Annotated in this window: 50 protein-coding genes and 3 tRNA genes (1 of these 53 cut by a window edge); 28 read left to right on the forward strand and 25 right to left on the reverse strand. The window is 67.5% G+C overall.

What is annotated here, in order from left to right:
* Positions 1-6 precede the first annotated feature (6 nt).
* A complete protein-coding gene (locus tag AC13GF_RS09575) occupies positions 7-576 on the reverse strand; it encodes a glycine zipper 2TM domain-containing protein (RefSeq protein ID WP_032129397.1) in 570 nt (189 codons plus the stop codon).
* A 188-nt stretch (positions 577-764) separates the two neighbouring features.
* On the opposite strand from AC13GF_RS09575, the gene cysS reads away from it, so the two are divergent.
* Genes cysS through AC13GF_RS09590 form a run of 3 tightly spaced genes read left to right on the forward strand, consistent with a single transcriptional unit; the run spans position 765 to position 3,891 of the window.
* Positions 765-2,141 carry a cysteine--tRNA ligase gene (cysS, locus tag AC13GF_RS09580; RefSeq protein WP_483004463.1) on the forward strand — a complete coding sequence of 459 codons (1,377 nt, stop codon included), beginning with the start codon at positions 765-767 and terminating at the stop codon, positions 2,139-2,141.
* 53 nt (positions 2,142-2,194) lie between these two features.
* The gene (locus AC13GF_RS09585; RefSeq protein WP_010486631.1) at positions 2,195-2,647 is read left to right on the forward strand and encodes a SufE family protein; all 453 of its coding nucleotides are present in this window, start codon (positions 2,195-2,197) and stop codon (positions 2,645-2,647) included.
* The gene (locus tag AC13GF_RS09590) at positions 2,644-3,891 is read left to right on the forward strand and encodes an MFS transporter (RefSeq protein ID WP_483004464.1); all 1,248 of its coding nucleotides are present in this window, start codon (positions 2,644-2,646) and stop codon (positions 3,889-3,891) included. Before AC13GF_RS09585 ends, AC13GF_RS09590 begins: the two co-directional genes overlap by 4 nt.
* 387 nt (positions 3,892-4,278) lie before the next feature.
* Here the strand turns inward: AC13GF_RS09590 and dksA are convergent, their stop codons facing one another.
* The gene (dksA, locus tag AC13GF_RS09595; RefSeq protein ID WP_483004465.1) at positions 4,279-5,508 is read right to left on the reverse strand and encodes an RNA polymerase-binding protein DksA; all 1,230 of its coding nucleotides are present in this window, start codon (positions 5,506-5,508) and stop codon (positions 4,279-4,281) included.
* Between the two features lie 272 nt (positions 5,509-5,780).
* On the opposite strand from dksA, the gene yidD reads away from it, so the two are divergent.
* The 4 genes from yidD (at position 5,781) to AC13GF_RS09615 (ending at position 9,808) form a co-directional block, all read left to right on the forward strand.
* On the forward strand, positions 5,781-6,035 hold the full coding sequence (yidD, locus tag AC13GF_RS09600; protein WP_005414016.1) for a membrane protein insertion efficiency factor YidD: 255 nt from the start codon (positions 5,781-5,783) through the stop codon (positions 6,033-6,035).
* A 1-nt stretch (position 6,036) separates the two neighbouring features.
* The gene (locus AC13GF_RS09605; protein WP_483004466.1) at positions 6,037-7,383 is read left to right on the forward strand and encodes a dihydroorotase; all 1,347 of its coding nucleotides are present in this window, start codon (positions 6,037-6,039) and stop codon (positions 7,381-7,383) included.
* Entirely contained in the window at positions 7,383-8,231 is an 849-nt protein-coding gene (locus AC13GF_RS09610) for a M23 family metallopeptidase (RefSeq protein ID WP_483004467.1), read from the forward strand. The genes AC13GF_RS09605 and AC13GF_RS09610 overlap by 1 nt, the downstream gene beginning before the upstream one ends.
* 65 nt (positions 8,232-8,296) lie before the next feature.
* Positions 8,297-9,808 (forward strand): hypothetical protein, encoded by a 1,512-nt coding sequence (locus AC13GF_RS09615; RefSeq protein ID WP_483004468.1) that lies wholly within the window; start codon positions 8,297-8,299, stop codon positions 9,806-9,808.
* A gap of 99 nt (positions 9,809-9,907) precedes the next feature.
* On the opposite strand, the gene AC13GF_RS09620 is transcribed toward AC13GF_RS09615, so the two are convergent.
* The 5 genes from AC13GF_RS09620 to efp form a co-directional block, all read right to left on the reverse strand.
* Complete coding sequence (locus AC13GF_RS09620) at positions 9,908-10,612, reverse strand: squalene/phytoene synthase family protein (protein WP_483004469.1); 705 nt, start codon at positions 10,610-10,612, stop codon at positions 9,908-9,910.
* 11 nt (positions 10,613-10,623) lie between these two features.
* On the reverse strand, positions 10,624-11,319 hold the full coding sequence (locus tag AC13GF_RS09625) for a phosphoglycolate phosphatase (RefSeq protein WP_483004470.1): 696 nt from the start codon (positions 11,317-11,319) through the stop codon (positions 10,624-10,626).
* A complete protein-coding gene (ubiG, locus tag AC13GF_RS09630; protein ID WP_483004471.1) occupies positions 11,316-12,032 on the reverse strand; it encodes a bifunctional 2-polyprenyl-6-hydroxyphenol methylase/3-demethylubiquinol 3-O-methyltransferase UbiG in 717 nt (238 codons plus the stop codon). The genes AC13GF_RS09625 and ubiG overlap by 4 nt, the downstream gene beginning before the upstream one ends.
* A gap of 24 nt (positions 12,033-12,056) precedes the next feature.
* Positions 12,057-13,400 carry a TRZ/ATZ family hydrolase gene (locus AC13GF_RS09635; RefSeq protein WP_005410380.1) on the reverse strand — a complete coding sequence of 448 codons (1,344 nt, stop codon included), beginning with the start codon at positions 13,398-13,400 and terminating at the stop codon, positions 12,057-12,059.
* Between the two features lie 206 nt (positions 13,401-13,606).
* The gene (efp, locus tag AC13GF_RS09640) at positions 13,607-14,173 is read right to left on the reverse strand and encodes an elongation factor P (RefSeq protein ID WP_014037874.1); all 567 of its coding nucleotides are present in this window, start codon (positions 14,171-14,173) and stop codon (positions 13,607-13,609) included.
* Between the two features lie 120 nt (positions 14,174-14,293).
* Between efp and epmB the strand changes: the two genes are divergently transcribed.
* The gene (gene epmB, locus AC13GF_RS09645; protein ID WP_483004472.1) at positions 14,294-15,310 is read left to right on the forward strand and encodes an EF-P beta-lysylation protein EpmB; all 1,017 of its coding nucleotides are present in this window, start codon (positions 14,294-14,296) and stop codon (positions 15,308-15,310) included.
* A gap of 73 nt (positions 15,311-15,383) precedes the next feature.
* Here the strand turns inward: epmB and AC13GF_RS09650 are convergent, their stop codons facing one another.
* From AC13GF_RS09650 to AC13GF_RS09660, 3 genes are all read right to left on the reverse strand, one after another.
* A complete protein-coding gene (locus tag AC13GF_RS09650; protein ID WP_483004473.1) occupies positions 15,384-17,510 on the reverse strand; it encodes a putative bifunctional diguanylate cyclase/phosphodiesterase in 2,127 nt (708 codons plus the stop codon).
* Positions 17,507-18,409 (reverse strand): phosphate/phosphite/phosphonate ABC transporter substrate-binding protein, encoded by a 903-nt coding sequence (locus AC13GF_RS09655; protein WP_032952775.1) that lies wholly within the window; start codon positions 18,407-18,409, stop codon positions 17,507-17,509. Before AC13GF_RS09655 ends, AC13GF_RS09650 begins: the two co-directional genes overlap by 4 nt.
* A 76-nt stretch (positions 18,410-18,485) precedes the next feature.
* Complete coding sequence (locus AC13GF_RS09660) at positions 18,486-19,256, reverse strand: RNA methyltransferase (RefSeq protein WP_483004474.1); 771 nt, start codon at positions 19,254-19,256, stop codon at positions 18,486-18,488.
* Positions 19,257-19,376: 120 nt separating this feature from the next.
* On the opposite strand from AC13GF_RS09660, the gene AC13GF_RS09665 reads away from it, so the two are divergent.
* The gene (locus tag AC13GF_RS09665; RefSeq protein ID WP_295557105.1) at positions 19,377-20,204 is read left to right on the forward strand and encodes an inositol monophosphatase family protein; all 828 of its coding nucleotides are present in this window, start codon (positions 19,377-19,379) and stop codon (positions 20,202-20,204) included.
* Between the two features lie 148 nt (positions 20,205-20,352).
* Here the strand turns inward: AC13GF_RS09665 and AC13GF_RS09670 are convergent, their stop codons facing one another.
* Together AC13GF_RS09670 and htpX are read right to left on the reverse strand one after the other, a co-directional pair.
* Complete coding sequence (locus AC13GF_RS09670; RefSeq protein WP_483004475.1) at positions 20,353-20,796, reverse strand: hypothetical protein; 444 nt, start codon at positions 20,794-20,796, stop codon at positions 20,353-20,355.
* A gap of 260 nt (positions 20,797-21,056) precedes the next feature.
* The gene (gene htpX, locus AC13GF_RS09675) at positions 21,057-21,923 is read right to left on the reverse strand and encodes a protease HtpX (protein ID WP_180855208.1); all 867 of its coding nucleotides are present in this window, start codon (positions 21,921-21,923) and stop codon (positions 21,057-21,059) included.
* 93 nt (positions 21,924-22,016) lie between these two features.
* Here htpX and gluQRS point away from each other — a divergent pair, with 93 nt between their 5' ends.
* From gluQRS to phaR, 3 genes are all read left to right on the forward strand, one after another.
* Entirely contained in the window at positions 22,017-22,937 is a 921-nt protein-coding gene (gluQRS, locus tag AC13GF_RS09680) for a tRNA glutamyl-Q(34) synthetase GluQRS (RefSeq protein WP_483004476.1), read from the forward strand.
* 17 nt (positions 22,938-22,954) lie between these two features.
* Positions 22,955-23,695, forward strand: a complete 741-nt coding sequence (phbB, locus tag AC13GF_RS09685) for an acetoacetyl-CoA reductase (protein ID WP_049437412.1) — start codon at positions 22,955-22,957, stop codon at positions 23,693-23,695.
* Positions 23,696-23,878: 183 nt separating this feature from the next.
* Complete coding sequence (gene phaR, locus AC13GF_RS09690) at positions 23,879-24,418, forward strand: polyhydroxyalkanoate synthesis repressor PhaR (protein ID WP_032130258.1); 540 nt, start codon at positions 23,879-23,881, stop codon at positions 24,416-24,418.
* A gap of 74 nt (positions 24,419-24,492) precedes the next feature.
* Here phaR and AC13GF_RS09695 read toward each other — a convergent pair whose 3' ends face one another.
* The 6 genes from AC13GF_RS09695 to AC13GF_RS09720 form a co-directional block, all read right to left on the reverse strand.
* Positions 24,493-25,446, reverse strand: coding sequence for a TraB/GumN family protein (locus AC13GF_RS09695; RefSeq protein ID WP_483004477.1), 954 nt, complete (start codon positions 25,444-25,446; stop codon positions 24,493-24,495).
* A 1-nt stretch (position 25,447) separates the two neighbouring features.
* A complete protein-coding gene (locus AC13GF_RS09700; protein WP_483004478.1) occupies positions 25,448-26,377 on the reverse strand; it encodes a DUF1684 domain-containing protein in 930 nt (309 codons plus the stop codon).
* Positions 26,378-26,388: 11 nt separating this feature from the next.
* Entirely contained in the window at positions 26,389-28,296 is a 1,908-nt protein-coding gene (gene mutL, locus AC13GF_RS09705; protein ID WP_483004479.1) for a DNA mismatch repair endonuclease MutL, read from the reverse strand.
* 140 nt (positions 28,297-28,436) lie between these two features.
* Entirely contained in the window at positions 28,437-30,011 is a 1,575-nt protein-coding gene (locus AC13GF_RS09710; RefSeq protein WP_483004480.1) for an N-acetylmuramoyl-L-alanine amidase, read from the reverse strand.
* 82 nt (positions 30,012-30,093) lie between these two features.
* Complete coding sequence (gene tsaE, locus AC13GF_RS09715; RefSeq protein ID WP_483004481.1) at positions 30,094-30,576, reverse strand: tRNA (adenosine(37)-N6)-threonylcarbamoyltransferase complex ATPase subunit type 1 TsaE; 483 nt, start codon at positions 30,574-30,576, stop codon at positions 30,094-30,096.
* Positions 30,573-32,057 carry an NAD(P)H-hydrate dehydratase gene (locus tag AC13GF_RS09720; RefSeq protein ID WP_483004482.1) on the reverse strand — a complete coding sequence of 495 codons (1,485 nt, stop codon included), beginning with the start codon at positions 32,055-32,057 and terminating at the stop codon, positions 30,573-30,575. The genes tsaE and AC13GF_RS09720 overlap by 4 nt, the downstream gene beginning before the upstream one ends.
* 23 nt (positions 32,058-32,080) lie before the next feature.
* Here AC13GF_RS09720 and queG point away from each other — a divergent pair, with 23 nt between their 5' ends.
* Positions 32,081-33,151 carry a tRNA epoxyqueuosine(34) reductase QueG gene (gene queG, locus AC13GF_RS09725; protein ID WP_126927479.1) on the forward strand — a complete coding sequence of 357 codons (1,071 nt, stop codon included), beginning with the start codon at positions 32,081-32,083 and terminating at the stop codon, positions 33,149-33,151.
* Positions 33,152-33,195: 44 nt separating this feature from the next.
* On the forward strand, positions 33,196-34,527 hold the full coding sequence (xseA, locus tag AC13GF_RS09730) for an exodeoxyribonuclease VII large subunit (protein WP_483004483.1): 1,332 nt from the start codon (positions 33,196-33,198) through the stop codon (positions 34,525-34,527).
* A 632-nt stretch (positions 34,528-35,159) separates the two neighbouring features.
* On the opposite strand, the gene AC13GF_RS09735 is transcribed toward xseA, so the two are convergent.
* Both AC13GF_RS09735 and AC13GF_RS09740 read right to left on the reverse strand, forming a co-directional pair.
* On the reverse strand, positions 35,160-36,056 hold the full coding sequence (locus AC13GF_RS09735) for a M48 family metallopeptidase (protein WP_483004484.1): 897 nt from the start codon (positions 36,054-36,056) through the stop codon (positions 35,160-35,162).
* Positions 36,057-36,145: 89 nt separating this feature from the next.
* Positions 36,146-38,032, reverse strand: coding sequence for an SUMF1/EgtB/PvdO family nonheme iron enzyme (locus AC13GF_RS09740; RefSeq protein WP_483004485.1), 1,887 nt, complete (start codon positions 38,030-38,032; stop codon positions 36,146-36,148).
* Positions 38,033-38,116: 84 nt separating this feature from the next.
* On the opposite strand from AC13GF_RS09740, the gene rnd reads away from it, so the two are divergent.
* The gene (gene rnd, locus AC13GF_RS09745; protein ID WP_483004486.1) at positions 38,117-39,196 is read left to right on the forward strand and encodes a ribonuclease D; all 1,080 of its coding nucleotides are present in this window, start codon (positions 38,117-38,119) and stop codon (positions 39,194-39,196) included.
* A 117-nt stretch (positions 39,197-39,313) separates the two neighbouring features.
* Positions 39,314-41,386 carry a DUF4034 domain-containing protein gene (locus AC13GF_RS09750; protein WP_483004487.1) on the forward strand — a complete coding sequence of 691 codons (2,073 nt, stop codon included), beginning with the start codon at positions 39,314-39,316 and terminating at the stop codon, positions 41,384-41,386.
* Between the two features lie 88 nt (positions 41,387-41,474).
* Here AC13GF_RS09750 and AC13GF_RS09755 read toward each other — a convergent pair whose 3' ends face one another.
* Together AC13GF_RS09755 and AC13GF_RS09760 are read right to left on the reverse strand one after the other, a co-directional pair.
* Positions 41,475-43,805 carry a TonB-dependent receptor gene (locus tag AC13GF_RS09755; protein WP_483004488.1) on the reverse strand — a complete coding sequence of 777 codons (2,331 nt, stop codon included), beginning with the start codon at positions 43,803-43,805 and terminating at the stop codon, positions 41,475-41,477.
* Between the two features lie 180 nt (positions 43,806-43,985).
* Positions 43,986-44,567, reverse strand: coding sequence for a TetR/AcrR family transcriptional regulator (locus AC13GF_RS09760; RefSeq protein ID WP_483004489.1), 582 nt, complete (start codon positions 44,565-44,567; stop codon positions 43,986-43,988).
* 101 nt (positions 44,568-44,668) lie between these two features.
* Between AC13GF_RS09760 and AC13GF_RS09765 the strand changes: the two genes are divergently transcribed.
* The 4 genes from AC13GF_RS09765 to AC13GF_RS09780 all read left to right on the forward strand — a co-directional run bounded on the left by AC13GF_RS09765 (position 44,669) and on the right by AC13GF_RS09780 (position 47,731).
* A complete protein-coding gene (locus AC13GF_RS09765; RefSeq protein WP_483004490.1) occupies positions 44,669-45,724 on the forward strand; it encodes a sugar phosphate isomerase/epimerase family protein in 1,056 nt (351 codons plus the stop codon).
* 21 nt (positions 45,725-45,745) lie between these two features.
* A complete protein-coding gene (locus AC13GF_RS09770) occupies positions 45,746-46,639 on the forward strand; it encodes an alpha/beta fold hydrolase (RefSeq protein WP_483004491.1) in 894 nt (297 codons plus the stop codon).
* Complete coding sequence (locus AC13GF_RS09775; protein ID WP_483004492.1) at positions 46,629-47,561, forward strand: alpha/beta hydrolase; 933 nt, start codon at positions 46,629-46,631, stop codon at positions 47,559-47,561. Before AC13GF_RS09770 ends, AC13GF_RS09775 begins: the two co-directional genes overlap by 11 nt.
* A gap of 94 nt (positions 47,562-47,655) precedes the next feature.
* Positions 47,656-47,731, forward strand: a tRNA-Ala gene (locus tag AC13GF_RS09780).
* A gap of 61 nt (positions 47,732-47,792) precedes the next feature.
* On the opposite strand, the gene AC13GF_RS09785 is transcribed toward AC13GF_RS09780, so the two are convergent.
* On the reverse strand, positions 47,793-47,963 hold the full coding sequence (locus AC13GF_RS09785) for a hypothetical protein (protein WP_483004493.1): 171 nt from the start codon (positions 47,961-47,963) through the stop codon (positions 47,793-47,795).
* Between the two features lie 160 nt (positions 47,964-48,123).
* Between AC13GF_RS09785 and AC13GF_RS09790 the strand changes: the two genes are divergently transcribed.
* Entirely contained in the window at positions 48,124-48,609 is a 486-nt protein-coding gene (locus AC13GF_RS09790) for a hypothetical protein (RefSeq protein WP_483004494.1), read from the forward strand.
* 6 nt (positions 48,610-48,615) lie between these two features.
* Here the strand turns inward: AC13GF_RS09790 and AC13GF_RS09795 are convergent, their stop codons facing one another.
* Positions 48,616-49,377 carry an SDR family oxidoreductase gene (locus AC13GF_RS09795; protein ID WP_483004495.1) on the reverse strand — a complete coding sequence of 254 codons (762 nt, stop codon included), beginning with the start codon at positions 49,375-49,377 and terminating at the stop codon, positions 48,616-48,618.
* Between the two features lie 132 nt (positions 49,378-49,509).
* Between AC13GF_RS09795 and AC13GF_RS09800 the strand changes: the two genes are divergently transcribed.
* Positions 49,510-50,352: a bifunctional transcriptional activator/DNA repair enzyme AdaA gene (locus AC13GF_RS09800; RefSeq protein ID WP_088429438.1), complete on the forward strand. Its 843-nt coding sequence runs from the start codon at positions 49,510-49,512 to the stop codon at positions 50,350-50,352.
* A 73-nt stretch (positions 50,353-50,425) separates the two neighbouring features.
* On the opposite strand, the gene AC13GF_RS09805 is transcribed toward AC13GF_RS09800, so the two are convergent.
* Positions 50,426-51,451, reverse strand: a complete 1,026-nt coding sequence (locus AC13GF_RS09805; RefSeq protein ID WP_483004496.1) for an NADP-dependent oxidoreductase — start codon at positions 51,449-51,451, stop codon at positions 50,426-50,428.
* A 334-nt stretch (positions 51,452-51,785) separates the two neighbouring features.
* On the opposite strand from AC13GF_RS09805, the gene AC13GF_RS09810 reads away from it, so the two are divergent.
* From AC13GF_RS09810 to AC13GF_RS09835, 6 genes are all read left to right on the forward strand, one after another.
* A tRNA-Phe gene (locus AC13GF_RS09810) sits at positions 51,786-51,861 on the forward strand.
* Positions 51,862-51,934: 73 nt separating this feature from the next.
* Positions 51,935-52,010: transfer RNA gene (locus tag AC13GF_RS09815), tRNA-Phe, on the forward strand.
* A gap of 205 nt (positions 52,011-52,215) precedes the next feature.
* Complete coding sequence (locus AC13GF_RS09820; RefSeq protein WP_180874128.1) at positions 52,216-52,767, forward strand: lipocalin family protein; 552 nt, start codon at positions 52,216-52,218, stop codon at positions 52,765-52,767.
* A 162-nt stretch (positions 52,768-52,929) separates the two neighbouring features.
* Positions 52,930-53,406, forward strand: a complete 477-nt coding sequence (locus AC13GF_RS09825) for an LEA/WHy family protein (protein ID WP_483004497.1) — start codon at positions 52,930-52,932, stop codon at positions 53,404-53,406.
* A gap of 65 nt (positions 53,407-53,471) precedes the next feature.
* Positions 53,472-55,262, forward strand: a complete 1,791-nt coding sequence (locus AC13GF_RS09830; protein WP_483004498.1) for an acyl-CoA dehydrogenase C-terminal domain-containing protein — start codon at positions 53,472-53,474, stop codon at positions 55,260-55,262.
* 395 nt (positions 55,263-55,657) lie between these two features.
* On the forward strand, positions 55,658-56,217 hold the 5' portion of the coding sequence (locus AC13GF_RS09835) for an HNH endonuclease (protein ID WP_019336875.1). It continues 106 nt past the right edge of the window; the window shows 560 of its 666 coding nt (coding positions 1-560); its start codon is at positions 55,658-55,660; its stop codon lies off the right edge, out of view.

Consider the following 56,217-nt stretch of genomic DNA (forward strand, 5'->3'; position numbering starts at 1 on the left):
GCAGAATCAGGGATTGCCGGCGGCGCCCTGCTCGGGGCCGACCCAGGGGGTGATCGACACCCGGATCTTGAGCCGGTTGCCGGGGTCTTCCGGCAGCCGTGAGCGGTACTTGGTGCCCTTGTAGACGTAATCCACGTCGTAGGCGATGGGCCTGCGGAATTCACGCCCCACCGGCACGATGCGGCAGTCACGGGTCAGCATCGGGCCATTGTTGGCGGGTGCCGGCGCCGGGGCCGGCGACTCGGCGGCGGTGTCCTCGGAGACCTCTTCATCGCTGCGCTTGAACATCGAGCGCACCGAGTCCCAGAAGCGGCTGATCCGGCCCTTGTCCTCGACCGGCTCCTCGCCGGTGACATTGACCGGCGCCAGGGTACGGGTCGAGACCGGCTCGCAGTGTTCTTCGGTGCGGGTCGCGCGCAGGGTCTGGAACACGGGTTCGACGTTCAGCACCTGCGCGTAGTCGAACTTCACGTTCTCCACGATCACCACCCGGTTACGGGGCTCGGCCTCCTGCGCCTGGGCCACGGCGGCCAGCGCCGACAGGCAGGCCAGGGTCAGCAACGCGGTGGATTTCATTGGCGAAGGGAGCAAGGACACGGCAATAGTGTAGGCAGTGGCGAGCGCAAGGGGCTGAACATTACCCGTCCACGCTGCTCCTGCCCACCCCACCTTGGGCGGACCCGGCGTCCACCGGTGGCAGGCGGTGCCCCCAAAGGGGGCCGACACGTTCTAAAATCACAGGCTTGTCCCCCAGCCACAGCCCCATGACCCTGCGCCTGCACAACAACCTGACTCGCCAGCTCGAACCGTTCACCCCGCTCGACCCGGCCTGTCCGACCCTGTATGTGTGCGGCCCCACGGTCTACAACTACGTGCACATCGGCAACGCCCGTGGCCCGGTGGTGTTCGGGGTGCTGGCCGATCTGCTGCGGCGCCGTTTCGGTGGCCTGCGCTACGCGCGCAACATCACCGACGTGGACGACAAGATCAACACCGCTGCACGCGAGCAGGGGGTGCCGATCAGCACCATCACCGACAGGTTTGCCGCCGCCTACCGTGAAGACATGGCCGCGCTGGGCGTGGTACCGCCGGACATCGAGCCGGAGGTGACCGCGCACATTCCGCAGATCATCACCATGATCGAGCAGCTGATCGCCAATGGTCATGCCTACGCCGCCGAAGGCCACGTGCTGTTCGCAGTGGCCAGCTTCGACGGCTACGGCAAGCTCTCGCGCCGCGACCCGGACGAAATGCTGGCCGGCGCCCGCGTCGACGTCGCCCCGTACAAGCGCGACCCGGGTGATTTCGTGCTGTGGAAGCCGTCCAGCGACGACCTGCCCGGCTGGGAATCGCCGTGGGGCCGGGGCCGTCCCGGCTGGCATATCGAGTGCTCGGCGATGGCCGCCGCCCACCTGGGCGAGACCATCGACATCCATGCCGGCGGCGTCGACCTGCAGTTCCCGCACCACGAGAACGAGCTTGCGCAGAGCGAGTGCGCCCACGGCGGCAAGATCTTCGCCCGTTTCTGGCTGCACAACGGCATGCTCAACTTCGGCGGCGCCAAGATGAGCAAGTCGCTGGGCAACATCGAGCGCGTGCATGACCTGGTGCGCCAGCACCCGCCGGAAGCGCTGCGCCTGGCCCTGCTGTCGGCCCATTACCGGCAGCCGCTGGACTGGTCCGATGGCCTGATCGAGCAGTCGGTGCGCACCCTGGACCGCCTGTACGGCACCCTGCGCGAACTGGCGTCGATCGAGGCGGTCGTAGCAATCCCGGCCACGGTCGAGGCGACCCTGGACGACGACCTGAACACCCCACAGGCACTGGCCGAAGTGGCCCGCATCGCCGCCGATGCACGCCGCGCCACCGACCCGACCGAACAGGCACGCCTGAAGGGCGAGCTGCTCGGTGCCGGCCTGGCGCTGGGCCTGCTGCAGGCCGACCCGGCACAGTGGTTCGGCACCGCCGCTGGCGATGACGGCGACGATGCCCGCATCCAGGGCCTGATCGACGAGCGTGCCGCCGCCAAGAAGGCACGCGACTTCGCCCGTTCCGATGCCATCCGCGACCAGCTGGCCGCCGAAGGCATCGTGCTGGAAGACACCCCGCAGGGCGTGCGCTGGTCGCGCAAGCGCGGCTGACCTGTCCTGCCCCGTGGCCGGTCCGCCGGCCACGCCCCACCGTAGAGACTGTTGTGACCGACTCCCCGTTCCCGCTTGAACCCACCGCCGCCGAGGCACAGACCGCCATCGCCGAGGAATTCGGCTTCTTCGGCGACTGGTCCGAGCGCTACCAGTACCTGATCGACCTCGGCCGCAAGCTGCCGGCCTTCCCGGAAGAATGGAAGACCGAAGAGCATCGCCTGCTCGGCTGCCAGTCAATGGTCTGGATCGTGCCGGAAGGCAATGCGCAATCGCTGCGCTTCCATGCCATCAGCGATTCGGCCATCGTCTCCGGCCTGATCTTCCTGGCCCTGCGTGTGTACTCCGGGCGCTCGGCGCAGGAGATCCTGGCCACTGAACCGAGCTACATCCAGGACATCGGCCTGGCCCGCCACCTCTCGCCGACCCGCAGCAACGGCGTGGCGGCGATGCTGGCCTTCATCCGCGAGACCGCGCAGGCCCAGCTGCAGCGCGATCCGTCGTGAGCGAACCTGCCACAGCCGAAGACAGCGCGCTGGGCCTGCTGTCCCGGCCCGGCTTCGCCAAGCTGCTGGCCTACCGCATCTTCGCGATGCTGTCCTACCAGGTGGTGGCGGTCACCGTTGGCTGGCACATCTACGAAGTCACCCGCAATCCGTTCTCGCTGGGCCTGATCGGCCTGGCCGAGGTGCTGCCGTTCTTCTGCGTGGCGCCATTCGCCGGCTATCTGGTCGATCATCTGCCGCGGCGCAGGTTGGGCATGGCGGCCTGCTCCGGACTGATCGCCACCGCGCTGGTACTGACCGGCGTGGCCAAGGGCTGGCTGCCGTTCGAAGGCGTGTGGCCCATCTATGCGGCCATCGCCCTGACCGGCATGGTCCGCGCCTTCCTGTCACCGATCTACAACGCGCTGTTCGCCCGCGTGCTGGCCCGCGATCAGTTCGCGCGCGGCGCCGGCCTCGGCGCGGTGGTGTTCCAGGCCGGCATGGTGGCCGGTCCGGCACTGGGTGGCGTGCTGGTCGGCTTCGGCGGCAAGGGCCTGTCCTACGCGGTGGCTACGGCCTTTGCGCTGGTGGCGATGGCCTGCCTGGCCACGCTGAAAGTGGAGGAACCGGTGCACACCGGTCCTGCCGCGCCGATCTTCAAGAGCATCGCCGAAGGCGCGCGCTTCGTGGTCGGCAACCGGATCATGGTCGGCGCGATGGCGCTGGACATGTTCTCGGTGCTGCTCGGCGGCGTGGTGGCGATGCTGCCGGCCTTCCTGCACGAAATCCTGCACCACGGTCCGGAGGGTCTGGGCATCCTGCGCGCGATGCCGGCGCTCGGTTCGGTGTGCGTGGGCCTGTGGTTGGCCCGCCACCCGCTGCATCGCAATGCCGGCCGCGTGCTGCTGTTCGCGGTGGGTGGGTTCGGCCTGTGCGTGATCGGCTTCGGCCTGTCCCAGCACTTCTGGCTGTCGGCGCTGATCCTGCTGTTCTATGGGGCCTTCGATGGCGTCTCGGTGGTGATCCGATCGACCATCCTGCAGTTGGCCACGCCGGAAGAAATGCGCGGACGGGTGTCGTCGATCAACGGCATCTTCATCAGTTCGTCCAACGAGCTGGGCGCGTTCTATGCCGGCACGATGGCGAAGCTGCTCGGCCTGGTGCCGGCAGTGGTGCTGGGTGGGTTCGCGGTGCTGAGCGTGGCCGGGATCACCGCGTGGAAGAACCCGACGCTGCGGAAGTTGAATTTGCGTGATCTGCAGTGACCCCGCGGAGAGCGCGTTCGGCGGCGCCGGGCGTTTGACTGGCCACGTCACTTTCCCTCGATGAATGGGTTTGTCACTTTCTTTGCGCGCGCAAAGAAAGTAACCAAAGAAGCGCGCCGCCATCCGCGGGCCGGCGCTGCGCGCCGGTACCCTGTGCTCCTCGGTGAATCAGGGGACGGCACGGAGAACCAGCCGACTAGCAGTTGGCTCTACAGGATAGAGCCGCCTCTTCGCCCCTGATTCCCCTGCGGTGCTCGGCTCGCTACAAGGCGGACCCAAGTCAACGGCCACAACTGCCCGTGCCAGCCACGGTCGCGTACCAACGATCCCCCAACAAAAAACCCGGCCAAGGCCGGGTTTTCTGCATGACCATACAACGAGCGGGAATCAGTCGCCCTGCTGCTTCTGCAGGTGCTCCCAACGCTCCTGGGCGTCGATGGTACGTTCGGCGGTGAGGCGCGCTTCCAGGCGCTCCAGGCCGATTTCTTCGCCGGTGTCGACGCAATAACCGTAGTCGCCGGCTTCCAGGCGCTTCAGGGTGCTGTCGATCTTGCCGATCAGCTTGCGGTAGCGGTCGCGGGTACGCAGTTCCAGCGAGTTCTCGGTCTCGCGGGTCGCGCGCTCGGCTTCGTCGCCGATGTCACGCACTTCCTCACGCAGGTTCTCGATGGTCTGCTTGGACTCTTCGACCAGGTCCGCGCGCCAGTTCTGCAGGCGCTGGCGGAAGTACTCCTGCTGCAGCGGGCTCATGTATTCCTCTTCCGAGGACGGCTTGTAGCCAGCCGGCAGGATCGGGCGGCCGGTGGCCTCGTCGGTCTTGTATTCGACCACCTTGTACTTGCTGCGCGGGGCCGGTGCCGCCGAGCGGGCGGCGACGGCCACGGCAACCTTGCCGACAGGGCGCGACACGGTCTTCGGGGCGGAATCGGATTTCACGGCGGTTTTGGCAGGCGATTTCGAAACGGGCACGGGATTCTTGGATTGCGGGGCCTTCGAAGCAGCAGGAGCGGCGGCCGGGGCCGGCTTGGGGGCCGGTTGGGCTGCTGCCACTGCCACGGTCTTGGCCGGGACAGGCTTGGCCGGAGCCGGCTTGGCAGCAGGCTTCGGTGCGGACTTCACTACAGGGGCCGGGGTCGGCTTTACGGCCGGCGCGGCAACATTCTTGGCAACCTTCTTTACAGCGGCAGGCGTGGCGACCGGCTTGGCCGCAGCGACCTTCTTTGCCGCCGGTTTTGCGACTGGCTTGGCTGCAGCCTTCTTCACCACCGCCTTCGGCGCCGGCTTGGTTGCTGCCTTCTTCGCCACCGGCTTGGCGGCAGCCTTCTTTACCGGCGCGGCCTTGCTGGCGGCTTTCTTCACCACCGGCACCTTCTTGCTGGCAGCGGCAGGCTTGGCCTTGGCGGGCGCAGCAGCCTTCTTCGCCACCGGCTTGGTTGCCTTGACCGGCGTTTTCTTTGCGGTGGCCTTCCTGGCCGCCGGTTGCGAGGACGCTGCCTTGGTCGCCGGCTTGCTGGCCGGTTTCTTGGCAACGGGCTTTGCCGCCAACTTCTTCACAACAGGCTTGGCGGTTTTCTTGGCGGCCGTTGCGGCCTTCTTTGCAGTTTTTTTAGCAGCCACGAAACGCTCTTCCTTGGATTCCCCGGGGCCCGGGAAAGCGGGCCTTTATAGCCTACCCGACCCGCAGCAGCAACCTCGACCCCCCGCTCCATTCAGTCCTGGAGTCAAGGCGCCCTTGGAGGCAGTCCGACGAACACGGACCGCCTTGCGCGGTACGGAACCTGGCCAGCACCCGAAGGTGCTGGTACCGGTCGCAGGCCATCGGCGACATGCGACCAACGGCCCATCCTGCACAAATGCGGCCTTCATGCCAACTGGCATAAGATGACTGGGTGATCTCGCGCCTGCTCATCGCCCTGCTGCGCTTCTACAAGCGCTTCATCAGCCCCTTGCTGGGGCCACGCTGCCGTTTCGTGCCGAGCTGTTCTGAATACGCGATGGAAGCCATCTCGCGGCACGGCCCGCTGCGCGGCAGCTGGCTGGCTGCGCGCCGGCTCGGTCGCTGCCACCCGTTCCATCCCGGCGGCTTCGACCCCGTGCCCGAGTCTCCCAACGCCCCCTCTTGCCGTTGCACAGGAAAACACTGACATGTCCTCCACCCTCATCACCAACGCCCGCATGGTCAACGAAGGCCGCACCTTCGACGGCGACCTGCGCATCGAGAACGGCCGCATCGCGCAGATCGGCAGTGGGCTGGCGCCGCGCGACGGCGAGCAGGTGGTGGATGCGGCCGGACGCTGGCTGCTGCCCGGCATGATCGATGACCAGGTGCACTTCCGCGAACCGGGCCTGACCCACAAGGGCGACATCGCCAGCGAATCGGCGGCGGCCGTGGCCGGTGGCCTGACCAGCTTCATGGACATGCCCAACACCAACCCGCCGACGCTGGATTCGACAATCCTGGAAGCCAAGTACGAGCTCGCGCGCGGCCGCGCCTGGGCCAACTACGGCTTCTACCACGGCGCCAGCAATGACAACCTGGACGCGATCCGCGCCCTGGACCCGAAGAAGGCCCCGGGCGTGAAGGTGTTCATGGGTGCCTCCACCGGCAACATGCTGGTGGACAATCCGGAAACGCTGGACGCGATCTTCCGCGAGTGCCCGACCCCGATCATCACGCACTGCGAAGACACGCCGATGATCGATGCCAACCTGAAGGCCTTCCAGGAAAAGTACGGCGACGCGCTGACCCCGGACATGCATCCGGACATCCGTTCGCGCGAGGCCTGCATCAAGTCGACCCACCTTGCGATGTCGCTGGCACGCAAGCACGGCACCCGCCTGCATGTGCTGCACATCTCCACCGCCGACGAGCTGGCGCTGTTCGAGAAGGGCCCGCTGATCCGCGCCGACGGCAGCCGCAAGCAGATCACCGCCGAAACCTGCGTGCACTTCCTGCACTTCGCGCGCCCGGACTATGCGACCAAGGGCAACCTGATCAAGTGCAACCCGGCAATCAAGGAAGTGTCCGACCGCGAAGCGATCACCGCTGCGCTGGCCGACGACGTGCTGGACGTGCTGGCCACCGACCACGCGCCGCACACCTGGGAAGAGAAGCAGAAGCCGTACGCGCAGGCACCGTCGGGCCTGCCGCTGGTGCAATACGCGCTGGTGGCCGCGCTTGAACGCGTGCACGAAGGCAAGCTGACCCGCGAGCAGGTGGTGCAGAAGTTCGCGCATGCGCCGGCGCAACTGTTCGACGTGGAAGAACGTGGCTTCCTGCGCGAAGGCTACTTTGCCGATCTGGTCCTGGTTGAAGACGTGCCGTTCACCGTCAAGCGCGAGGACGTGCTGTCCAAGTGCGGCTGGTCGCCGTTCGAAGGCACCACCTTCCGTTCGCGCGTCGCTTCCACCTGGGTCAACGGCCAGCTGGTGTGGGACGGCAGCAACCTGGTGGGCAAGCCCGCCGGCCAGCGCATGACCTACGACCGCTGATGCGTTCGGCACTGATGATCGGGGCGCTGCTGCTGGCCGCGCCCCTGCTCACCGCACCCCAGGCGCAGGCGCAGGATGGCATCGGCAGCCTGATCGACAGCCGCGTGGTGTTTCCGGCCAGTGCGTCGCAGGGCGCGCTGGTGATCGGCAAGGTACCCGCCGGCAGCCGCGTACAGTACGCCGGCCGCCAGCTGCGGGTGAGCGGCTATGGCAGCGTGGTGTTCGGCATCGGCCGCGATGAGAAGGGCCCGCTGCGCGTGCAGGTGCAACGCCCCGATGGTGGCAGCGAGACCGCGACCATTGTGGTGACGCCGCGCGACTGGCCGACCGAGCGGGTCAACGGCGTGCCACCGAAGACGGTCAATCCGCCGCCGGCCATTGCCGAACGGATCAAGCGCGAACAGGCGCAGGTGACCGCCGCACGTGCCCGCGATGACGACCGTACCGACTTCACCCAGACCTTCATCTGGCCAGTGCAGGGCCGTATCAGCGGCCGCTTCGGCAACGCGCGCGTGTACAACGGCCAGCCTGGCGCCGGTCATTCCGGCATGGACATCGCGGTGCCGACCGGCACTCCGGTGAAGGCACCGGCCGCCGGCATCGTCACCTTCGCCGGCCCGGATCTGTACCTGACCGGTGGCACGCTGCTGCTCGACCACGGTTTCGGGGTCAGTTCCAACTTCCTGCACCTGTCGCGCATCGACGTGAAGGTCGGCGACCGGGTGGAACAGGGCCAGGTGATCGCCGCCGTCGGTGCGACCGGCCGTGCCACCGGCCCGCACCTGCATTGGGGCATGAACTGGTTCGATACCCGTATCGATCCGCTGCTGGTGCTGGAACGCAAGTAACGGTCGTGCCGGCCGCTGGCCGGCATGACCGGGATGCTTCGCCGTATTGAAACAAGGAACGTTGCATGCCCGCCGCGGGTGATATCCATGTCGTCCACAACGAACGCCTTCAGGCGTTCGTCGCCTACCAGCTGACCCATCAGGACGATCGCGAAGGCGGCTTCGCCATCCTGACCCTGGACTGGACCGGCACCACCCTGCCCGACCCGGCCGCCGTGGCGGCGATGCAACCTGCGCGCTTCGACTACCTGCACCAGGACAACGCCCTGGACCATCTGTGGGTGGGCAGGCACGTGCCGCGCGATTTCCAGCATGTGGGCTGGCGCGCGCCGCTGGTCGACAGCGCACCCGACAGCTACGGCACCTGGCCGGATGGCTCGGAAGTGGAACGGCAACGCCATTGGAATACGCAGGACGCGGCGGCCGTGCAGGCCTTCAAGGCCGCCGCGCGCGCGCCTGAAGACCACACGGTGCTGCTGGAGCGCGGCCAGTACCCGATACGCCACAGTGCCACGCGGCTGGATGGCGAGGCCATGAACCTTGCGCCTTCGCTGGCCCTGTTTGATGCCCTGCCCCTGCTTACCCGGCTGGATATCGCCGAACCGGTGCCCGACCTGCTGCCGTGGCTGCGTACGCGGCCGCTCATCCATTCCCTGGACATCAGCGGCCAGCACGCGCCCGCACTGGACCTGCGCGGTACCGGACTGTTACAGCTGGTTATTGATGTGACCGGCCTGCGCAGCCTGCACCTCAATGCCGGCCTGTCCCGGCTGACCCTGCAGGGTACGATCAGCCCCGACCTAGTCATCCACGGCGAGGACGACGGACACTGGCTGACCGTGATCAGCAGCGATGCCAGCCTGCCTTGGTCCGGCCTGCCGCAGCTGGGCGAACTGCAGTTGCGCGAGGTGCGCGACGTGGATGCCGGCCGCATCGCCACGCGCTTCCCGCACCTGCGGGCACTGCGTATCGCCGGTGCCCCCTGCGTGCTGCAGGGCCTGCAGCACCTGGGCGAACTGCGGCAGCTGCACACGTTCAGCGCCAGCGATGTCTTTCCAGCGGAAGACGCGGTGTTTCCGGCACCGGAGTGCTGGCCCAGCCTCCGCCGGCTGTGGCTGCGCAGCCTGCCGGCCGCACTCGGCACTGCCATTCGGAAGGCCTACAAGCGCGAAGCGGCGAAGGGCCTGGATCTGGATGTGGGCCAGCTGCGCAAGCCCGAATGGCTGGCCGCCAATCTCGACAACCCCTTCCGCGACTGGGAGGGCGTCACGCACATCAGCACTGCGACGGCGAAGAAGGCGGCCACGCTGTATCGCAAAGCCTGTACGGATGCATTGAAGCTGGCCACCGATTGCAGCGATGCCGCGGAACTGACCGCAGCGCTGGCACAGATCGGCCGCGGCTACACCGAAGGCTTCAACGCACTGGACCGCCGCAGCGGCTTCATCGAAACCGAGGAACGCGAGCAGATCTACACGGCGTGGCTGGGCATCATCGATGCCGTGGATGCGCGAAGTGAAATCGCGTTGGACCGCGAGGTACTGCGCGCTGCAATGAATGAGGTCAGGACGTTCTGAAACGCCAGAGGGCGGTAGTGCCGGCCGCTGGCCGGCAACCGCATGAATTCTGCAGTGCCCGAGCTGCCGGCCAGCGGCCGGCACTACCAGGCAGTTGAATCAACCCCGCGCGGCCCACCACACGCGCAGCAGGGTGCGCACCGGAGTAGCTTCAATCGGCTTGCCTGCGGCCTGCGCGGTAACGCGGGCGCGCGCCAGGCTCGACCATACGCGGCGTGGACGCGGGCCGGGCACGCGCGTGCCCCACCCCTTCAACAGATGCTGCGCCCAGCGCTGCGCGGCAGTGCTGGCATCACCGTCCAGCAGGCTGCGCGGCACACCGGCCACGCCGGCATCCTGCAGGCGCTGGGCCAAGGTCTGCAGCTGCACCGCACGACCGGCGCCGGTGCGCGGCTTGTCCGCGAACAAGGCCGCCTCCACCGCGGCTACGGCTTCAGCGTAGTTGGCCAGCGCACGCTCGGCTCCGGCCGCATCCAGTGCGACGGTACGCGCTTCAACCAGATCCGGCAGTGCCTCGGCCAGCTGCGCCCACGGCGCGCGCACCGGCTCCAGCAGACGGCCCAGCGGATGGCGCGAACGATGCGCGGCCCAGCTGCGCAGTTCCTCGCCCCACCACGCCAGCTTGGCGTCGGCCGGCAGCGGATCGCCACCGGTGTTGAGCATGTCGTCGAACTCCTGCAGCAGCGCGAACCACGCCACGGCAAGCTCGCGTTGCGATTCGGCCACGAACGGGGCGGCCACCGACCATTCCGGCCAACGGCTGCGCCACTTGTCGAGGAAACTGTCCAGCGCGGTACTGCTCACTACGTGATTCCTTACGGCTGGGCCGGGGCTGCCGGCCGGGTCGGCCAGAGACTGGCCAGTTGCAGAAGTTCGGCGTTCTCGACCAGCACGTCGGCCTGCCAGGCCAGCGGGTCGTCGCTGTGCAGGCGGTAGCCCCACAGAGCTGCCACCGACGGCATGGCCGCGGCACGCGCGGCGATGATGTCGCGCTCGTCGTCACCCACGTACACGCAGTCTTCGGCGGCAACGGCAATCGCCTGCGCGGCGTGCAGCAGCGGCAGCGGGTGCGGCTTGCGTTCGGCCAGGCTGTCACCGCCGACCAGCACCGCGCAGCGCTGCTGCCAGCCATGCTGCGGCAGGATCAGGCGCGCCAGGTACTCGGGTTTGTTGGTGACGATGCCCCACACCGTACCGGCCTCATCCAGCGCAGCGAGCATGCCGGCCACGCCATCGAACAGCACCGCGTGCTGGCCGATCAACGCTTCATAGCGCTGCAGGAATTCGGGAATCAGTGCATCGCGCGCCGCGGCATCCAGGTCAGGGAAAGCGGCCCCGACCATCGCACGCGAGCCCTTCGATACCACCGGGCGCAGCGCAGCCGGGTCGATTGGCGCGCGCCCACGCTCGGCCAGCATCGCATCGCAGGTGGCGACGAAGTCCGGCGCGCTGTCCAGCAGGGTGCCGTCCAGATCAAACAGCACCGCGCGCGGGAAGCGGGCAGAGGTCATGCCGGCTTGACCGCGTAGGCGAGGTAGTTGATGTCGGTACGGCTGCTCAGGCGGGCATGGTTGCGCCACGGCTCGTAGGCCATGCCGCTGACATCCACCAGCTGCACGTCAGCCTCGCGCAGCCAGCGCGCCAGCTCGGCCGGCTTGATGAATTCCTGGTAGTGGTGCGTGCCCTTGGGCAGCAGCCGCGCCACGTACTCGGCGCCGACAATCGCCACCGCGAACGCAGCAGCGGTGCGGTTGATGGTCGACAGGAACAGGTGGCCGCCCGGCTTCAGCAGGCGCTTGCAGGCCTCGATGATCGCGCCCGGGTCCGGCACGTGCTCGAGCATTTCCATGCAGGTCACCACATCGAAGCTGCCCGGCTGCTCGGCTGCCAGATCCTCGGCGGCCTGCACCCGGTAGTCGACCTTCGCACCGCTTTCCAGCGCATGCAGCCGCGCGACCTTGACCAGCTCAGGGGCCAGGTCGATGGCAGTGACGTCGGCACCGGCCTGGGCCAGCGCTTCGCTCAACAGGCCACCACCGCAGCCGACGTCGAGCACGCGTGCGCCGCGCAGGGGCACGCCGTCGGCCACGTACTTCAGGCGTACCGGATTCAGTGCATGGAGCGGCTTCTGCGGGCCATCAGCGTCCCACCAGCGGTTGGCCAGCGCGGCGAACTTGTCCAGCTCGGCCTGATCGAAATTGGAGGAAGCGTGGGGGGCAGTCATGAGGGGTCCTTGCGGCGCCAGGGATCAGGCGCGGATATGACGGATGCGCTCGCGCCACTGGCGCGCGTTGGCGATGATGCCCGGCAGGTCCATGCCGACCAGCTCGCGCTGCACCAGCTTCGGTTTGCCGGCGATCCAGACGTCGCTGACCTGCTGGCGGCCGGTGGCGTACACCAGCTGCGACAGCACGTTGTGCAGCGGCTGGGTTTCCAGCGCGGACAGATCGACGCAGACCAGGTCGGCCTGCTTGCCGACTTCGATCGAGCCGATGCGCTCGCCGAAGCCCAGCGCGCGGGCGCCGCCCAGGGTGGAGGCGCGCAGCGTGGTGGCCGCGTCCAGCGCGGTCGCATCATCGGCCACGGCCTTGGCCAGGATCGCCGCGGTGCGGTTCTCGCTGAACATGTCCAGGTCGTTGTTGCTGGCGCAGCCGTCGGTGCCGATCGCCAGGTTCACGCCAGCACGCTGCAGGGCGCAGGCCGGGCAGAAACCGGAGGCCAGCTTCAGGTTCGATTCCGGGCAATGCACCACGCTGACGCCACGCTCGGCGCACAGGTGGATTTCCGCATCGGTCAGCTGGGTCATGTGCACCGCAATCAGGCGGTCGTTGACCAGGCCGAGGCGATCCAGCCGCGCCAGCGGGCGCTGACCATGCAGCTTGATCGAATCGTTGATTTCCTGCGCGGTCTCGTGGGTGTGCAGGTGCACCTGCATGTCGAGCTGGTCGGACAGCATCCGCACCCGCTCGAAGTTGGCATCGTTGACGGTGTACGGCGCATGCGGCGCGAACGCGGTGCCGATCAGCGGATCGGTGCGCCACTGGTCGTGCAGCTCACCGGCCTTGGCGAAGTACTCGTCGTCGGTCTTGGCCCAGGCGGTGGGAAAATCGATGATGACCGCGCCGACCAGCGCGCGGAAACCGTGCTTCTTGTAGACCGCGGCCTGCACATCGCCGAAGAAGTAGTTCTCGTTGGCGCAGGTGGTGCCGCCGCGCAGCATCTCGGCGATGGCCAGGGTGGTGCCGTCGGCCACGAATTCCGGCCCGATCACCGCCGCTTCCACCGGCCAGATGTGCTGCTGCAGCCAGGTCATCAGCGGCAGGTCGTCGGCGACGCCGCGCAGCAGGGTCATCGGGTTGTGCGTGTGCGCGTTGACCAGTCCCGGCATCAGCGCGGCCTCGGGGCGGCTGACCACCTGGGTGGCGCGGAACCGTGCGCGCGCCTCGGCACGCGGCAGGATGGCCACGATCTCGCTGCCACGCACGGCAACGGCATGGTCTTCCAGCACCACCGCATGCGGCTCGATCGGAACAACGTAACCGGCTTCGATGAGCAGGTCGCAGGCTTCGGGGAGGTGCGGGCTATCGCTCATGCGGGCTCACTTGGCTGTGGGGCGGCGAGATACTTCTGGGGGGACACGCCCCTGAGTCAGGGGCTGCCGCGAAGCGGCGGGGTCTGGAGACCCGTGAAGCGGGCCCATGATCTGCCGAAGCAGATCATGGGAGCGCCAGCGCGAATGCGAGGGCGCGTACCCGGCCAGCGGCCGGCACTACAACAGGTCGGCCTATGGCCGGAACCTTATTTGACGCGTGCGGAGTATTCGCCCGAACGGGTGTCGACGCGGATCACTTCTTCCTGGTTCACGAACAGCGGCACGCGGACCACGGCGCCGGTTTCCAGGGTGGCCGGCTTGCCGCCGCCGCCCGAGGTGTCGCCACGGACGCCCGGATCGGTTTCGGTGATCTTCAGTTCGACGAAGTTCGGCGGCTGCACGAAGATCGGCTCACCGTTCCACAGGGTGACCACGCAGGACTCTTCGCCCTTCAGCCACTTCTCGGCGCCGCCCATGCCGGCCTTGGTGGCCTGGACCTGCTCGAAGGATTCCGGGTCCATGAAGTGCCAGTACTCACCGTCGCTGTACATGAAGTTCATGTCGGTATCGACGACGTCGGCTGCATCCAGCGAGTCGGTCGACTTCATGGTGACTTCCTGGGTACGGCCGTCCTTGATCAGGCGGTACTTCACGCGGGTGAAGGCCTGGCCCTTGCCCGGCTTGACGTATTCGGTGTCGATGATGACGGCCGGTTGGTTGTTGACCAGGATCTTCATCCCGTTCTTGACGTCGTTCATGCCGTAGCTGGCCATGCGTAAACTCCTGAGTGGCAAAAACGCCGCGGGTGCGGCGAGCCGTTAGAATGGAAAGCCCACCGGATGCCGGTGGGCGACTGTTTTTCTGCCCCCATGATAACCGCAGGCCCCCTCTCCATGCAGCTTTCCGCCTTCCCACGGCCCCAGTCGCCAGGTGCGCCCGCGCGCTGGCAGCAGCTCTGGCGCCAGGCGCTGCGCGACCCGCACGCGCTGCTGGCCCGGCTGCAGCTGGACCCGGCCGCGCTGGGCGTCTCGGAGGCGGCCATGGCCCAGTTCGCGCTGCGCGTACCGGAGGGTTTCGTGGCCCGCATGCGCCCTGGCGATGCAGCCGACCCGCTGCTGCGCCAGGTACTGCCGATCGACGAGGAAATGCGCCCGGCACCCGGGTTCAGCTTCGATGCGGTGGGCGATGGCGCCGCCAAGAAGGCCACCGGCGTCATCCAGAAGTACCGTGGCCGCGCCCTGCTGGTCGCCACCGGCAGCTGTGCGATCAACTGCCGCTACTGCTTCCGCCGCCACTTCGACTATGGCGCGGAAAACGCCGCCAAGGGCGGCTGGCAGGAGGCCGTAGCCGCCATCGCGGCCGATCCGGACATCGACGAGGTGATCCTGTCCGGCGGCGACCCGCTGTCCCTGGCCACGCACAAGCTGGTCGAGCTGACCGACGCCCTGCGCGCGATCCCGCATATCCGCCGCCTGCGCATCCATACCCGGCTGCCGATCGTGCTGCCGGAGCGCGTGGACGACGAACTGGTCTCCTGGCTGGGCAGCCTGCCGTGGCCGCTGGCGATCGTGGTCCACGCCAACCATGCCAATGAATTCGATGCCAGCGTGGATGCCGCGATGGCACGCCTGCGCGGCCTCGGCGCCCAGCTGCTGAACCAGGCCGTGCTGCTGCGCGGGGTCAACGACAGCGTGCAGGCCCTGCAGGACCTGAGCGAGCGCAGCTTCGCCGCCGGCGTGCTGCCCTATTACCTGCACCAGCTGGACAAGGTCGAGGGCGTGGCCCACTTCGAAGTGGACGATGCCCAGGCCAAGGCGCTGATTGCCGGCCTGACCGCGCGCCTGTCCGGCTATCTGATCCCGAAACTGGTGCGCGAACTGCCCGGCGACCCGAGCAAGCGCCCGGTGTAACAAAAAAGGGGACGGAGGGAATTAAGTCGCTTATGCATTTGCGACTTAATTCCCTCCGTCCCCTTTTTTGGGGTCAGACGCCCGATTCGATCATCCGAACCACTTCGGTGGCGGTCACCGGATGGCTCAGCCAGTAGCCCTGGCCAAGGTCGCAGCCGCGCTGCGCCAGCAGCTCGAACTGCGCCTGCTGCTCGATGCCTTCGGCCACCACGGTGATGCCCAGCGCGTGGGCCATGGCGATGATCGCTGTGGTCAGCGCGAGGTCGTCGGGATCACGCTGCATGTCGGCCACGAAGCTCTTGTCGATCTTCACGCCGTCCACGGGCACCTGGCGCAGATGACTGAGCCCGGAGAAGCCGGTCCCGAAATCATCCAGCCAGACCTTCACGCCGGTGCGGTGCAGCTTGTCCAGCAGCTGCGCGGCAACCATCTCGTCGCCGATCACGGCGGTTTCGGTCAGCTCCAGGTGCAGGCGCGACGCCGGCAGCCCGGACTCATGCAGGCACTGCGCGACCAGCGCCGGCAGTTCACCGCCGCGCAACTGCCGTGGCGACACGTTCACCGACACGAACAGGTCGTCCCCGGCCGCCCCGCGCGGCCACTGCGAGGCTTCCATGCAGGCCGCGCGCAGCACCTTCGGGCCGATGATCTCGATCAGCCCACTCTGCTCGGCCACTTCGATGAACACCGACGGCGGGATCGTGCCCAGGGTCGGATGCTGCCAGCGCAGCAGCACTTCGACGCCGACCATGCGGCGGTCGCGCATGCGGAAGATCGGCTGGTAGGCCAGGCGCAGTTCGCCGCGCTCCCAGGCACCGCGCAGTTCCTGTTCCATATGCACGCGACGCTCGACTGCGTGGTCCATCGCCCGGCTGTAATAGCGATAGCAGTTCTTGCCGGCCATCTTCGCCTGGTACATGGCGATGTCGCCGTTCTTCAACAGGGTGGTCGCATCGGCCGCATCGTCGGGGAACAGGGTCACGCCGATCGAGGTACCCAGGAACAGTTCCCTGCCCTGCACCACCAGCGGCTTGCCCAGCTCGCGTACCAGCACTTCGGCCAGCAGCCGCGCGTTGGCGGCCACATCACCGTCGCCCACCAGGATCACGAACTCGTCGCCGCCGAAGCGCGCCAGCAGGGCCTCATCGCCACCGGCCTCGGTGACCGCGCGACCGATACGCTGGGCGAACTGCAGCAATGCCTCGTCGCCGGCTTCATGGCCAAGGGTGTCATTGACCCGCTTGAAGTCGTCGATATCGGCGAACAGCAGCCCCAACCGGTGATTGGCGGCACGGGCAGCCATCAACCGATGATCAAGCGCCTCGCGGAATGCCAGCCGGTTGGTCAGCCCGGTCAGCGCGTCGGTATAGGCCATGCGCCGCACTTCGCGGTCATGGCGGGCGATCGCATCACGCATCCGGGCGAAACCGCGGACCAGTTCGCCGACCTCGTCGTCGCGGGTGTTCTCGGCCAGGGGCGTCTGGTAGTCACCGGCCTCGATGCGACGGGCGGCGACGGCAAGATCACGGATCGGCGCGACCAGGGTGCGCTGCACGTACAGGATCACCACCACACCGATCACCACCAGCAGGCCCAGCATCAGCAGCAGCCAACCCAGGTGACGGCTGCCGACCTGCTGCAGGCGCTCGCCCAGGGTGGCGTTGGCCGCCTGCTCGCGCTGCTGCACCTCATCCAGCGCCATGCCGACCCGGACGCCGCCAATGCGCTGGTTGCCGATCATGATCGGCATGGTGTTGTCGAGTACCTTCGGCGATTCCTGCACGACCAGCATCTGCGCGGCCGCGGCCTTGGGAGCCAGTGGATCGGCCATCGGCTGGCCGAAGCCGGACACTTCGACCGAGCCATCGTGTACCAGCCGGCCGCGTTCGTCGAACACCAGTACATAGCGCACCACGGGTTGGCGCGCGGTACTGCGCACCAGTACGCCCACCTGGTCCAGGTCACGGTAGTACAGCGGGTTGGCCAGGGCGTCGGACAGCTCACGCGCCATCGCCTCGCCGCGACTGCGCACGCTGCGGTCGAACAATTCATGGATGACGCCGCCGCTGAGGTTGCGCACCTCGCCCTGCATCGCCGTCTGCCGCCCCAACAACACCGCAAGGATCGCGATCACCACGACCATCGCCCCGCCCATCGCGAGCAGGAACCGGGCCTGCATCCCCGAGCCAAGCCACTTCATTCCACTTCCATCCGCACGCGCGTCAATCCTTGTTTCAATTCATCCAACCGCTGCTGCGCATGCGCATCGACGCGGTGGAACCCGGAAGTGCCAAAAAACCGATGCAACGCCCCCTGTGCCTGCGGGTCGCTGGCTGCCTGCAGCAGCACTTCCTGCAGGCGATCGCGCACGCGTGGATCAAGGTCGGCGCGGACCATCTCCACCGCACGCGGGTAGGGTTCGGTGCGCAGCAGTTCGCGGAAGTCGCGCCGGAACGCTGCCGGCATCCGCCGCTCGTCATTCCAGTCCACGCTGCTCACCGCTCCCACGTCAACCACGCCCTTGTGCACGAACGTCGCGATGTTCAGCTCGCTGCGTGCAAATACGTAACCCACACTGTCCCGGCCCGGCATGTCCCATGCACCGGCCAGGATCTGGGGCGACAGGCCCTCCTGCAGCAACGTCATCACCGGCACCAGATAGGCACTGGTGGACGCCGTGTTCTGCAGGGCCAGGCGATGGCCCCGCAGATCCTGTACGCGCTGGATCGGGCTGTCGCGACGCACGAAGAACACCGTCTGGTAATCACGCACGCCGTTGCGTTCGGTCAGCAGCAGTGGACGGGCGCCACTGCGCTGGCCCAGCGCCACCGCCGTACCCGAGGTTTCCGTGACCCAGTCGACCCTGCCCCGCCGCAGGTAGCTGGCCATCTGCTGCGGGTCGCGTGCCATCAGGATCCTCCCCTCCTTGATGCCAACGTCGTGCATGCGCGCCACCACGTAGTCCAGCAAGGGCTGCAGCTGCTCGTAGTGGGCCTTGGGATCATCGCTGATCCGGCCCAGCACCAGCACCGGGTCCGGTGCTGCACGCACCGTCCCGGCCAGCAGGACCATGGCCAGGCTCAGCAGTCCCCCCTGCATTGCCTTTCGCAGACCCGACACAGGCTTCATCCCCCCTGGGTATCCAGACAGACTACCCGAAAAAATGAGAACGTCGTCAGCTGTCCTTGCCGCCTGCCTGGGCCAGTCGCGCCATGCGCTGGGTGTCGGCGAGGATGCCGCGCAGCAGGCGCACTTCCTGCTCGCTCGGCTCGCTGCGCAGGAACAGGCGGCGCAGCTTGCGCATCGCCGACTCGGGGGCGCGGCCCTTGTGGAAATCGATCTCGTCCAGCGTGTCACCCAGCTGCGCGAAGAAGCTCTCCATCTGCTCGTGGCTGGCCGCCTGTTCGCGGAAGCCGGGCTCGGCATCGGTGGCCGGCTGCGCGCCCAGCAGCTGCATGCGCGTTTCATACGCCAGCACCTGCACGGCGGCAGCCAGGTTGAGCGAGCTGAACTCCGGATCGGACGGGATGTGCACCGCCGCATGGCAGAGCTGCAGTTCCTCGTTGGTCAGGCCGGTGCGCTCACGGCCGAACACCAGCGCCACCTCGGCACCCTCGCCGGCCTTGGCCACCGCACGGGCAGCGGCATCGGCCGGCAGGTACTCCTCCAGCTGGACGCGGCGGGCACGGGCGGTGCAGCCCAGCACCAGGCGGCAGTCAGCCACGGCCTCGGCCAGAGTGGCCACCATCGGGGCGTCCCCCAGCACGTCTTCGGCACCGGCCGAGCGGCGGAAGGCCTCCTCGTCCAGCGGCTTTTCGGGGGCGACCAGTACCAGGCGGGCCAGGCCCATGGTCTTCAGGGCACGGGCGGCGGCCCCCATGTTGCCGGGGTGCTGGGTACCGACCAGGACGAATCGGAGACGGGTGGCGGCGGGAAACTGGGACATGAACAGGGAAAAGGTCGAGCTGGACGATGACCAATGGTAAACTGTGCGGCCGGCCACTGCGCCGGACCCGCTCTTTTCCCCCGCCAGTCCTTCTCTTCTGCCTTTCCGGGAGCCCACGCCATGCAGAAACCCGCCGTAACCGTCATGGTCAAGGCCGCCCGCCTCGCCGGCAACGTCCTGTTGCGCAACATCAACAAGCTCGAGGCACTGAACGTGGTGCAGAAGGGCCGGATGGACTACGCCAGCGAAGTGGATGCGGACGCGGAAAAGGTCATCGTCAAGGAACTCAAGCGCGCCTATCCGGACTACGGCATCTTCGGTGAAGAAGGTGGCGTGCAGGGCGAGCGCCGCCAGATGTGGGTCATCGACCCGCTGGACGGCACCAGCAACTACCTGCGCGGCGTGCCGCACTACTGCGTGTCGATCGCCCTGGTCGAAAACGGCGAGCCGACCGATGCGGTCATCTTCGACCCGCTGCGAAATGAACTGTTCACCGCCAGCCGTGGCGCTGGTGCCGTGCTGAACGACCGCCGCATCCGCGTGGCCGACCGCAAGGACCTGGAAGGCACCATGATCCACACCGGCTTCGCGCCGCGCGAGCGCAACCGCGCCAGCGCCCAGCTGAAGGCGGTGGATGCCCTGCTGGTGCACGGCGAGGACATCCGCCGCACCGGTTCGGCGGCACTGGACCTGGCCTACGTGGCCTGCGGCCGCGCCGACGCCTACTTCGAAGCCGGCGTGAAGGCATGGGACATCGCTGCCGGCCTGCTGCTGGTCCGCGAGGCCGGCGGCAAGGTCTGCGACTTCAAGGGCGCGACCCTGGGCCGCATGGACAACCGTGGCCCGGACACCCACCAGATCGTGGCCGGCAACCTGAAGGTGGCCGAGTCGCTGCAGAAGGTGCTGGTGAACACCGGCTACGCGGCGGAGTTCGACGCGAAGTTCTGAGGTTCTGCGTAAAGCAGTTCACTGAAACGGCACCTGCGAGGGTGCCGTTTTTTGTTTGTGCCACTGACCGAGCATGGCCTGCCTTTTGTAGAGTCGAGCCATGCTCGACTGCATTTCGCGCAAACCACCCATGACCATGGCGCCGGGTTCAGCGCCTGTCACATTGCTCGATGAAAGCCCGGATGTCCGGCATTCCTGAGCCACCTCGAAGACGGGCCACTACCGCGAAGGGATTGAAGGGCTCCGGCGTGTCCATTTCATGCCCAACGAGCATGGGCTCTGGCACATCGTCATCGTTCAACTCGACACGAAGCCATTCTCCACCAAATCGGAACCTGACAACCTCCCCCAGATACCGACCGACATCGTACTGCAGGTCCTCATACTCGCCGCCTTCATCCAGAAGCGCGATAAGAGCGGACAGCGTGTGACCGAGATTCTGCCAACCGTGCTCGGGATGAGGCAGGGGGGCATGCCCTCGCCGCTCCAGGTCATCGCTGAACATTTCCAGCTCCGTCTCCGCATGCTCGATGAACAACTCCAGGAACTCCTCCTTGATGTCCTCGAAAGCCACGCCGTCTTCTTCACGCATGCCTGGAATCCTTAGTCATTTTGCGAGAGCGCCCCAAACTGGATCAGATTCCCGTTCCAGACTCAATGCACAGGTCTGGACGTTTCGCGCAAATCCGTGCAGCGGCTCGCAGCAGCGGATCGAAGCATGGGGTGCCAGCCCGGCACACAATGCCGTATGCGACAAGATCCAGCGCACCTCTGCCAGCCAAGAGATCCTGGAAAAAAAAAACGCCCGGCGCGGGGCCAGGCGTTCCTGCACTACCGTAGAAGTACGGAGACTTACGCCGCCGTCGAAGCCCGCAGCGCGGCGATGCGCTCTTCCAGCGGCGGGTGGCTCATGAACAGCTTCTTCGCGGTCGAACCGGCAATACCGAAGGCCGCGATCTGGGTCGGCAGCGTGCTCTGGCCATGGTTGAGCTGCAGGCGCTCCAGCGCGGCGATCATCTTCTGGCGGCCGGCCAGCGAGGCACCGCCGGCGTCGGCGCGGAACTCGCGGTGGCGCGAGAACCACATCGAGATCATGGTGGCGAACAGGCCGAACACCATCTCCAGCACGAACACGATGATGTAGTAGGCGAAGCCGCGGCCGCCGCCTTCGCGGTTGCCCGACAGCGCACTGTCGATGATGCCGCCGACCACGCGCGCCAGCACGATCACGAAGGTATTCAGCACGCCCTGCAGCAGCGCCATGGTGATCATGTCACCGTTGGCAACGTGGGCGATCTCGTGGCCCAGCACCGCTTCGGCCTCGTCTTCGCTCATGTTGTGCAGCAGGCCGGTGGACACCGCCACCAGCGCGTTGTTGCGGTTGGCGCCGGTGGCGAAGGCATTGATTTCCGGGCCTTCGTACACGGCCACTTCGGGCATGCCGATGCCGGCCGCCTTGGCCTGGCGCTCAACGGTGGCCAGCAGCCAGCGCTCGGTCTGGTTGCGCGGCTCGGTGATCACCACCGCGCCTGTGGAACGCTTGGCCATCCACTTCGACAGCAGCAGCGAGATGAAGGAACCACCGAAACCGAAGATGCCGGCCATGATCAGCAGACCGCTCATCTTGCTGGGATCGGTTCCCAACAGCGACATCACGATACTGGCCAGGATCAGCACGGCAAAGTTCGTGGCCAGGAAGAGGGCTATACGGGTGAACATGGGAAATTCCGGCTCGGAAGGGGTCGATATCGATCAATTTGCGGTGCGGTCAGCTTGAATTCAAGCGCCAACCTGACCGACGATTCAGCCAGCATGACCTCCCCTATTCCCACTGGCCGTTTCGCGCCCTCGCCGACCGGCCTGCTCCACCCCGGATCCCTGCTCGCCGCCTTCGGCAGCTGGCTGCTCGCGCGCCATCACGGCGGCCTGTGGCGGCTGCGCGTCGAAGACGTCGACCCGCCGCGTACCGTACCCGGTGCAGCGGATTCGCAACTGCAGGCGCTGGCCGCGTTCGGCCTGGACCACGACGGTCCGGTCCTCTGGCAGAGCGCGCGCGGCGAGGCCTACCAGGCCGCGCTGGATGTGCTCCTGGCCAGCGACCAGGCCTTTGTCTGCCATTGCAGCCGCAGCGACCTGGCCGCCAGCGGCGGCATCCACCACCGCTGCGTCGCCCGGCAACCGCGACCGGACCCCGCCGTCCGTTTCCGCGTGCCACCGGGCAGCATCGTGCGCTTCGATGATGGCCTGCGCGGCCCGCAGCAGCAGGACGTGCATGTCGAGGTCGGCGACTTCGTGCTGCGCCGCGCCGATGGCTGCTGGGCCTACCAGCTGGCGGTGGTGGTCGATGACGCCGCGCAGGGGGTGACCGAAGTGGTGCGTGGCGCCGACCTGCTCGACTCCACCGCGCGGCAGATCCTGCTGCAGCAGGCATTGGGGCTGGCGGTGCCGCGCTACTGGCACCTGCCGCTGCTGCTCGATGCCCCGGGCCACAAGCTGTCCAAGTCGCTGGCGGCGCTGCCGGTGGACAGTTCGCACCCGCTGCCCGTGCTGCGCCAGCTCTGGCAGCTGCTCGGCCAGGCACCCGGGGCGCTGGAAGCTGCGCACGATCTGGATACGCTGCTGGCGGCCGCTCGGCAGGCCTTCGACCCGGCGCGGCTGCCGCGTAGCGACATCCTGTTGCCGGCCGGCGCACTTTCCGCGCCGATGTTGCAGAATCACCCTTCCCCCACCTGATACCCGGACAGCACTCCATGACATCTCGCGTCGCACTGGTCACCGGCGGAACCGGCGGCATCGGTACTGCCATCTGCCAACGCCTGGCCGACCAGGGCCACCGGGTCGCCACCAACTACCGCGACGAGGCCAAGGCCCGCGCCTGGCAGCAGGCGATGACCGAACGCGGCTACAGCGTGTCGATCTTCCCGGGCGATGTCTCCGATCCAGGCAGCGCCGAAGCGCTCGTGCGCGCCGTCGAGGCCGAGCTGGGCCCGGTCGAGATCCTGGTCAACAACGCCGGCATCACCCGCGACACCACGTTCCATCGCATGCGCGCGGACCAGTGGCACGATGTGATCAACACCAACCTCAATTCGGTGTTCAACGTCACCCGCCCGGTCATCGAGGGCATGCGCCGCCGCGGCTGGGGCCGGGTCATCCAGATCAGCTCGATCAACGGCCTGAAGGGCCAGTACGGCCAGGCCAACTACGCGGCGGCCAAGGCCGGCATGCACGGCTTCACCATCTCGCTGGCGCGCGAGAACGCCGGCTTCGGCATCACCGTCAACACCATTTCGCCCGGCTACGTCGCCACCGACATGGTGATGGCGGTGCCGGAGGAAGTGCGCGCCAAGATCATCGCCGACATCCCCACCGGACGCCTCGGAAAGCCGGAGGAAATCGCCTACGGCGTCTCGTTCCTGGTCGCCGACGAAGCCTCATGGATCACCGGTAGCAACCTGGACATCAACGGCGGCCACCATATGGGTTGGTAAGCCGCGCAGCGGGCCCTGGCGGCGAACGCCGCCGGCCCCTGCCAAGAGTCATGCTGCGCAGCACGCAAACCCTTGTTGCGCAACATGATCACTGCTGAAAGCCAAGCCTGGCGGGGGCTGAGGCGGTTGCAACGGCTGCTGCACTGCGCCATGCTGCGCGTCTACTGTGACGAGTACCGCTTCATGGCTGCGACCCGCATCATCAAGAAGTATCCGAACCGCCGTCTCTACGACACCGAGATCTCCAGCTACATCACCATCGAGGACGTGCGCCAGCTGATCCTGGACGGTGAAGACTTCGAAGTCCGCGACGCCAAGAGCGGCGACGACCTCACGCGATCGGTCCTGCTGCAGATCATCGCCGACCAGGAACAGGACGGCGAACCGATGCTGTCCACCCAGCTGCTGAGCCAGCTGATCCGCTTCTACGGCGACTCCCTGCAGGGCTTCATGGGCAATTACCTGGAGCGCAGCATGCAGGTCTTCCTCGACCAGCAGCAGCAGTTCCGCCAGCAGATGGGCAATCTGCTGGGCCAGACCCCGTGGGCGATGATGAACCAGCTGACCGAGCGCAACCTGGAGCTGTGGCAGGAATTCCAGCGCAACATGGGCACAGGCTTCGGCGGCCCGCGCCCGGGCGGCACCGGAACGGGAACCGGCGCAGGTACCGGCAACAAGCCGAACGAACCGGGCACCGGCACCGGCGGCAAGACCCGCCGCTGAGCTGCAGCATCGGCTGATACGAAAACGGCGCGCCCCTGGCGCGCCGTTTTGTTTGGCATCGCGCCAACGATACGTCAGCGTTTCGCCTTGCACCCCGTGCATACGCGCTCGACCTTGTAGCCCTTCGCCTTCAGCTTCTCGACCACGCCATCACTGCCCAGCAGGTGCAGCGTGCCGACCACCACCAGCGTGCCGCCCTGCCCGGCCTGCAGGTACGGCAGCAGCTTCGGCACCCAGGCGTCATTGCGGCCGGTATTGATGCGCTGGTAAAGCTGCGGATACTGCTGGCGCATTTCCGCCGCCATCCGGGTCCACAGCAGGCGCTCGTCACCCCGGCGCCAGGCATCATGCAGCTGGCGTGCCTGCTCGTCGGCCTTGCCGGCCTGGTCCAGCGCTTCGGCCAGCATCTGCCGCTGTTCCTGCAGCGTCATTCCGTCGAGCATGCCGATCTGGGTGTCGATGTCTTCCAGGCCCGCGGTCTTGCGCCCGGTCTTCTGCGCACGCTCCATGAAGTGACGGTCCAGGCCCAGCGCCGGGTCCAGGCCCAGCTTCTGCATCTGCCCGACCGAAATGCTCAGGCCGACAAACCACGGCTTCATGCCCTGCATCTGCGCCAGCGGCAACTGGTTCTCGGCAGCAAAGGTCTGCAGCTTCTGCCAGGTCGCAGCATCCAGGTCACGCTTGAGCTCGCCGCCATCGGTGCGGACCGCTGCCTGCACCATGCGGCTGGCCAGCTGTGGCGACTGCATGTCTTCCGGCGACAGTTCGAACACGACCCGCTGCGAGGCCTCGAACGCCTGTTCGACATCGGGCGACAACGGGTAATCCTGCGGCTTCAGCAGGTGGAAGGAACCGAGCAGGTAGAGGCGCGAGTCGCCCGGGCCGGTCACTTTCCACAGCAACGGCACCGGCGGCTTGGTCGCCGCTGCGCCAGCGGTGTCGGCTTGCACGGTACGCGCTGCAACCAGCGGTGCCAGCGCACAGGCCGCCAACAGAACGGCGGCACGCAACAGGAATCTGATCGGCATCTCAGCCTTCTCCTTCAGGCAGGTGGTAAGCCTTCTCGCCCGCTTCAACGCGCAGGTCCAGCCGGTTTTCCGGCGGCGCCAACGGGCAGGTCGCGTAGGCGGTGAACGCACACGGCGGGTTGTAGGCACGGTTGAAATCGATGCGTACCGTGCCATCGGCTGCCGGCGCATCGGTGTCCAGGTAGCGCCCGGCTGGATAGCTGCCGCGGCCACTGGTGCGATCGGCAAAGATCAGGAACAGCGGCTGCCCCGGCGCACCGATCGCCTCCAGCCGCCAGTTGCGGCCATCGCGCTGGAACTCGACCGCGCCGGCATTGGGCATTTCGGTGGTCAGGCCGGTGATGTCTACGATGGGCAGGGTTTTGCCCGGTGGATGTGCGACAAAGCGCGCCTGCACCTGCCAGTCAGGACCACCCGGCCAGTACTCCAGGCCGGCGAAATCACGGCGTGCCGGCGCATCGGCATGCTTGACCCGCAGCGCATCGCGCGGACCGCGGCGGATGATGCTGAGCTGGCCTTTGCCACCGTCGAAGGCCAGCAGCGTCGGCTGCGGATCCTTGTCGGTGTCGACGCGGATGCGGCCGCGCACCGGCTGGCCCTCATGGCTGACGTCCACACCGGCCTCGGGTGTGAACCACCATTGGCTGCCTTCGCGGCGCAGCAGGCCCAGCTTGTCCGGCCCAACCGCCAGGCGGATGCCATTGGTCGCGCCGCTGCCGACGAAGTGCGATTTGTTCTGCAGCCAGTGCAGGCCAACCAGCGCGGTCCAGCCATCGGGCCGGGTCAGGTCCTGGTAGCGTGCTACCCGCCACCGCTGCTGCGTGGCCGTGTAGGCCGGATCTTCAGTAACCGTCGGCGCCGGCGCTGTCGCCGGACTGCAGGCAGCCAACACCATGGCGACCAGCAGGCCGCCCATTCCCCGATAACGCATCGATGCTCCCCTCAACGTCCGCGCAGGAACCAGCGGTCGATCTCCGCCAGCGAAAAACGGGCCCAGGTCGGCCGGCCGTGGTTGCACTGGCCCGACCGTTCGGTGATTTCCATGTCGCGCAGCAGCGCGTTCATTTCCGGCACGGTCAGCCGTCGGTTGGCACGCACCGCGCCATGGCAGGCCATGGTCGACAGCAGCTCATCGCGCGCACTCGCCACACGCCGGCTCTGGCCATGTTCGCGCAGGTCGGTCAGCACGTCGCGCAGCAGGCCTTCCGGTTCGGCGTGTGCCAGCAGCGCTGGAATGCTGCGCACATGCAGCGCACCAGGGCCGGCACGGGTCACTTCGAAGCCGAGTGCGGCCAGCGTTTCGGCTTCGCTTTCGGCGGTGTCGGCCTCGCGCTCGCCCACCGCGAGCGTGATCGGCACCAGCAACGGCTGCGACTGCAAGCCGATGCCATCGTGCGCATTCTTCAAGCGCTCATAGCCGATGCGCTCGTGCGCCGCATGCATGTCGACCACGATCAGGCCTTCGGCGTTCTCGGCCAGGATGTAGATGCCATGCAGCTGCGCGATCGCGTAGCCCAGCGGCGGCACGCCTGCGTCCGCACTGGTCACCGGCAGTCCGTTCTCGGTCGGCATCGGCGGCAGCGCAGCGCCGCGCTCGGCGCCGGCCGGTGCGGCATACAGCGCGGCATAGGCAGCCGGTGCATCGGCCACCTGCAATCCCAGCGGTTGCTGCGGGCGCCAGCCCGAGAATCCACCACCGCCACCACTCGAACCGGCACCCGGTGCGGCACCGCGTACCAGACCGAAACCGGAGGCGCCCGCACTGGAGACCATCGGCGCCGAACCTGCATCCGCCGGATGCGCGGAGCCGGCACCGATGTCCTGCGCCGACATGCCGGCCCGGGTATCGGCCAGCGCATCCTTCAGCGTGCGGTAGACAAAATCATGCACCAGCCGCGAATCGCGGAAACGCACCTCGTGCTTGGCCGGATGCACGTTGACGTCAACTCGGGTCGGGTCGAGCTCAAGGAACAGCACATAGGCCGGCTGGCGGCCGTGGTACAGCACATCGCCGTACGCCATCTTCACCGCATGGGCGACACTGCGGTCGCGCACCGAACGGCCGTTGACGTACAGGTACTGCTGGTCGGCGCTGGCGCGCGAATAATGCGGCTGCGCGATCCAGCCGTGCAGGCGCAGGCCGGCACCACTGTGGTCGACGCGCACGGCCTGGTTGGCGAAATCCTCGCCCAGCGTTTCGGCCAATCGCGCATCGGAATACAGATCGCCCGGCTTGTAGCGGCGCGAGGCCTTGCCGTTGTGCGAGACGCGCAGTTCGACATCCGGCCGCGCCAGCGCAAGCGAACGCAGCCATTCTTCGATATGGCCCAGCTCGGTGCGCTCTGCGCGCAGGAACTTGCGCCGCGCCGGTACGTTGTAGAACAGCTCACGCACTTCCACCGTGGTGCCCGGCGCATGCGCGCGCGGCGTCACTTCGCCGATCTTGCCGCCTTCGATCTGCAGCGCCGAACCGTGTTCGTCATGTGCGCGACGCGAGGACAGGGTGAAACGGCTGACCGAGGCGATCGACGGCAATGCTTCGCCACGGAAACCGAGCGTGGCCACCGATTCGAGGTCGTCCAGATCGGCGATCTTGCTGGTGGCGTGGCGCGATACCGCCAGCGGCAGCTGTTCCGGTGCGATGCCACTGCCGTTGTCGCGGATGCGGATCAGGCGTACACCGCCCTCTTCAAGATCGATATCAACGCGGCTGGCACCGGCATCGATCGCGTTCTCGACCAGCTCCTTGACCACCGACGCAGGGCGTTCGACCACTTCGCCGGCAGCGATCTGGTTGATGAGGATCTCCGGCAACGGCCGGATCGGGCGCGGATGGGTAGCAGACGTCATGGGGGGATGATAGCGGAGGCGCCGCAGGTAGAGTCGACTGTCAGTCGACTGCTCCTGGCCGGACAGCGAAAAACCCCGCGCTGCGCGCGTAGTCGACTAACAGTCGACTCTACAGAAAGCAGTAACCCGCCTTCGGCGGGTTACTTGCTGCCGCCGGCCATGGTGCCGGCTGCGTCGATCTCGGCCTGGGCGCGGGCGGCATACAGTGTGCCCGGCGGCGGCTGGCGGCTGAAGAAGGTATGTACACCGTCCAGCACGGCCCCGGCGATCTTGCGCTGGTAGGCCGGGTCGATCAGGCGCCGTTCTTCATCCGGGTTGGAGATGAACGCGGTTTCCACCAGCATCGCCGGCATGTCCGAGGTGCGCAGCACCGCGAAGTTGGCGCGCTCGATGTTCGGCTTGTGGTTGTTGCCGATCCGCTTCAGGCCGCCCAGCACGTGGCCGGCCGCGTCCTCGGACGCCTTCATGTAGCCGCTCTGGGCCAGGTCCAGCAGCACGTTGGCAAGCGTGCCTTCGGTCTGCTGCAGGCGCACGCCACCCACCAGGTCAGCCGCGTTTTCCTTGTCCGCCAGCCAGCGGGCGCGCTGCGAAGAAGCACCCTTGGTCGACAGCACGTACACCGACGAACCGGTGGCCGAACGGTTTTCGGCCGCGTCGGCATGGATCGAAATGAAGATGTCGGCCTTGTTCGCACGCGCCTTCTGCGCACGCATCGGCAGCGGGATGAACACGTCGCTGTCGCGGGTCAGGTAGGCCTTCAGGCCCGGCGTCGCATTGACCTGGCGCGCCAGTTCACGCGCCACGGCCAGGGTCACATCCTTCTCGCGCTTGCCGGTCGGGCCGATCGCGCCCGGATCCTGGCCGCCATGGCCCGGATCGATGGCCACCACCAGATGGCGCATGCCGGCCTGCATGCGGATGCGCGACGCATCGCTGGGCATGGCCGGACGCGGTGGCACCACCGTGGTCGGAACCGGTGCAGGTGCGGGCACCGTGGCCGGCGGCGTGGTCACCACCGCTGCGGTGCGCTGCCCAGCCAGGATCGCGGCCGGCGAGGAAGAAGGCGAACTGCTGGCCACGGTACCGGCCGCCGCGACCTGGGCCGGTGCGGTGGACGGCGCCGGGGTGGGCGTGGCCGGCGCGGCGGCAGTGGCACTGGCCTGCTGGCGCACCTGGGCAGTCAGCAGCGCGGTCGCACGCGCGGCATCGGAACGCGACTGCGCGCTCTCCGCCGGCGTCGGCGTCGGTGCGGGCGTGTTGACCGGTGCCTGTGACTGCACCGCCGGCGTCGCTGCCGGACGGCTGGCGGCCACGGCCGGGCCATCGCCCGGCCATTCGATCACCAGCTTGGATTCATTGCCCTCGCGCTGCATCTGCGGGCGGAACGGCGCCACCGATTCAGCGAGGTCGAAAACGACACGGAAGGTACCCGGCACCGGCTGTCCGGTACGCACCGCCGTGACCACGCCCTGCGCAGCCGGCATCTTCAGGTTGCGTATGGCGCTGGAGTCCGGGAAGTCGACCACCAGACGGTTCGGACCGGCCAGAGAAAGCGTCTTGTAGCCGCCACTGCCGACCAGCGAGATCTCGGCACGGGTGCCGGTGGCGCCGGTATTCAGCAGGACCTGGCGGACTTCACCGGCCCACGCACTGACGCTCGCCAGACCCAGTCCGACGGCGGCACAGATAGCGATGAGACGGTTCCCCGGGCGCATGGCTCAGGATTCAATCACCGCGCTGAACGGAATGCAACACCTTTTTCCTTAATAATCCGTAACCTGCCGGTCTTTGTTCTCGTCAGCCGACAGAAATGGCCTGCAAGTCGCCCCCTTGGGGAAGCCGTTTCAGCCATTCATGTCCGATGTCGCTGGCCCCAGCGAGACGGACGCGGCGCCCCTGTCCCTCGATCTCCAGCGCCACCACCAGGTCGGTCGGCGGCAGCGCGCCAGCGCCGCGTTCCGGCCATTCCACCAGCCACAACACCGCGCTGCCCTCGTCCAGGCCCAGGAAATCGAGTTCGCCGGCCTGGCCGATCCGGTACAGGTCCAGATGCCAGGCCTCGCCACCGCTGGCAAGCGGATAGCGCTCGACCAGGGTGTAGGTCGGGCTGCGGATCGCGCCCTGCACGCCCAGTGCGCGCAGCAGTGCGCGTGCGGTGGTGGATTTGCCGGCGCCCAGGTCGCCGCGCAGTTCGACCAGCGCCTGCGGCGGCCGGGTGGCCGCCAGCCATTGCCCGAGTAGTTCGGTGGCATCGCTGTCGGCAAGGAAGAAATCGATCATGGAGAGAGTTCCGGGTTGGCCAGTCGCCGCAACGGCGACAGCAGATCAGTAGGAAGCAGGCCGCGCGCGCCATCAGCGGCAGCGATATCGCCTGCGAGCCCATGCAGCAGCGCACCGGCCGCAGCGGCGTCGAAGGCGGCCAGGCTCTGCGCGCGCAGGCTGGCGATGATGCCGGTGAGCAGGTCGCCCATGCCACCCACGGCCATGCCGGGGTTGCCTGCGGCAATCAGCCGTGGCCGCTGCCCGGGCGCTGCGACGATGCTGCCGGCCCCCTTCAGCACCACCACGGCGTGGAAACGCTCGGCCAGTGCCTGCGCGCAGGCGTAGCGGTTGGCCTGGATGTCAGCGGTGCTGCAGCCGAGCAGGCGTGCGGCCTCGCCCGGATGCGGCGTAAGGATGGCGTCAGGCAGCGCGCGCGGATCCTGCGCCAGCAGGTTCAGGGCATCGGCATCGACCACCAGTGGCCTGGCGCTGGCCAGCACCCGCGCGAACAGTGCGCGCGCCCATTCGTCCTGGCCCAGACCGGGGCCGATCGCCACCACCTTGGCCTTGTCCAGCAGCGCTGGCAGCACATCGCCGTCTTCCAGCGCGTGGGTCATCGCCTCGGGCAGGCGCGCCAGCAACGGGCCGACATGATCGCGGCGGGTGCCCAGGCTCAGCAATCCCGCGCCCGCACGCAACGCCGCTTCAGCCGCCATGGCGATGGCCCCACCGCTGCCATGGTTGCCGCCGACGCACAGCACGTGCCCGGATTCGCCCTTGTGGGTATTGGCACGGCGCGGCGGCAGCAGTGCCGGCAAGCGATCCTGGGTCCAGTGCTCCGCGGCGGGTGACACGCCCTGCCATGCGGCCGTGGGTAGCTGCAGCGGCGCCAACGCCTTCCACCCGCAATGATCCAGCGCATCGCCGGTATACAACCCGCGATGCGGCACGATGAACTGCAGGGTCAAAGCGGCCTTCACCGCCTCGCCCGGAACGGCGCCCCGGTCAGCATCCACGCCACTGGGGACGTCCAGCGCCAGAACCGGTGCCGTCTGCGCGTTGAGGGCGGCAATCAGCGCCTGCACCGCGCCTTCGGGCGCACGGTCGAAGCCCAGACCGAACAGGGCATCGACCCAGATATCGGCCTCGGGCAGCGCGCCGTCGAAATCGGTGATGGTGCCGCCGTCGGACGTGAATTCCGATGCTGCACGCTGTGCCAGCGCGGTTGACGGCGGCTTCCCCGGCAAGGCGATCACCAAAACCTCGCGTCCGGCCTGCAGCGCGTGGTGGGCCAGCACATGGCCGTCGCCGCCGTTGTTGCCCGCGCCAACCACCACGCCGATACGCTGCGCCTGCGGCCAATGCTGCAGCAGGCACTGCCAGGCGGCCTGGCCGGCCTGTGCCATCAGGCCCCAACCGCCCTCGGCGGCCAGCGCCGAGGCCTGCGCATCAAGCGCACGCGCGGTAGCGGAATCGAACAGATCGGCAAGGTTGGCCATGCAGGGATTTTATACTGGTGCACATGTCCCCCGTCCCCGCCCCTGTCGATCCGGCCCAGGCCGTGCAGCGCATCCGCGAACTGGCCCGTGCGCATGGCTTCCAGCGCTGCGGCATCGCCGGCATCGAGCTGGGCGAGGATGAGGCGCACCTGGCCGACTGGCTGGGCCAGGGCCTGTACGGCACGATGGACTGGATGGCGCGCCACGGCACCCTGCGCGCGCGCCCGGCCGAGCTGCTGCCCGGCACCGTACGGGTGATCTCGGTGGGCATGGACTACAGCCACAAGGACGACACCGAAGCCTGGGCAACCCTGGCCGACCCGGGCCGCGCCTACGTGGCCCGTTACGCCTTGGGCCGCGACTACCACAAGCTGATGCGCAACCGTCTGCAGAAGCTGGCCACGCAGATCAACGATGAAGTGGCACCGCTGGGCTACCGCGTGTTCGTCGATTCGGCCCCCGTGCTGGAACGTGCACTGGCGCGCAATGCGGGGCTCGGCTGGATCGGCAAGCACACCTGCCTGATCGATCGCCACGGCGGCTCCTGGTTCTTCATCGGCGAGATCTACATCGATATCCCGCTGCCGATCGATGCACCTGCCACGGCACACTGCGGCACCTGCACGCGCTGCATCGATGTCTGCCCGACCCAGGCCATCACCGGCCCGCAGCGGCTGGACGCGCGGCGCTGTATTTCCTACCTGACCATCGAGCACGACGGTGCGATCCCCGAAGACATGCGGCCGTTGATCGGCAACCGCATCTACGGCTGTGACGACTGCCAGCTGGTCTGCCCCTGGAACAAGTTCGCCAAGCGTACCGACGAAGCCGATTTCCGCGCGCGCAACAACCTCGATACCGCGCGGCTGGACCAGCTGTTCGCCTGGGATGAAGCCGAGTTCCTGCGCCGTACCGAAGGCAGCCCGATCCGGCGTAGTGGCCATGAGCGCTGGCTGCGCAACATCGCCGTGGCACTGGGCAATGCACCGTCCTCGGCCGAAGCGCTGGCCGCGTTGCATACCCGCGTCGATGATCCCTCGCCGCTGGTGCGTGAACACGTGCAGTGGGCGCTGGGCCAGCACACGGTACGCTGACGTGCGATCCTGAGCCCCCGTTCCGCCCGCAGCACGCCGTTCCCATGCAGCCACGCAACAACGACATCCTCACCCCCAGCCAGCTCAACACCCTGGCCCGCGACCTGCTGGAAGGCAGCTTCCCGGCGATCTGGGTCGAGGCCGAACTGGGCAGCGTGGCGCGTCCTTCTTCCGGGCACCTGTATTTCACCCTGAAGGACGCACGTGCGCAGCTGCGCGCGGCGATGTTCCGGATGAAGGCGCAGTACCTGAAGTTCGTGCCGCGCGAAGGCATGCGCGTGCTGGTGCGCGGCAAGGTGACGCTGTACGACGCCCGTGGCGAGTACCAGATGGTGCTGGACCACATGGAGGAAGCCGGCGAAGGCGCACTGCGCCGCGCCTTCGAGGAGCTGAAGGCACGCCTGGAGGCGGAGGGCCTGTTCGACCCGGCACGCAAGCGGCCGCTGCCGGCGCACGTGCAGCGCCTGGCGGTAATCACCTCGCCCACCGGCGCCGCCGTGCGCGACGTGCTGAGCGTGCTCGGCCGCCGCTTCCCGCTGCTGGAAGTGGACCTGCTGCCGACCCTGGTGCAGGGCAGCAGCGCCGCTGCACAGATCACCCGCCTGCTGCAGGCCGCCGATGCCAGTGGCCGCTACGACGTGATCCTGCTGACCCGCGGCGGCGGTTCGCTGGAAGACCTGTGGGCGTTCAACGATGAAGCGCTGGCCCGCGCGATCGCCGCCAGCCGCACCCCGGTGGTGTCGGCGGTGGGCCACGAAACCGACTTCAGCCTCAGCGATTTTGCCGCCGACCTGCGTGCACCGACGCCGTCGGTGGCGGCCGAGCTGCTGGTGCCGGACCAGCGCGAACTCGCGCTGCGCCTGCGCCGCACGGCCGCCCGCATGGTGCAGCTGCAACGACATGCGATGCAGCAGGCGATGCAGCGGGCCGACCGCGCCCTGCTGCGCCTGAACGCACAGAGCCCGCAGGCGCGGCTGGACCTGTTGCGCCGCCGTCAACTCGATCTGGGCCGGCGCCTGCATGCCGCGTTCAACCAGCAGCAGGAGCGCCGTGCCGCGCGCCTGCGCCATGCTGCGGCGATCCTGCGCGGGCATCATCCGCAGCGCCAGCTCGACGCGATGCAGCGCCGACTGGCCGCCCTGCGCGGGCGCCCGCAGATCGCAATGCAGCGGCTGCTGGAGCGCGATGTGTTGCGCCTGCGCGGGCTGGCGCGTTCGCTGGAAGCGGTCAGCCCGCTGGCGACCGTGGCCCGTGGCTACAGCATCCTGACCCGCAGCGACGACGGTGCGCTAGTGCGGCACGTCGACCAGGTGCAGCCTGGTGACGCCCTGCAGGCCCGCGTTGGCGACGGCGTGATCGACGTGCAGGTCAAGTAAAGGGGTGTTCGGCAGGGCTGCGCCCTGCACCCACAGAGGCTTCAAGCCAAGGCAACGTCAACGTCAAAAGCAGGCATTCCGTGGGATGGCGGGGCGATGTCGGAGTGCGGGGACGCCGCAAGTACGTCCTTGTAGGCTTGGCAGCCGCTTGCTCGTGTGCGCTTTCCTGCGCACACGGCAAGACCGGGGTTGGGCGTCCTGCCCAACCCGCCCGAGGCATGCCTCGGGCCCATGCGGCTGACACCCCGCACTCCGACACCGCCCCACCTCTGACAGATTCCGGTGGCTGTTGGTAGGTGTCGACCTTGGTCGACACGGTAGATCCACGCATGTGTGGATGAATCTCCATCGGAATCGAATATTTCGAATCGAGATCGAAAAGCATCCACGCATGGCGTGGATCTACTGCAGGTCGCAGAAATCTGTCGAAGGCGGGGTGGGTCCGGTTGCGGGAGTGTCCGCGGCATGGATGCCGCGGCCAAGCCCCCAGGGACGGGTTTACGGCGTCTCCCGCCACCGGACCCACCCCGCCTCCCACGGGAAACCCGCTTCTGCTTCGGCTGTTGCTGTTGCTGTTGCTGTTGCCCTGGTTCGCAGCGGGTGCAGGGCTGCAAGCCCTGCCGACCAACCTCCTACTTTGCCTGCTCGCAGAACTTCTGCCGGTACTCGAGTGCCTTCGGCATCAGCGCCTGCAGATTCTGGATGCGGGTGCCCGGGTTCGGGTGGGTCGAGGAAAACTCCGGCGGTGACTGGCCGCCGCTGGCCTGGCCCATGCGCTGCCACAGCGGCACCGCCTCGCGCGGATCGAAGCACGCCGCCGCGGCCAGCATCAGGCCCACTTCGTCGGCCTGCGTCTCGTGGCTGCGCGCATACGGCAGCAGGTACCCATAGCCCATCGCCGACATCATCATCTGTTGCTGCTGCGCATCCATGCCGCTGGCGGCGCCGGCCACCTGCCCGATCTGGGTCAGCTTCTGCTGGGCCATGCGCTGTGCCCCATGGCGCAGCAGTGCATGGGCAATCTCATGGCCCATCACCACCGCCATCGCATCGCGGGTGCGCGCCACCGGCACCAACCCGGTGTAGACCGCCATCTTGCCACCCGGCAGGCAGAACGCATTGGCCTGCTCGGACGGAATCACGTTCACTTCCCACTGGAAATCCCGCGCGAAATGCGCCGGTTGCACGCCGTGCTCCTGCGCCAGCGCGGTCTCCACCACATCGACCTTGGCGATCAGGCGCTGGGCGATGTCACGCACATCGCGCGCGATCGGTGCGTTGGGGTCCATCGGCCGTTCCTGCGACAGGATCTGCTGGTAGGCCTGCAACCCCAAAGCGGTCTCCTGGCGCGCGTCCAGGCTGCTGTCGATCATCACCTTCTCGCCCGTATACGGATCCACCGTGCGGTTGGAAAACCAGTAGAACACCGCATAGCCGGCGGCCAGCAACAGCACCCACCAGCGGATGTTGCCGAACAGGCCGCGGCGCTGCGAGCCTTGTGGCGGGCGGGAAAAGGGATCGTTGCGCATCGGGTCGGCTTCCAGCAGGCCCCGCCGGCCGGCGGGCACGGCGCAATCTTAGTGCGCCGATGCCAGCAACGGGTGAAGCCGGCCGCCGATCAGATGCCGCGTACCAGGCGGAAGCCGATGCGCGCGTTGGTGGTATCCGAGTCCTGGGATTGCCGCCAGGCCGCGCGGGTCTGCTCCGGCGCATTGGCCCAGTTGCCACCCCGGATCACCCGTGCGCGGCAGCCCGGGTTGAACCAGGCGGCGCCATCGGAGGGCGCGCGCCGGTAGCTGGCATGCCAGCAATCGGCCACCCATTCGCTGAGATTTCCGCCCATATCGTGCAGGCCGAAGGCATTGGCCTGGAAACTGCCTACCGGTGCCGGCCCCCACCAGCCATCACCATAGCCGATGAAGGCGTTATGCCAATGCCGCCCGGACGGCGACACATCCTTGCTGCCGGTGAAATTGCCGCTGCCCGGCGGCGGCGTGCCCGCATCGCCCCAGGGGTAGCGACCACTGTTGCCGCCGCGCAGCGCGTACTCGAACTCTGCTTCACTGGGCAACCGGTAGCTGCGCCCGGTCTGCTCGGACAACCACGCCGCATAGTTTTCGGCATCGCGGATGCTGACGTGCATCACCGGCGAATTGGCCATCGCGCGGCCACCGTCGTAATCCGAGCGCCAGTCCACGCCGCTGCGGCGGATGAAGTTGCCGCTGCGTTCGTCATAGACCACCGAATGGCCTCGCCGCGTCGCCCGGGGGCGTGCATTGGTCGCCTTCACGTAGCGCTGGAAATCGCTGACCGTGACCTCGGTGATCGCCATCGCGAAGCCTCGATCAAAGCGTACATAGTGCGATGGTCGCTCGGCATCGCTCGAACCCGGTTCGGCATCGCCGGCACCCATCTGGAAACCGCCGTGCGGCACCACCACCATCTGCGGCCCGCGTCCGCCATCACGCATGGCGTCGCTGAACACCTGTCCCGGGCGGAAGCTGCCGTAGTGGGTGGCCAAGTCGATACGCTCACGCAGCTGGGCCACCACCGCGTCTCCCGGCAGGGCGATGCGCAGGGCTTCGGCCAGTTTCTCGCGCGCCGGCTTCAGGCCCTGCGGCGTGGACAGGTCGCGCAGGCCGTCATCGCGCAGCTGCAGCAATGCCGCCGCACGGATCTGCTCGATGCGCTCGAAGGCGTCGGCGATGGTCGGCGACGAGTCGCGCACCTTGCTGGCTTCGGCCAGCCAGGTGCCCGCGCTGGCGAAATCGCGCGTGCGTGCAGCGTCCTCGGCACGGCGGATCAGCCCACTTTCGGCCGCGGCCAGCCCCTGCCGTGCACGGCTGTTGTTCTCATCCAGTGCCAGTGCCTCGCGGAAGTTGCCGATGGCCCCGTCCCCGTCCTCGCCGATCCGGTCCGAGCGCAGGTCCTCTTCACCAGCGCGGTTGTAAGCGACCACCCGCTGGGCAAGCTCCACCCGTCCCTGCAGTGCGCGTACCTTCTCGTCCTTCGGCGCCAGCGTCAGCAGAACCAGCGCCTGGCGGCTGGCCTCGGCCAGCGCCTCGCGCTGCTTCAGCGGCCGCACCAGCAGCGCATCCGCCTGCTGCTGCAGGCGCTGGCGGGCACGCTGCAGGCCCTGGCGGGCCTGGCGGTCATCCGGGTCCTCTTCCTGTACCGCCAGCCACAGCGGGATGGCGGCATCGGCATCCTCATACAGCCGGCCCTCGGAGAAGGCCTGCCCGGCCGCGCGGCGCAACTGGGCCAGGCTGCGGCCCTGCCGGTCCACCCGCGGTGGCGTCCACTGCTGTACATCCTCGGCGGCATCCTCACCGGCGATGGTCACGCTGCCCTGCCCGGCCTGCGGGCGCTCGTCGCTGTCTGCGTTCATAGACGGGCGCGCCTCCTCCCCGGCACTCCGGTCCGCTGCCGTGGGGGGCGACGGCGTGCAGCCCGCCAAGGCCATGGCCAGGGCGGTGCACAGCACGGACGACAACGGAAAACGCAAGCGGAGCCTCCTTCGGCACGGACGCGCACCGACGTTAGGCTATTCTCCCCTGCCTGAGCAAACCCGAGTAGTAGGCCCTGAACCGTGGCAACCTGGATCACCACCCCCGCCGAGCTGGATGCGTACTTCCAGCAGCGCCCGACCCGCATCGGCCTGGACACCGAATTCATCCGTGAACGCACCTTCTGGCCGCAGCTGGCCCTGGTGCAGATGGCGGTCGGGCAGGACATCCTGCTGATCGACCCGCTGATTCCCGGCATGACCGAGGCGCTGGCGCCGTGGCTGGCCGATGAATCCATCACCAAGGTGATGCACAGCGCCAGCGAAGACCTGGTCGCCTTCAAGTGGGCGTGCGGCGTGCTGCCGCGACCATTGTTCGACACCCAGATTGGTGCCGCGCTGGCCGGCATCGGCGGCGGCATGGGCTACCAGAAGCTGGTGGCGGAAATCACCGGTGTAGCACTGGCCAAGGGCGAAACCCGTTCGGACTGGATGCGCCGCCCGCTTTCGGAGTCTCAGCTGCAGTATGCCGCCGACGATGTCGAGCACCTGTTCGCGCTGCATGACGCCATTGATGCCAAGCTGCAGGCGCTCGGCCGCCAGCAGTGGCTGCACGACGATGGCGAGCGCCTGCTGGCCAGCGTCGCCAACGACGAGGACCGTTGGCCGCATCTTGCGATGCGCTCGGCACAGTTCCTCGACGCCGCCGCACAGCACCGCCTGCTGCGCCTGCTTCGCTGGCGTGATGTGCAGGCACGCAACAGCGACCGCCCGCGCAGCTGGATCCTGGACAACGAACTGGCCGCCACCCTGGCGCGCACGCCACCGACCGACGAGGCTGCGCTGGGCAAGCTGTTCGAGCAGTTCCCGAAGGCACCGCGCAAGCTGGCCGGCGCGGTCTGGCAGGCGCTGTCCACGCCGCTGGCCGATGAGGCCGAGGCACCGCTGGCGCTGCCTGCCAATGACAGCAACAAGCAGGCGGTGAAGAAGCTGCAGGACGCGGTGGCCGAGCGCAGCCGCGAGCTGGGCCTGCCGGATGGCGTGCTGGCCTCCCGCAAGCATCTGGAAAGCTATCTGGAGCGCCGCCAATGGCCGGCAGCACTGGCCGGCTGGCGCCAGCAGGAACTGGAATCGCGACTGCAGGCACTGTTGCCCGCGCACTGAGATCAACCGGCGCCGGGCAACCCGGCGCCGGCACCGCAAACATGAGCATCTGCCATGCTTGCCGCCGCGGGCGCGGGCCTGTCCAATAGCGTCCCCGCTATTGTTGGATTGCATCAGATGACAAATGGAATTGCGAAGGACGGTCTCTCTGCCGATGACCTGGCCTGGCGCACAGAAGCGCGTGCCGCCTTGCAGGCAAAGCGCTATGCCGAACTGGATGCGTTGCTTGCTCCGCATGAGCTGGCCTGGCTGCAGGGAAAGAATGCGTTGCCCGGCATCCGCTGGCGGCTGCGCAACCTGCACGACGCCACGCTGACGCTGGAAGCGCGCCTGCAACAGGCCCAGCAGTGGGCCTCGGCCGCCCCCGGCAGCTACTACGCCTGGCTGCGCCTTGGCGCCTGCTGGCAGGACGCTGCCGGTGAACTGCGCAGCGCCGACGTGGCCGCACTGGTGGAGGACAGCCAGTGGCTGGCGGCACAGCTGGCCCGCGACCATGCCGTACATGCTTACCTGCAGGCGATCGCGCTGTCACCGCGGCCCGCACTGGCACTGGACGGCATCAAGCGCATCACCAGCTACCTGCGCGAACCGAACTGGCTGCGTGCGCTCCAGGCCGGCCAGCCGCCGGAATCCGATGATGCCGCGCTGGCCGAGCACTATCCGCAGGCCTGGCCGCAGGCACTGCAGCTGCTGTCGCGCTTCGGTGCACCGCTGCAGGCATTGCCAGCCACGCTGCCGCCGCTGCTGCGCGAACGCAGCCAGGACGACTTCGATGCGCCGCTGGCGTACTGGATGCGGCTGGTGCTGGAACAGCGCCCCGACGACCTGAGCACGTTGGAAGGCACTCTGTATTTCCTGTACCCGCGCTGGGGCGGCAGCCACGAGGCGATGGAAGACTTCATCGAGGGCAGCTGGTGCCGCGGCCTTGATCTGACGCAGAGCAATGCGCTGCGCTGGCGAAAGGCGCAGGACTGGCTGGCCGAGCTGCCACAGCGCGATGACAGCGAAACCGTCGCGGCGCACGAGCACGCCTACGCGCAGATCCTCGACTGGCACCTGGACCGCGCCCTGCGCGCGGAGGTGCTGACCCAGCGTGCCGGACTGCGCTACCGGCTCGGCCGCCGTGAGGATGTCGAGAACGACGTCCAGTGGGACGCCCAGCACATGCAGGCGGTATTCGGCGACCTGCAGCAGGCCTGGACGCTGGACCGCGACATGGTCCTGCATGAAGGCCTCAGCAATCTCGAGGCCTGCGCCTGGTTCGCTCACGTCGACGGGGCCGAAGCGTTGTTCGCGCAGGTGGTGGACTACGCGGCACGCGAAGGTGATTCCGCGATCGGCCTGCTCTGGGCGGCCACCGCCATCGAGCATGGGCTGCTTGGTCAGACCGCCGACCCGGCACGTGCTTTGACCCTGCTGCAGCGCGCCCTGGAACTGGCACCGCGGGAGAACACCTCGGCTGTCACCTTCGCCGCCAATCTGTTCTGCGATGTCTCGCAGGCCGCCGGCCTGTCGCTGCTGCAGCGCATGGCCGACGATGGCGACGCCGGCGCGATGTCGGCACTGTGCGACCTGTACAAGGGTCGCCTGGGCGGCCGTGACCAGCCGCAGTTCGTTGATGCAGAAAAGGCCGCGTACTGGCAGGAGCGCGCGGTGGAGGGCGGCGACCTGATCGCCACCTACAACCTGGCCGTGCGCCTGGTCGCTGCAGGCGGCGCGGACAATGAAGCGCGTGCGCGCGAGCTGTACCTGCGCTGCCTGCGCGAAGCCGACGCCGGTGAGCGCGTGTGGGGCCCGGCCTGCCGCAACCTGGCCTGCCTAGCATTCGATGGCCAGAACGACGCGCACAAGCGCGAAGCGGTCGAACGCGCCTTGATTCCGCTGTGGTGGCGCGGTGAGGACGACGACAAACTGTGGGCGGCCGGCTACCTGGCCGACATCTACCACTTCGGTAACGGCGTCCCGGCCAATGCATTCCTCGCCCTGACCTGGCTGCAACGTGCCAGCGAGATCGATCCGGAGTATGTGGACGTGGTACGCATGGCACCGCTGATCAACGGCGAAGGCCGCTGGTTCGGTGCCAGCCGCGCACGCAAGCAGCAGGAACAGGACCGCCAGCAGGTGGACAGCGCCACCTGGGCCCTGACCTTCGGCCAGCGCAGCCAGGACAGCAACCTCACTGCGGTCTGAAGCAACGAAAAGGGCGGCCCGGTAATCCGGGCCGCCCTTTGCATTCCAGCAGCGCGATGGCGGGATGCTCCGCCATCGCGACAGCGCATTACCAGTTCATGTTCAGCGAGACACCGACGGTGCGCGGCTCGTTATAGACCGCGGCCATGTAGTTCTCGATCACACCCTTGAGGTTCTTCTCGTTGGTGATGTTGCGCGCAAACAGCGCCACTTCGTAGGCACCGTAGTTGCCCGAGTAACCGATCTTCAGGCCACCCTCGAAGTCACCCTTGGAGTTGAACTCCTTGCTGTCGTACAGCACGAAGCTGGTGTAACCCTGCTTGTTCCAGTCGGTGGACACGAACATGGTGCCGGCATCGCTGACCGGGAAGTCGTAGCGGGCGGCCAGGTTGACGTTGTACTTCGGCGCGTTCGGCAGCGTGTTGCCGTCGATCTGGGCGAAGGTGTTGGCACCGACCTTGATGGTCGGGTCGCCGACGGTGCACACCACCTGGCCGTTGAGGCCGCAGACCTGCGCGTAAACGCGCTTGTCCTTGATCTCGCTGTGCAGCAGGCTCAGGCCGGCGCTCAGGGTCAGGTTCGGGATCGGGCGCAGCTCCATGTCGGCTTCGAACCCGTAGGCCTTGGCCTTGTCGGCGTTGAACAGCACGCCGTTGCCGTCCGAATCGTTGCCGTTGAGCTGGATGTCGTTGACGGTGTAGGTGAACGCGGTGGCGTTCAGGCGCAGGCGGTTGTCCCACAGGCTGCTCTTCACACCCGCTTCCCAGGACAGGATGGTCTCGGAATCAGCGGTGGTGAAATCGGCATTGAACACCGCCGAACGGCCCTGGATGGTCGGGCCACGGAAGCCACGCGCGACCTTGGCGTAGACGCTCACGTCCGGCGTGATCTGATACATCGCGCTCAGATCCCAGCTCGGGGTGGTGTCAGACATCTTGACGTCGGTGCGGCCCTTGTAGGTAACCACGCCGGCAGCGGTATCAGCGGTCTTCAGCAGGCGGGTGTGCTTCTCGTCCTTGGTCTGGCGCAGGCCGGCGGTGACGGTGAACTTGTCGGTGAAGGCGTAGCTCAGCTGGCCGAAACCGGCCCACGAGGTGTTCTTGTTGCGCAGGCGCACCCAGTTGTTCGGGTTGCGGGCCGCACCCTGCAGGAACCACGCGCGCTGGTAGAAGTCGGTGGTGTCGCTGCCGTTGAAGTAGAACGCACCAGCCTGCCACTGCAGGGCGCTGTCATCATGGCTGGCCAGGCGGAATTCCTGGGTCCACTGGTCCAGATCACGGATGCGGCCCATCGACTGGCCGTAACCGTTCGGCACGCCGTTCACCGGGAAGTTCACCGCAGCACCGCCGTCGGTGTCGCCACGGCTGTAGCCGGAGGTGGTTTCGTAGGCGGTGATCGAGGTGAAGTCGATCGCGCCGAAGTCGTAACGTGCCTTCACCGAACCGCCGTAGGTCTTGTAGGCCTGCGGATTGTTGCCGGCTTCGTCGTAGGCGACCTTGTCGCGCGGCACGTCGGTCTTGTTCGAGCCCTTGGTCAGCGCACCGCGCAGGAACAGGGTCGAGGTGCCTTCGTAATCACGGGCGTGGGCCGAGGCCAGGATCGAGAACTGGTCGCTCGGGGTCAGCAGCAGCTGCGCGCGCACGTTGCGGTCATCGAAGCCGCCCATGGCGTTCTTCTTCGGGCTGACCGTGCCGTCGGCGCTCGGGCCCTTGTAGGTGTTGTCGACGTAGTCGTCGCGGTGCTGGTACAGGGCCGACACGCGGAACGAGGCGATGTCGTTGATCGGGCCGCCGAAGCCGCCGTCGATCGACACGCTGTTATAGGTCGCATAGCTGGCGCTGACGCGGCCGGTGTAGTCCTGGGTCGGCTTCAGGGTGTCGAACTTGATGATGCCGGCGGTGGTGTTGCGGCCGAACAGCGAGCCCTGCGGGCCGCGCAGCACTTCCACCTGGTCCACGTCATAGACCGGGTTGGACTTCAGCACCACGTGTTCCAGCACCACGTCGTCCTGGATGATCGACACCGGCTGCGAGGCACCCAGGTAGAAGTCGATGTTGCCCAGGCCACGGATGTAGAAGCGCGGGAAGATGCGGCCGGTGGTGGTTTCCGCATACAGGCTCGGCACGCGGCCGGACAGCGCCAGCAGGGTGTCGTCGCCGCCGGCGGTAAAGTCGCGCATGCGCTCGCCCTGCACCACGCCTACCGAGACCGGCACTTCCTGCAGGTTCTGCTCGCGGTGTTCGGCGGTCACGGTGATCGTGTCCAGGCCGGTCGGGGTCGGCGCGCTGTCCTGCGCGACGGCACCGAAGCTGGCAGCCAGGGCCAGGCCGGCACAGGCCAGGGCCAGCGGGTGGCGGCGGAAGGAAACAAAGGAAGACGACATACCCGACAGGCGGCGGGAATCGGAATGGGAGGGCATGAAATGCTCTGAGGAGGCGTCCGTGCGGCCTGCGCGAGCCGGGCGGCAAAAAGGAAGAAAACTGCGCAAGCCGCCATTATCCCCCAAATTGTTACGATTTCGTTGCGCGACACCCAAACCCGGCGAAACAAGCGGTTTCGGCACAGTCACCGGGCATTCCGCACGCCCTGAAGGCTTGACTCAGGGCAGCGGCCCCAACGCCACATCAACCACCGCCAGCAGGCGCTCGCGGCTGATGCCGTCACGCGCCTGCACCGAAATGCCGTGCAGCACCGTGGCGAAGTGATCGCCCAGTGCCTGCACCGCCGCATCACCGGCCAGCTCCCCTTCGGACTGAGCCTGCTGCAGGCGCGCGATGATCGCCGCCGTACGCTGGCGACGATGGCTGGCCAACCAGTCCCGCACGCCCTCGCCATCGGGCGAGACGCTGCTGGCAGAGGACACCACCAGGCAGCCGTGCGGGCGCCCGCGACGGGTGTAGGTCAGCACCGCTTCGCGCAGCATGGAGCCGATCGCCTCACGCAGCGTGGCCTGCTCCAGCGCGCGCGGCGCGAAGCCGCCCTCGCCTTCCTCGTACAGCGCAACGGCTTCGCGGAACAACTGCTCCTTGCTGCCGAACGCGGCGTAGATGCGTGCAGAGGCAATGCCCAGTGCTTCGACCAGTGCCGACATCGACGTGCCTTCATAGCCGTGCTGCCAGAACAGCAGCATCGCCTTGCGCAACGCCTGGTCCCTGTCGAATTCGCGCGGTCGCCCTGCCATCTGCCTGCCTGCTCCAGTGAGGCGCGCAGTGTAACGCGGGTGTTGACCACCGCGAGGGCCGCCCCTATTCTTTGTCGATCGACAAACAATTGGAGCAACACATGCAGACCCTCAAGGGCCCCAGCCTGCACCTGGCGCAGTTCGCCGGCGACCAGGCCCCATTCAACTCACTTGCCGGCATTGCCGCGTGGGCCGCCGACCACGGCTTCAAGGCCCTGCAGATCCCGGCCTGGGATGCACGCCTGTTCGACCTGGCCACCGCTGCCGACAGCCAGGACTACTGCGACGACCTCCGCGGCACCCTGGCCGAGCACGGCCTGCAGGTCAGTGAGCTGACCACCCACATCCTCGGCCAGCTGGTCGCCGTGCATCCGGCCTACGACGAACTCTGCGATGGTTTCGCGCCCGAAGCACTGCGCGGCAATCCGAAGGCCCGCAGCGAATGGGCGCAGCAGCAGCTGCACCTGGCCGCCCGCGCGTCACGCCGTCTCGGCCTGCAGGACATGGGCACTTTCTCCGGCTCGTTCGCCTGGCCCTACCTGTTCCCGTTCCCGCAGCGCCCACCGGGCCTGATCGACGCGGCGTTCGACGAACTGGCACGACGCTGGCGGCCGATCCTCGATACCTGCGAGGACAACGGCATCAACCTCTGCTACGAGATCCATCCCAGCGAAGACCTGCATGACGGCACCAGCTTCGAGCGCTTCTTCGAGCGCGTCGGCCAGCACCAGCGCTGCCGCATCCTGTTCGATCCCAGCCACTTCGTGCTGCAGCAGCTGGACTACCTGGAGTACCTGGACATCTACCACCCGCTGATCCGCATGTTCCATGTCAAGGACGCCGAATTCCGTCCGAGCGGGCGCCAGGGCATCTATGGAGGCTATGCCGACTGGACCGAACGTGCGGGCCGCTTCCGCTCGCTGGGCGATGGCCAGGTCGACTTCAGGTCGATCTTCTCCAAGCTGGCCCAGTACGACTACGCGGGCTGGGCAACGCTGGAATGGGAGTGCTGCCTGAAGGACCAGGAAGCTGGCGCGCGCGAAGGTGCCGCGTTCATCCGCGACCACATCATTCCGGTCACCGACAAGATTTTCGACGACTTCGCCGGTGCACCGATCAGCACCGCGCAGATGCAGCAGATGCTCGGCATTGCCTGAGCCCCAACGGAGCACTCCCCCATGACCACTTCCCTTTCCGCTGGCGCTGCCGGCGACGCTTCGCTGCGCCACCACTACCTGCGCATCGATGGCCAACGCGTGCATTGTGTATCCGCCGGGCACGGCGAACCGGTGCTGCTGATTCCCGGCTGGCCGCAGACCTGGTACGCCTGGCGCCACGTGCTGCACGCGCTGGCCGAGGCCGGCTTCGAAGCCATCGCGGTTGATCCGCCGGGCATCGGCGAATCCGACCGCCCCACCCACGGCTACGACACCGGCAGTGCCGCCGCCGTCCTGCACCAGACCATGCAGGCACTGGGCCACGACCGCTACCAGGTGGTCGGGCATGACATCGGCATGTGGATCGCCTATGCGCTGGCCAGCGACCAGCCGCAGGCGGTGCGCCAGCTGGCGGTCACCGAAGCGGTGATTCCAGGCCTTGCGCCGGAACCGGGCATCTTCGCAGCACCGGCCGACAACATCTTCCTCTGGCACTTCATGTTCAACCAGGTGGCCGATCTGCCTGAAGCACTGATCAGTGGACGCGAACGCGCCTACCTGGAATTCATGTTCGACCGCTGGTCGTACCGACGCGATGCAGTGGCCGCCGACACCTACATCGCCGCCTACAGCCGTCCGGGCGCATTGCGCGCAGGTTTCGCCTGGTACCGCGCGATTCCGGAAACGATCCGCCAGAACAAGCTGCGCGCGCAGCGCCGGCTGCCGATGCCGGTGCTGGCGATCGGCGCCGAGCACGCCACCGGCGATGCGCCGATGCTGACCCTGCAGCCGCATGCCGATGATGTGCGCGGCAGCATCGTGCCGGGCTGCGGCCACTTCATCATGGAAGAAGCGCCGCAGGCATTTCTTGCACAGCTGCTGCCGTTCCTGCAGGAGGCGCGCCATGCGGCTTGAACCGGAACTGCAGCAGTTCGTCGATGCCATCGCGGCCCATCCGCTGCCGGAGGACCTGCGCGAGCTGCGGGCGATCAGCGAGAGCGCGCTGCCCCAGCTGCAGGGGGCGCCGCAGCCGGTTGCGCATGTGATCGAACATGCGGTGATCGCACGCGACGGCCACGCGTTGGAAGTCCGCCTTTACACACCGGAAAGGCTGCCCGATGGACCGGCGCCAGCTTTGTTGTTCGCCCATGGCGGTGGCTGGTTCCAGTGTTCGCTGGCGGTCTACGACGGTCCCTGCCGCGCCCTGGCCAATGCCAGCGGCTGCGTGATCGCCGCCGTGGGCTACCGGCTGGCGCCGGAGCACCCGTTCCCGGTTCCACTGCATGACGTCGCCGACGCCTGGCAGTGGTTGCATGACAACGCCGATCGCCTCGGCCTGGACCCACAGCGGCTGGCGATCGGTGGCGACAGCGCGGGTGGCAACCTCGCAGCCGCCTGCTGCCTGCTGCTGCGCGAGACAGGCCTGCCGCAGCCGCGCCACCAGCTGCTGCTATACCCGGCGCTGGATGCCGGCATGAGCAGCGATTCCTACCGCGACTACGCCACGGGCTATTACCTCAGCGCCGAACTGATGCAGCGCTGCTGGCAGGCCTATCTGAGTGGGATGGATCTGGATCCACCGCCGGCACTGGCCTCGCCCGCCCACGCAACCGACCTGCAGGGGCTGGCGCCAGCCTCCGTGCTCAGCTGCGAGCACGATCCGCTGCGCGACGAGGCCGAGCAGTACGCGCACCGCCTGCAGGCTGCGGGTATCCACTGCACGCTGGAGCGGCTGCCGGGGATGATCCATGCCTGCATCCACCTGCAGGGCGTGGCTGTTTCCACCGACGTGGCGGTACAGCGCGCGGGCGATCTGCTGCGCCAGGCCCTGGTCTGAACCGGCCGGGGGCGGTAGCAGATCCACACCTGCCACCGTCCCGGCCCGGCGCTTGGCAAGCCCGGCAGGCAGCGCTACACTGAAAGCCTGCCGTGGGGCCATAGCTCAGCTGGGAGAGCGCGTCGTTCGCAATGACGAGGTCAGGAGTTCGATCCTCCTTGGCTCCACCACTATTCAGAAGAACCCGTAGATCTCCGTGATCTGCGGGTTTTTTCTTTTAGCGCCCGCGGCTCAGCCGGGCTCCTGGCCGCCATCCTTGCGCCGGGGGCTGCGCGAATGCGCATCACGCACCTGTTGATCGCGCTGGCCCGGCCGCTGCCTGGCCACATCGTCCTGCTTCCTGTCCTGGCGACTTTCCTGGATGCCCTGCTTCGGGTCCTGATCCTTGCTTCGCTCGTTCATCGAAATCTCCACGCCGGCGGCGGGCCCACGTTGCCCACCACGCTAGAGGTTGCCGGGTAAGCCGCAGGTCAGTCCTGCGCCAACGTCATGTGCAGGCACTGGCTTGCCGCCGCGGCCCCCGCGCCGCCAGAATCCGAGGCACCACGCCCACCGGTATGCCATGCCCTACCCTGCCCAGCACGCAGCGCACACGTTGCCGATGCGCCTCGATGCGACCGACGGCAGCATCCAGCTCGGCAACCTGCCGATACTGATCGGCCCCACCCTGACACGGGATGAGGCGCGTGTCGCCTTTGCCACGCTGATGCGAGGAGAGCGCGATGTCGGCACCGGCTATCACTGGCTCAGCCTGCACCGGCTCAGCCTGGGCGGTGCGCCCGCTGGCATCAGCCTGTGCTTCCACGGGCAACAGCTCGACATGGTGACGATGGGCGTCGATCTACCCGGTGCAACGTTGGAAGACGGCTGGCCGACCCAGGCCGCGATCGATGCCGAAGTCGCCTTCATGCGCCGCACCCTGGGTGCGGCGCTGGGTCGCAAACTGGCCGGCGGCCACGCCCGGTTCGGCTGGGGCGAAGCCTGGGCCCGTTTCGATCCGAAAGGCTTCATGGCCAGCAGCGGTATCCGCTACGCGCCACGCCCCTGACCCCGCTCAGGTACGGGTGATCGACACTCCCCCCTCCACGCGCATCGCGGTACCGGTAACGAAACTGCTTTCATCGCTGGCCAGGAACAGCGCCGCGTTGGCGATCTCCTCCGGTTCGGCCATGCGCTTCAGTGCGTGCAGCGAGCGCACGAAGTCGCGGGCATCGCCGGTGGGTGCAGCCTGCCGGCCCATCTCGGTATCGGTGCCACCGGGCAACAGCACGTTGCTGCGTACGCCGCGCGCGCCGTATTCGGCGGCGATCACCTGGCTCAGGCCGATCAGCCCGGCCTTGCTCGACGCATAGGCCGCCATGCCGGGGAAGCCCACCGTGTGGCCGACGAAAGTGCCAACGAACACCAGCGAGCCGCCGCCGCGCGCCAGCAGTGCCGGCAACTGCGCGCGTGCGGCATGGAAGGCCGCATCCAGATTGGTCGCCATCACCTCGCGCCAGGCGTCCACCGGGAACTCCGCCGCCGGTACGCCCGGGCCGAGCATGCCGGCATTGTTGAGGGCGATGTCCAGGCCGCCGAAGGACCGCTGGGCCAGATCGACCAGCGCCTGTGCCGTGCCCGGCTCAGCCACGTCAGCGGCATGCACCACGGCTTCGCCACCGGCGGCGCGAATTTGCTCGGCCAGCGCCTGCAGCGGCTCCGGCCGCCGTGCGTTGAGCACCAGCTTTGCCCCTTCGGCAGCGAAACGCAGCGCGCTGGCGCGGCCGATGCCGGCGCTGGCACCGGTGATGAGGGCGATCTTGTTGTTCAGGCGCATGGTCGTGGTGTCGGTTGTGAAGTGGCCGCCACGATGCCGCGCCTCTCCCCTGCCGACACTCCGTTTCCGGGCCTGGCCCGTCGGTGCAGGAAACGGAGTTTCCGCAGAACCGGCACGTGCCAGAATCCGGCCATGGACAGTACCGCCACCACCGCCCTCGATGCCCGCGTCGAACGGGTCTGCCGCCACCTTCAAGCGAGCCTCGACGAACCCTCACTTCAGGAACTGGCCGACATCGCCGGCTGCAGCCCGACGCGCCTGCATCGGCTGTTCAAGCAAGCCACCGGGTTGACCCCGAAGCAGTACGCTGCGGCGCTGCGCGCCGACCGCCTGCGCACCGGGCTGGAGCAACAGGAACGCATCACCGACGCCTTCCACGATGCCGGCTTCGGTTCCAGTGGACGCTTCTACGAGAACGCACCGAAGTTGCTGGGCATGACGCCCAAGCAATGGCGCGCAGGTGGTCGCGGCGAAGTCATCCACTTCGCGCTTGCCGAAAGTTCACTGGGCAGCGTGCTGGTGGCCAGCAGCGCCACCGGGGTGGTCGCGATCCTGCTCGGCGACGATCCGGAGACGCTGCTGCAGTCATTGCAGCAACGCTTCCGCCAGGCCGAACTGGTCGGCGCCGACCAGGGCTATGAGCAACTGGTGGCACAGGTGGTGGGCCTGGTCGAGGATCCTTCGCGAGGCGCCACGCTGCCGCTGGATATCCGCGGCACCGCGTTCCAGCAACGGGTGTGGCAGGCACTGCAGCAGATTCCGCGCGGGCAGACCGCGTCGTATGCGGATGTCGCTGCGCGCATCGGTGCACCACGCTCGAGTCGTGCGGTGGCACGTGCCTGCGCGAGCAATCCGCTGGCGGTGGCAGTGCCCTGCCACCGCGTGGTGCGCCGCGATGGGGACCTGTCCGGCTATGCGTGGGGCGTGGCGCGCAAGCGCGAACTGCTGCGCCGGGAAAAGGCCTCGACTGCCTGAAGTAGGTGCCGACCTTGGCCGGCATGCTCAGCTTCCGGCAGGTGCCAACCTTGGTCGGCACGCCGCCAAGCCCTCAATCCAGCTTCACCACCAGCTTGCCGAAGTTGTGCCCCTTCAGCAGCCCAAAGAACGCCTCCGGCGCATTCACCAGCCCTTCCACCACATCCTCGCGGTACTGGATACGGCCTTCGCGCAGCCACTGCGGCATCTCGCGTTCGAAGTCCGGCCACAGGTGGTTGAAGTCGTGCACGATGAAACCGCGCACGGTCAGGCGCTGGCGCAGGATCTGACTGAACAGCGCGGGCAACCGGTCCGGGCCGGGTTGCTCGATGCCCCGCTCGTTGTAGGTGGCGATGGTGCCGCACACTGGAATGCGGGCGAAGTCGTTGAGCAGCGGCAGCACTGCATCCAGCACATGGCCACCGACATTCTCGAAGTACACGTCGATGCCCGCAGGCACTGCCACGCGCAGCTGGTCCGCAAAATCAGCGGCGCGATGATCCAGCGCCACGTCCACCCCCAGCGTCTGCAGATAGGCGCGCTTGGCTTCGCCACCGGCGATGGCAACCACGCGCGCGCCCTGCAGCTTGGCCAGCTGGGCCACGGTCGCGCCCACCGGCCCGGTCGCGGCAGCCACCACCAGCGTCTCGCCCGGCTTCAAACGGGCGATTTCATGCAGGCTGGAATAGGCGGTGAAGCCGGGCATGCCATACACGCCCAGCGCGGTACTCAGCGGCAGTCCGGCAGGGTCCAGGCGGCGCCCCAGTGCCTTGGCCGGCAGCACCGCGTGGGTCTGCCAGCCACCCGGCGCCAGCACCAGCTCACCTGTGGTTACGCCCTCGGCGTTCGACTGCAGCACCTCGGCCACGGTCTGCCCTTCCATCACCGCGCCCACCGCCACCGGCGCGGCGTACGACGGGCCCTCGTCCATGCGTCCGCGCATGTACGGGTCCAGCGACAGATAACGGTTGCGCAGCAGCACCTCGCCAGCGGCCAATGACGGCAACGCGGCCTGTTCCAGGCGGAAATTGGCTGCACTTGGCGCCCCCTGCGGACGCGACGCAAGCACGATGCGGGAGGTGGTCGAGGAATCGGACATGGCCAGGTCTCTGCTGTTGCCAGCATCAGGAAAGAAGTGCCGACACTACGCCGCAGCCATCCCCGATGTCGGCCACGAAAACAGCGTTCCATGGACCGGCGCGGCGCGGGTCCGGCGCAGCCCTTGCCCTTGCAGCTTTGGCGATCGCGGCGATCTGCTGATTTCCACCGCAGACGATGATCGACTGACCACGCCCCGCCCCACGACGGAGGATCAAGCACTTGCGAGCGCGCAGACGGCAATGTGAAGAAATCTTGGCAAAACGCTTGCCGAAGGCACCCGACCTCCGTAATATACGCGTCCTTGGCAGCGACCTCGCTGCAACGAAACATGTGGCCGAGTAGCTCAGTTGGTAGAGCAGGGGATTGAAAATCCCCGTGTCGGCGGTTCGATTCCGTCTTCGGCCACCACTTTCGAAGGCCTGCAGAAATGCGGGTCTTTTTTTTCCGGAAACCGGGTTTGATCACGGTTACCGCACAATTTGGCCGAGTAGCTCAGTTGGTAGAGCAGGGGATTGAAAATCCCCGTGTCGGCGGTTCGATTCCGTCTTCGGCCACCATCTTCAGAGACCTGCAGAAATGCAGGTCTTTTTTTTGGCTGCGATCTGCCATCCACGCATGGCGTGGATCTACCTGGCGCTGATGCCTTCCGATGTACACGCCTGGCGTCGATACATGCCAGGCCACCGCCGCCTGGTTGACGAAACATTTACACCGGCGCGCGCCGTGCCACCTACGCTCCAGACTCCTGCCTGGAGCCTGCCGATGCCTCTGCGCCCCGCCCTGCTCGCCTGCCTGCTGCTGGCCGCCCTGCCGGTGATCGCCGCCGAACCGGTGCGCGCAGTCGACACGCTGGACATCGACCGCTATGCCGGCCAGTGGCACGAGATCGCGCATCTTCCGGTGTCGTTCCAGAAGCAGTGCGTCGGCGAGATCACCGCCAATTACGGGCTGCGCCGCGATGGCCGCATCAGTGTCACCAATGCCTGCCGCAACGGCGACGGGGAACGTGTGGTTGCTGAAGGCGTGGCACGCCCGGTTGCCGGCCATCCCGGCCAGTTGCAGGTCCGCTTCGTGCCGGACTGGCTGAGCTGGGTGCCACTGGTCTGGGCCGACTACTGGGTCCTGGCCCTGGACCCGGACTATCAGTGGGCGTTGGTCGGTGAACCGGACCGAAAGTACCTGTGGATCCTCTCGCGCCTGCCGGAAATGGATCGCGCCCGATTCGAACAGCTGAAAGAAAAAGCCGAAGCCATGGGCTACGACCTCAAGCCACTGCGCCTGATGGCCCCGCTGCGCGACACGCCCGCCGACTGAACCGCCCCGCATTCGGCGCACCACACGCGCCCGATCCGGCGCCACGCACGCCCGGCCGCCATCTTCACGCGCTACCCTCTGCGACGGGTCGCCACAGGCGATCCAAACGACCATACGCCGTAGTATGCTTATCCAACGCACCCCTCCAGAGGACCTGCGCCCATGCTCCACCGTTTCCGTATCACCTTGATCGTCCTGTGCACCCTCGCCCTTGTTGCCTGCAACAACGGCATCGTCAAGCGTGTTTCGGAACCGGCGGCCAGCCTGCAACAGCTGACCGTGCGCGCCGACGGCAACTGGACCGTGGCCCTGCGCCTGCAGAACTACAGCTCCATGCCCATGACCTTCGATGACGTCGCGCTTTCGCTGACCGTCGGCGACAGCGACGCCGGCACCCTGCAGGCCAAGCCGGGCATCTCCATCGGCGGCACCTCGGCCGATGTCATCCAGGTCGACCTGGTGCCCAGCTCGGCCGCACGCCTGGTGGTGGCCGATGCGCTGGCCAGCAACCGCACCCTGGCCTATGGCCTGAAGGGAACGGTGGCGGCCACGCCGCAGGAAAAGAAGCAGCGCAGCTTCGACATCAGCAGCCGCAGCACCCTCAACCAGGCCCCGGGCCTGCCGGGCGTGCTGCGCTGACTCCCGCATTCCGCCGCGGCGCCCGGCGCCGCTCCCCCTGTCCCTGATCAAATCGAGACGTACCGATGAGCAGCTACACCGCCCCGCTTTCCGACCTCCGTTTCGCCCTGCACGACGTGCTCAAGGTCGAGCCCCTGTTCGCCCGCCTGGGCTTCACCGATGCCACCGCCGACGTGGTCGATGCCGTGCTGGAAGAAGCCGGCCGCTTCAGCGCCACCGTGCTGGCCCCGCTCAACAGCGTCGGCGACGAAATCGGCTGCGTGCTCGACCAGGCCACCGGTGAAGTGACCACCCCGCCCGGCTTCAAGCAGGCCTACGACCAGTTCGTCGATGGCGGCTGGACCGGCCTGACCGCCTCGCCGGAGCTGGGTGGCCAGGGCCTGCCGCACACCCTGGGCGTGCCGCTCAACGAAATGATCAACGCCGCCAACCTGGCCTGGGGCAACTTCCCGCTGCTTTCGCACGGCGCCATCGAAGCACTGAAGCAGCACGGCGAGGCCTGGCAGCACGACGCCTTCCTCAAGCCGCTGATCGAAGGCCGCTGGACCGGCACGATGTGCCTGACCGAGCCGCACTGCGGTACCGACCTGGGCCTGCTCAAGACCAAGGCCGAGCCGAATGCCGATGGCAGCTACTCGATCACCGGCACCAAGATCTTCATCACCGCCGGCGAGCACGACCTGACCGAAAACATCGTGCACCTGGTGCTGGCCAAGCTGCCCGACGCCCCTCCGGGCGCCAAGGGCATCTCGCTGTTCGTCACCCCCAAGTTCAAGGTCGACCGTGAAGGCAACGTCGGCGAGCGCAACGCACTGCGCTGCGGCTCGATCGAGCACAAGATGGGCATCAAGGGTTCGGTCACCTGCGTGATGAACTTCGACGGTGCGCAGGGTTACCTGGTCGGCCAGCCGCACAAGGGCCTGCAGGCCATGTTCACCATGATGAACACCGCGCGCCTGGGCGTCGGCCTGCAGGGCATCGGCCTGTCCGAGCGCGCCTACCAGAACGCACTGAAGTACAGCCGTGAACGCCTGCAGTCGCGCGCCCTGAGCGGCGCCAAGTTCCCGGACAAGCCGGCCGACCCGATCCTGGTCCACCCGGATGTGCGCCGCATGCTGCTGACGGTGAAGTCGCTGGTCGAAGGCAGCCGCCTGCTGGCCCTGCACGCCGCTACCCTGATCGACGTCGCCCACCATGCCGAGGATGCCGCCGAGCGCGAGCGCGCCGACACCCTGGTGAGCTTCCTGACCCCGATCTCCAAGGCCTGCCAGACCGAATGGGGCATCGAGAACACCTACAACGCCCTGCAGTGCTTCGGTGGCCACGGCTATATCCGCGAACACGGCATGGAACAGCTGGCCCGCGATGCCCGCATCACCACGCTGTATGAAGGCACCACCGGCATCCAGGCACTGGACCTGATCGGCCGCAAGACCGCGTCCAGCCAGGGCGCCGGCCTGAAGCTGATGCTGGCCGAGATCGAAGCCTTCGCCAAGGAACACGAAGGCAACGAGGCGCTGGCCGAGTTCATCACCCCGCTGCGCGCCAAGGCCGCCGAATGGGGCAAGCTGACCATCGACGTGCTGCAGCGCGCGGCCGGCAATCCGGACGAACTGGGCGCAGCCAGCTACGACTACCTGTTCTATTCGGGTTACGTGGTGCTGGCCTACTGGTGGGCCCGCAGCGTGGCCGCCGCCGACGCCAGCGCGCACGGTGCCGCCTTCGCCCAGGGCAAGCGCGAAACCGCTCGCTTCTACTTCGCCCGTGTGCTGCCGCGCACGCTCAGCCACGCCGCCGCGATCCAGGCCGGCGCCGCCCCGCTGATGGCGATGGACGACGAGCGCTTCGGCGCCTGAGCCGGGCTGCCGCCCGGCACCCGCGGTAGTGCCGGCCGCTGGCCGGCAACCGCAATAGCAACAGGTGCATCCCGGTGGATGGCGGGGCGGTGTGGGTTGGCAGGACACGCCGTAAACCCATCCTTGGGGGCTCGATGGCGCCATCCATGGCGCCAACGGTCCTGCCAACCCACACCGCCCCGCCTCTGACAGTCCCCCGCGATCTGCCGTAGATCCACGCCATGCGTGGACGGAAACCACCGAGATCCCTCTGGAGAAAAGCCCCCTTTTGTTAAAGGGGGCGCGCCGAAGGCGCGGGGAATAGGCGGAATGCGCGGACCTGAATGTTGACGATTTGCGTATCGCCGACAGGCGATACACAAATCGTCAACATTCAGGTATAAGCTGTTCTCCCGATGGAGACAGACACTACACGCTTGGGTCTGATCGAAGCCGGAGCTCCGTTTTCTGCTCCGGGCGCCGAAGCATCGCCCAACGCCACGACGCTGCATCGCCCCGGTTCGGTCCGGCTGCTCTCGCTTGATGCCCACGGACGCGTACTGGACTGGATCACCTGGCAGGACGCGGCGTGCCTCTACGCCCGCGAAGCGGTGGCCTGGACGCTGGGAGATCCCTGCCTGCACATCCACGGCGGCACCAACCGCTTCAGCGGCCTGCAGAGCGGCATGGACCTGCACCCGATCATCGCCGCGCGCGGCCATGCCCGCTCCCGCGCGATCGACCCCACGCCGAACCTGACCAACCCGGCCCTGTTCGCCCGCGACGCCCACCTGTGCATGTACTGCGGCCAGCAGTTCAACCGCCCTACGCTCACCCGCGACCACGTCATGCCACTGTCCAAGGGCGGCCTGGACTGCTGGGAAAACGTGGTCACCGCCTGCTTCCACTGCAACTCGCGCAAGAGCGACCGCACCCCGCAGCAGGCCGGAATGCCATTGCTGGCCGTGCCTTACCG

The organism is Stenotrophomonas sp. 22LJNL06-5-1, assembly GCF_056861455.1.

What these genes read in the sequence shown, in the direction of transcription:
- AC13GF_RS09575 (WP_032129397.1), bottom strand. Translation starts at nt 576, where the DNA reads ATGAAATCCACCGCGTTGCTGACCCTGGCCTGCCTGTCGGCGCTGGCC.
- cysS (WP_483004463.1), top strand. Translation starts at nt 765, where the DNA reads ATGACCCTGCGCCTGCACAACAACCTGACTCGCCAGCTCGAACCGTTC.
- AC13GF_RS09605 (WP_483004466.1), top strand. Translation starts at nt 6,037, where the DNA reads ATGTCCTCCACCCTCATCACCAACGCCCGCATGGTCAACGAAGGCCGC.
- AC13GF_RS09610 (WP_483004467.1), top strand. Translation starts at nt 7,383, where the DNA reads ATGCGTTCGGCACTGATGATCGGGGCGCTGCTGCTGGCCGCGCCCCTG.
- AC13GF_RS09615 (WP_483004468.1), top strand. Translation starts at nt 8,297, where the DNA reads ATGCCCGCCGCGGGTGATATCCATGTCGTCCACAACGAACGCCTTCAG.
- AC13GF_RS09625 (WP_483004470.1), bottom strand. Translation starts at nt 11,319, where the DNA reads ATGACCTCTGCCCGCTTCCCGCGCGCGGTGCTGTTTGATCTGGACGGC.
- ubiG (WP_483004471.1), bottom strand. Translation starts at nt 12,032, where the DNA reads ATGACTGCCCCCCACGCTTCCTCCAATTTCGATCAGGCCGAGCTGGAC.
- AC13GF_RS09635 (WP_005410380.1), bottom strand. Translation starts at nt 13,400, where the DNA reads ATGAGCGATAGCCCGCACCTCCCCGAAGCCTGCGACCTGCTCATCGAA.
- efp (WP_014037874.1), bottom strand. Translation starts at nt 14,173, where the DNA reads ATGGCCAGCTACGGCATGAACGACGTCAAGAACGGGATGAAGATCCTG.
- epmB (WP_483004472.1), top strand. Translation starts at nt 14,294, where the DNA reads ATGCAGCTTTCCGCCTTCCCACGGCCCCAGTCGCCAGGTGCGCCCGCG.
- AC13GF_RS09650 (WP_483004473.1), bottom strand. Translation starts at nt 17,510, where the DNA reads ATGAAGTGGCTTGGCTCGGGGATGCAGGCCCGGTTCCTGCTCGCGATG.
- AC13GF_RS09655 (WP_032952775.1), bottom strand. Translation starts at nt 18,409, where the DNA reads ATGCAGGGGGGACTGCTGAGCCTGGCCATGGTCCTGCTGGCCGGGACG.
- AC13GF_RS09660 (WP_483004474.1), bottom strand. Translation starts at nt 19,256, where the DNA reads ATGTCCCAGTTTCCCGCCGCCACCCGTCTCCGATTCGTCCTGGTCGGT.
- AC13GF_RS09665 (WP_295557105.1), top strand. Translation starts at nt 19,377, where the DNA reads ATGCAGAAACCCGCCGTAACCGTCATGGTCAAGGCCGCCCGCCTCGCC.
- AC13GF_RS09670 (WP_483004475.1), bottom strand. Translation starts at nt 20,796, where the DNA reads ATGCGTGAAGAAGACGGCGTGGCTTTCGAGGACATCAAGGAGGAGTTC.
- htpX (WP_180855208.1), bottom strand. Translation starts at nt 21,923, where the DNA reads ATGTTCACCCGTATAGCCCTCTTCCTGGCCACGAACTTTGCCGTGCTG.
- gluQRS (WP_483004476.1), top strand. Translation starts at nt 22,017, where the DNA reads ATGACCTCCCCTATTCCCACTGGCCGTTTCGCGCCCTCGCCGACCGGC.
- phbB (WP_049437412.1), top strand. Translation starts at nt 22,955, where the DNA reads ATGACATCTCGCGTCGCACTGGTCACCGGCGGAACCGGCGGCATCGGT.
- phaR (WP_032130258.1), top strand. Translation starts at nt 23,879, where the DNA reads ATGGCTGCGACCCGCATCATCAAGAAGTATCCGAACCGCCGTCTCTAC.
- AC13GF_RS09695 (WP_483004477.1), bottom strand. Translation starts at nt 25,446, where the DNA reads ATGCCGATCAGATTCCTGTTGCGTGCCGCCGTTCTGTTGGCGGCCTGT.
- AC13GF_RS09700 (WP_483004478.1), bottom strand. Translation starts at nt 26,377, where the DNA reads ATGCGTTATCGGGGAATGGGCGGCCTGCTGGTCGCCATGGTGTTGGCT.
- mutL (WP_483004479.1), bottom strand. Translation starts at nt 28,296, where the DNA reads ATGACGTCTGCTACCCATCCGCGCCCGATCCGGCCGTTGCCGGAGATC.
- AC13GF_RS09710 (WP_483004480.1), bottom strand. Translation starts at nt 30,011, where the DNA reads ATGCGCCCGGGGAACCGTCTCATCGCTATCTGTGCCGCCGTCGGACTG.
- tsaE (WP_483004481.1), bottom strand. Translation starts at nt 30,576, where the DNA reads ATGATCGATTTCTTCCTTGCCGACAGCGATGCCACCGAACTACTCGGG.
- AC13GF_RS09720 (WP_483004482.1), bottom strand. Translation starts at nt 32,057, where the DNA reads ATGGCCAACCTTGCCGATCTGTTCGATTCCGCTACCGCGCGTGCGCTT.
- queG (WP_126927479.1), top strand. Translation starts at nt 32,081, where the DNA reads ATGTCCCCCGTCCCCGCCCCTGTCGATCCGGCCCAGGCCGTGCAGCGC.
- xseA (WP_483004483.1), top strand. Translation starts at nt 33,196, where the DNA reads ATGCAGCCACGCAACAACGACATCCTCACCCCCAGCCAGCTCAACACC.
- AC13GF_RS09735 (WP_483004484.1), bottom strand. Translation starts at nt 36,056, where the DNA reads ATGCGCAACGATCCCTTTTCCCGCCCGCCACAAGGCTCGCAGCGCCGC.
- AC13GF_RS09750 (WP_483004487.1), top strand. Translation starts at nt 39,314, where the DNA reads ATGACAAATGGAATTGCGAAGGACGGTCTCTCTGCCGATGACCTGGCC.
- AC13GF_RS09755 (WP_483004488.1), bottom strand. Translation starts at nt 43,805, where the DNA reads ATGCCCTCCCATTCCGATTCCCGCCGCCTGTCGGGTATGTCGTCTTCC.
- AC13GF_RS09760 (WP_483004489.1), bottom strand. Translation starts at nt 44,567, where the DNA reads ATGGCAGGGCGACCGCGCGAATTCGACAGGGACCAGGCGTTGCGCAAG.
- AC13GF_RS09765 (WP_483004490.1), top strand. Translation starts at nt 44,669, where the DNA reads ATGCAGACCCTCAAGGGCCCCAGCCTGCACCTGGCGCAGTTCGCCGGC.
- AC13GF_RS09770 (WP_483004491.1), top strand. Translation starts at nt 45,746, where the DNA reads ATGACCACTTCCCTTTCCGCTGGCGCTGCCGGCGACGCTTCGCTGCGC.
- AC13GF_RS09775 (WP_483004492.1), top strand. Translation starts at nt 46,629, where the DNA reads ATGCGGCTTGAACCGGAACTGCAGCAGTTCGTCGATGCCATCGCGGCC.
- AC13GF_RS09785 (WP_483004493.1), bottom strand. Translation starts at nt 47,963, where the DNA reads ATGAACGAGCGAAGCAAGGATCAGGACCCGAAGCAGGGCATCCAGGAA.
- AC13GF_RS09790 (WP_483004494.1), top strand. Translation starts at nt 48,124, where the DNA reads ATGCCCTACCCTGCCCAGCACGCAGCGCACACGTTGCCGATGCGCCTC.
- AC13GF_RS09795 (WP_483004495.1), bottom strand. Translation starts at nt 49,377, where the DNA reads ATGCGCCTGAACAACAAGATCGCCCTCATCACCGGTGCCAGCGCCGGC.
- AC13GF_RS09800 (WP_088429438.1), top strand. Translation starts at nt 49,510, where the DNA reads ATGGACAGTACCGCCACCACCGCCCTCGATGCCCGCGTCGAACGGGTC.
- AC13GF_RS09805 (WP_483004496.1), bottom strand. Translation starts at nt 51,451, where the DNA reads ATGTCCGATTCCTCGACCACCTCCCGCATCGTGCTTGCGTCGCGTCCG.
- AC13GF_RS09820 (WP_180874128.1), top strand. Translation starts at nt 52,216, where the DNA reads ATGCCTCTGCGCCCCGCCCTGCTCGCCTGCCTGCTGCTGGCCGCCCTG.
- AC13GF_RS09825 (WP_483004497.1), top strand. Translation starts at nt 52,930, where the DNA reads ATGCTCCACCGTTTCCGTATCACCTTGATCGTCCTGTGCACCCTCGCC.
- AC13GF_RS09830 (WP_483004498.1), top strand. Translation starts at nt 53,472, where the DNA reads ATGAGCAGCTACACCGCCCCGCTTTCCGACCTCCGTTTCGCCCTGCAC.